Annotated in this window: 37 protein-coding genes, 2 tRNA genes and 3 pseudogenes (1 of these 42 cut by a window edge); 12 read left to right on the forward strand and 30 right to left on the reverse strand. The window is 37.1% G+C overall.

What is annotated here, in order from left to right; all coding sequences use genetic code 11:
• From JCM15092_RS03615 to JCM15092_RS03625, 3 genes are all read left to right on the forward strand, one after another.
• Positions 1 to 639 carry the end of a TonB-dependent receptor gene (locus JCM15092_RS03615; protein ID WP_024993472.1) on the forward strand. It extends 2,526 nt beyond the left edge of the window, so only the last 639 of its 3,165 coding nucleotides appear in the window; its start codon lies beyond the left edge, outside the window; the stop codon is at positions 637 to 639.
• A 404-nt stretch (positions 640 to 1,043) separates the two neighbouring features.
• Positions 1,044 to 3,743, forward strand: coding sequence for a TonB-dependent receptor (locus JCM15092_RS03620; RefSeq protein ID WP_024993473.1), 2,700 nt, complete (start codon positions 1,044 to 1,046; stop codon positions 3,741 to 3,743).
• A gap of 18 nt (positions 3,744 to 3,761) precedes the next feature.
• A complete protein-coding gene (locus JCM15092_RS03625; protein WP_024993474.1) occupies positions 3,762 to 6,317 on the forward strand; it encodes a choice-of-anchor J domain-containing protein in 2,556 nt (851 codons plus the stop codon).
• Positions 6,318 to 6,598: 281 nt separating this feature from the next.
• On the opposite strand, the gene JCM15092_RS03630 is transcribed toward JCM15092_RS03625, so the two are convergent.
• The 8 genes from JCM15092_RS03630 to JCM15092_RS03665 all read right to left on the reverse strand — a co-directional run bounded on the left by JCM15092_RS03630 (position 6,599) and on the right by JCM15092_RS03665 (position 14,895).
• Positions 6,599 to 7,168 carry a 30S ribosomal protein S16 gene (locus JCM15092_RS03630; RefSeq protein WP_024993475.1) on the reverse strand — a complete coding sequence of 190 codons (570 nt, stop codon included), beginning with the start codon at positions 7,166 to 7,168 and terminating at the stop codon, positions 6,599 to 6,601.
• A gap of 93 nt (positions 7,169 to 7,261) precedes the next feature.
• The gene (locus tag JCM15092_RS03635; protein WP_024993476.1) at positions 7,262 to 8,113 is read right to left on the reverse strand and encodes an alpha/beta hydrolase; all 852 of its coding nucleotides are present in this window, start codon (positions 8,111 to 8,113) and stop codon (positions 7,262 to 7,264) included.
• Between the two features lie 4 nt (positions 8,114 to 8,117).
• Positions 8,118 to 10,106 carry an OPT family oligopeptide transporter gene (locus tag JCM15092_RS03640; RefSeq protein WP_024993477.1) on the reverse strand — a complete coding sequence of 663 codons (1,989 nt, stop codon included), beginning with the start codon at positions 10,104 to 10,106 and terminating at the stop codon, positions 8,118 to 8,120.
• A 79-nt stretch (positions 10,107 to 10,185) separates the two neighbouring features.
• On the reverse strand, positions 10,186 to 10,911 hold the full coding sequence (locus tag JCM15092_RS03645; protein WP_024993478.1) for a hypothetical protein: 726 nt from the start codon (positions 10,909 to 10,911) through the stop codon (positions 10,186 to 10,188).
• Positions 10,880 to 11,686, reverse strand: a complete 807-nt coding sequence (locus JCM15092_RS03650) for a metallophosphoesterase family protein (protein WP_024993479.1) — start codon at positions 11,684 to 11,686, stop codon at positions 10,880 to 10,882. The genes JCM15092_RS03645 and JCM15092_RS03650 overlap by 32 nt, the downstream gene beginning before the upstream one ends.
• Positions 11,687 to 11,837: 151 nt before the next feature.
• Positions 11,838 to 12,236 carry a DUF1573 domain-containing protein gene (locus tag JCM15092_RS03655; RefSeq protein WP_024993480.1) on the reverse strand — a complete coding sequence of 133 codons (399 nt, stop codon included), beginning with the start codon at positions 12,234 to 12,236 and terminating at the stop codon, positions 11,838 to 11,840.
• A 90-nt stretch (positions 12,237 to 12,326) separates the two neighbouring features.
• Positions 12,327 to 12,680 (reverse strand): diacylglycerol kinase family protein, encoded by a 354-nt coding sequence (locus tag JCM15092_RS03660; RefSeq protein ID WP_024993481.1) that lies wholly within the window; start codon positions 12,678 to 12,680, stop codon positions 12,327 to 12,329.
• A 4-nt stretch (positions 12,681 to 12,684) separates the two neighbouring features.
• Positions 12,685 to 14,895 (reverse strand): RelA/SpoT family protein, encoded by a 2,211-nt coding sequence (locus JCM15092_RS03665; protein WP_024993482.1) that lies wholly within the window; start codon positions 14,893 to 14,895, stop codon positions 12,685 to 12,687.
• Positions 14,896 to 15,045: 150 nt separating this feature from the next.
• Here JCM15092_RS03665 and JCM15092_RS14790 point away from each other — a divergent pair.
• The 3 genes and pseudogenes from JCM15092_RS14790 to JCM15092_RS03680 all read left to right on the forward strand — a co-directional run bounded on the left by JCM15092_RS14790 (position 15,046) and on the right by JCM15092_RS03680 (position 17,799).
• Positions 15,046 to 16,562, forward strand: a pseudogene (locus tag JCM15092_RS14790) (DUF4301 family protein).
• 14 nt (positions 16,563 to 16,576) lie between these two features.
• Positions 16,577 to 17,029, forward strand: a complete 453-nt coding sequence (locus JCM15092_RS03675) for a methylated-DNA--[protein]-cysteine S-methyltransferase (protein WP_304622515.1) — start codon at positions 16,577 to 16,579, stop codon at positions 17,027 to 17,029.
• A gap of 62 nt (positions 17,030 to 17,091) precedes the next feature.
• Positions 17,092 to 17,799, forward strand: coding sequence for a DNA alkylation repair protein (locus tag JCM15092_RS03680; RefSeq protein WP_024993484.1), 708 nt, complete (start codon positions 17,092 to 17,094; stop codon positions 17,797 to 17,799).
• 1 nt (position 17,800) lies between these two features.
• Here the strand turns inward: JCM15092_RS03680 and JCM15092_RS03685 are convergent, their stop codons facing one another.
• A complete protein-coding gene (locus tag JCM15092_RS03685) occupies positions 17,801 to 18,298 on the reverse strand; it encodes a GNAT family N-acetyltransferase (RefSeq protein ID WP_024993485.1) in 498 nt (165 codons plus the stop codon).
• A gap of 166 nt (positions 18,299 to 18,464) precedes the next feature.
• Here JCM15092_RS03685 and JCM15092_RS03690 point away from each other — a divergent pair, with 166 nt between their 5' ends.
• The 3 genes from JCM15092_RS03690 to purT all read left to right on the forward strand — a co-directional run bounded on the left by JCM15092_RS03690 (position 18,465) and on the right by purT (position 21,259).
• The gene (locus tag JCM15092_RS03690; RefSeq protein ID WP_024993486.1) at positions 18,465 to 18,791 is read left to right on the forward strand and encodes a PadR family transcriptional regulator; all 327 of its coding nucleotides are present in this window, start codon (positions 18,465 to 18,467) and stop codon (positions 18,789 to 18,791) included.
• An 11-nt stretch (positions 18,792 to 18,802) separates the two neighbouring features.
• On the forward strand, positions 18,803 to 19,870 hold the full coding sequence (locus JCM15092_RS03695; protein WP_024993487.1) for a PspC domain-containing protein: 1,068 nt from the start codon (positions 18,803 to 18,805) through the stop codon (positions 19,868 to 19,870).
• Positions 19,871 to 20,089: 219 nt separating this feature from the next.
• Positions 20,090 to 21,259: a formate-dependent phosphoribosylglycinamide formyltransferase gene (gene purT / locus JCM15092_RS03705; protein ID WP_024993489.1), complete on the forward strand. Its 1,170-nt coding sequence runs from the start codon at positions 20,090 to 20,092 to the stop codon at positions 21,257 to 21,259.
• A 97-nt stretch (positions 21,260 to 21,356) separates the two neighbouring features.
• On the opposite strand, the gene JCM15092_RS03710 is transcribed toward purT, so the two are convergent.
• The 12 genes and pseudogenes from JCM15092_RS03710 to purU all read right to left on the reverse strand — a co-directional run bounded on the left by JCM15092_RS03710 (position 21,357) and on the right by purU (position 33,661).
• The gene (locus JCM15092_RS03710) at positions 21,357 to 22,100 is read right to left on the reverse strand and encodes a hypothetical protein (protein WP_024993490.1); all 744 of its coding nucleotides are present in this window, start codon (positions 22,098 to 22,100) and stop codon (positions 21,357 to 21,359) included.
• Between the two features lie 133 nt (positions 22,101 to 22,233).
• On the reverse strand, positions 22,234 to 22,962 hold the full coding sequence (gene pflA, locus JCM15092_RS03715) for a pyruvate formate-lyase-activating protein (RefSeq protein WP_024993491.1): 729 nt from the start codon (positions 22,960 to 22,962) through the stop codon (positions 22,234 to 22,236).
• A gap of 117 nt (positions 22,963 to 23,079) precedes the next feature.
• A complete protein-coding gene (gene pflB / locus JCM15092_RS03720; protein ID WP_439645896.1) occupies positions 23,080 to 25,302 on the reverse strand; it encodes a formate C-acetyltransferase in 2,223 nt (740 codons plus the stop codon).
• 112 nt (positions 25,303 to 25,414) lie between these two features.
• Complete coding sequence (locus JCM15092_RS03725; RefSeq protein ID WP_024993493.1) at positions 25,415 to 26,566, reverse strand: glycosyltransferase; 1,152 nt, start codon at positions 26,564 to 26,566, stop codon at positions 25,415 to 25,417.
• 110 nt (positions 26,567 to 26,676) lie between these two features.
• Positions 26,677 to 27,816, reverse strand: a pseudogene (gene lysA, locus JCM15092_RS03730) (diaminopimelate decarboxylase); the annotation flags it as partial.
• A 72-nt stretch (positions 27,817 to 27,888) separates the two neighbouring features.
• Positions 27,889 to 29,208, reverse strand: coding sequence for an aspartate kinase (locus JCM15092_RS03735; RefSeq protein ID WP_024993495.1), 1,320 nt, complete (start codon positions 29,206 to 29,208; stop codon positions 27,889 to 27,891).
• A 110-nt stretch (positions 29,209 to 29,318) separates the two neighbouring features.
• On the reverse strand, positions 29,319 to 30,014 hold the full coding sequence (locus tag JCM15092_RS03740; protein WP_024993496.1) for a cell division ATP-binding protein FtsE: 696 nt from the start codon (positions 30,012 to 30,014) through the stop codon (positions 29,319 to 29,321).
• A 2-nt stretch (positions 30,015 to 30,016) separates the two neighbouring features.
• Positions 30,017 to 30,628, reverse strand: a complete 612-nt coding sequence (hisIE, locus tag JCM15092_RS03745) for a bifunctional phosphoribosyl-AMP cyclohydrolase/phosphoribosyl-ATP diphosphatase HisIE (RefSeq protein WP_024993497.1) — start codon at positions 30,626 to 30,628, stop codon at positions 30,017 to 30,019.
• Between the two features lie 19 nt (positions 30,629 to 30,647).
• The gene (hisF, locus tag JCM15092_RS03750) at positions 30,648 to 31,403 is read right to left on the reverse strand and encodes an imidazole glycerol phosphate synthase subunit HisF (RefSeq protein WP_024993498.1); all 756 of its coding nucleotides are present in this window, start codon (positions 31,401 to 31,403) and stop codon (positions 30,648 to 30,650) included.
• A gap of 11 nt (positions 31,404 to 31,414) precedes the next feature.
• Positions 31,415 to 32,134: a 1-(5-phosphoribosyl)-5-[(5-phosphoribosylamino)methylideneamino]imidazole-4-carboxamide isomerase gene (gene hisA, locus JCM15092_RS03755; RefSeq protein ID WP_024993499.1), complete on the reverse strand. Its 720-nt coding sequence runs from the start codon at positions 32,132 to 32,134 to the stop codon at positions 31,415 to 31,417.
• Between the two features lie 79 nt (positions 32,135 to 32,213).
• On the reverse strand, positions 32,214 to 32,804 hold the full coding sequence (gene hisH / locus JCM15092_RS03760; protein WP_024993500.1) for an imidazole glycerol phosphate synthase subunit HisH: 591 nt from the start codon (positions 32,802 to 32,804) through the stop codon (positions 32,214 to 32,216).
• Positions 32,804 to 33,661, reverse strand: coding sequence for a formyltetrahydrofolate deformylase (gene purU, locus JCM15092_RS03765; protein WP_024993501.1), 858 nt, complete (start codon positions 33,659 to 33,661; stop codon positions 32,804 to 32,806). The genes hisH and purU overlap by 1 nt, the downstream gene beginning before the upstream one ends.
• Positions 33,662 to 33,927: 266 nt before the next feature.
• On the opposite strand from purU, the gene JCM15092_RS03775 reads away from it, so the two are divergent.
• From JCM15092_RS03775 to JCM15092_RS03785, 3 genes are all read left to right on the forward strand, one after another.
• Positions 33,928 to 34,001: transfer RNA gene (locus tag JCM15092_RS03775), tRNA-Asp, on the forward strand.
• Between the two features lie 27 nt (positions 34,002 to 34,028).
• A tRNA-Asp gene (locus JCM15092_RS03780) sits at positions 34,029 to 34,102 on the forward strand.
• Positions 34,103 to 34,334: 232 nt separating this feature from the next.
• On the forward strand, positions 34,335 to 35,312 hold the full coding sequence (locus JCM15092_RS03785) for an acyltransferase family protein (RefSeq protein WP_084488439.1): 978 nt from the start codon (positions 34,335 to 34,337) through the stop codon (positions 35,310 to 35,312).
• 66 nt (positions 35,313 to 35,378) lie between these two features.
• Here the strand turns inward: JCM15092_RS03785 and JCM15092_RS14795 are convergent.
• The 9 genes and pseudogenes from JCM15092_RS14795 to JCM15092_RS16495 form a co-directional block, all read right to left on the reverse strand.
• Positions 35,379 to 35,932: pseudogene (locus tag JCM15092_RS14795) on the reverse strand (flavodoxin).
• Between the two features lie 16 nt (positions 35,933 to 35,948).
• Positions 35,949 to 37,403: a potassium/proton antiporter gene (locus tag JCM15092_RS03795; RefSeq protein ID WP_024993504.1), complete on the reverse strand. Its 1,455-nt coding sequence runs from the start codon at positions 37,401 to 37,403 to the stop codon at positions 35,949 to 35,951.
• Positions 37,404 to 37,618: 215 nt separating this feature from the next.
• Entirely contained in the window at positions 37,619 to 38,497 is an 879-nt protein-coding gene (gene rfbA, locus JCM15092_RS03800; protein WP_024993505.1) for a glucose-1-phosphate thymidylyltransferase RfbA, read from the reverse strand.
• A gap of 15 nt (positions 38,498 to 38,512) precedes the next feature.
• Positions 38,513 to 39,073, reverse strand: a complete 561-nt coding sequence (rfbC, locus tag JCM15092_RS03805) for a dTDP-4-dehydrorhamnose 3,5-epimerase (protein ID WP_024993506.1) — start codon at positions 39,071 to 39,073, stop codon at positions 38,513 to 38,515.
• Positions 39,074 to 39,125: 52 nt separating this feature from the next.
• The gene (locus JCM15092_RS03810) at positions 39,126 to 40,265 is read right to left on the reverse strand and encodes a GDP-L-fucose synthase family protein (RefSeq protein WP_024993507.1); all 1,140 of its coding nucleotides are present in this window, start codon (positions 40,263 to 40,265) and stop codon (positions 39,126 to 39,128) included.
• Positions 40,266 to 40,267: 2 nt separating this feature from the next.
• Entirely contained in the window at positions 40,268 to 41,359 is a 1,092-nt protein-coding gene (gene gmd, locus JCM15092_RS03815; RefSeq protein ID WP_024993508.1) for a GDP-mannose 4,6-dehydratase, read from the reverse strand.
• A gap of 19 nt (positions 41,360 to 41,378) precedes the next feature.
• A complete protein-coding gene (locus JCM15092_RS03820; RefSeq protein ID WP_024993509.1) occupies positions 41,379 to 41,786 on the reverse strand; it encodes a lipocalin-like domain-containing protein in 408 nt (135 codons plus the stop codon).
• Positions 41,783 to 42,958 (reverse strand): capsule assembly Wzi family protein, encoded by a 1,176-nt coding sequence (locus tag JCM15092_RS16490; protein WP_369384643.1) that lies wholly within the window; start codon positions 42,956 to 42,958, stop codon positions 41,783 to 41,785. Before JCM15092_RS16490 ends, JCM15092_RS03820 begins: the two co-directional genes overlap by 4 nt.
• Entirely contained in the window at positions 42,928 to 43,269 is a 342-nt protein-coding gene (locus JCM15092_RS16495) for a hypothetical protein (RefSeq protein ID WP_051532476.1), read from the reverse strand. The genes JCM15092_RS16490 and JCM15092_RS16495 overlap by 31 nt, the downstream gene beginning before the upstream one ends.
• Positions 43,270 to 43,637 lie beyond the last annotated feature (368 nt).

A 43,637-nucleotide genomic window follows, 5' to 3' on the forward strand; every position in this document is an offset into this window, starting at 1 on the left:
CCAGAGTTAGGTAATTCTGCATTTAATATACCTCATCAGATTAAAGCTTCTGCTTTCTATCATAAAGAGTTCTTTAAGAATCAGAAGACTACATTCGGTTTGATCTATACAGGTTCATCTGGCTCTCCATACTCAATTTATTATTATGGTGACCTTAACGGTGATGGTGCTGATGGTAATGACTTGATGTTTATCCCTACAGATGATCAGATCGATGCTATGAAATTTACTGCAACAACTAAGTATACTGCAGATGCTCAGAAAGCTAACATGAAGCAGTGGATTGCTAATGATCCTTATCTAAGCAAGCATCGTGGTGAATACTACGAACGTTATCAGGATAATGAAGAATTTGAACATCATTTTGATTTCCATTTCTCTCATGAAGTTAAGTTTAAAGTTGGTGAAAGATTCAATGCTTTAGAGTTGACATTCGATATCTTGAATGTTGGTAACTTGCTTAATAAAGATTGGGGTCATTATGGCGCTAATGGTGGTGGTAGTGCTTATTACTCACCTGTTACTTACAAAGGAAGCGGTAACTTCCAATTCTTGAATCCAGGTGATTACCAAATGCGCTCTTACAGTGATTACTATTCACGTTGGAGAGGACAGATTGGTTTAACATATACATTCTAATAAATATTTTAAATATATTTTAAAGAGGTTGCTCGAAAGAGCAACCTCTTTTTTATGTTAGCTAATCATTGGTACTTATTAATCCTATTGTACTATTATATGTAGTAAACGAAAGTAAGTGTAAAATAAATGTCATCTCTCGTCGAGTAATGTTTCATTTTGTAACATGTTATCAATAAAAGTGCCTTAATTAATAACCTTAAAAAAATAAATTGTGAAAATTATGGAAATTACAAAGAAAATGTTTTATATTTATTAATAAATATGCGTTTTTCTTAAACAAATTGTGTTTCGTTTTTGTTTGGAATATTACAGGTTATATATTTTTCTTTAGGTAATATGTTGAATTAGAATATTTTAGAAAAGAAATAGACATAACAAATAACTATTTTAATAAAATTTTTATGAAAAACAGTTTAAAGCTTTTTTATCTAATGGTAGTAATGCTAATAAGTTGCAGTGCTACACTGTCAGCTCAAGGTATTATTAAAGGCAAAGTTGTAGATGCAGAGACAAAGGAGGAACTTGTAGGTGCAACTGTAGTTGTTACTGGGACCACTATAGGAACAGTGACAGACTACGAAGGTAATTTTAGTCTGAAGGTTAATTCACAAAAACCTTCTCTTACCTTAAAATATCTAGGTTATAAAGACCTTACTAAAAAGGTAGATCAAAATGGTAATGTTGATCTTGGTACAATCATGATGGATGTTGACTCAAAGACTTTGGGAGATGTTGTTATAACTTCTTCAGTTGCTGTGGCAAGAAAGACTCCTGTAGCCGCATCAAATGTTATGATGGATTATATCGAAGAGAAACTGGGTACACAGGAATTTCCTGAAGTACTGAAAGCTACTCCGGGTGTACATGCACAGAAAGACGGTGGTGGCTATGGTGACTCAGAGATTTATATGCGCGGATTCGACAATACCAACGTTGCAACTATGATCAATGGAGTTCCAATGAACGATATGGAGAATGGTAACGTATATTGGTCAAACTGGGCTGGTCTTAGTGATGTTACTCGTACCATGCAGACACAAAGAGGACTTGGTGCTAGTAAGGTGTCAGCTCCATCTGTTGGTGGAACAATTAATATCATAACAAAAGGTCTTGATGCTAAAAAAGGAGGTTCAATCTCTTATGGCATGGGTAATGATAACATGAACAAGTTACTTTTCACCTTCTCTACAGGTCTGTCAAAAGACGGATGGGCACTTACTGTACTTGGTGCAAAGACTTGGGGTAATGGTTATGTTCAGGGAACAAATTTTGAAGGATACAACTACTTCCTTAGTATATCTAAGAAGTTGTCAGATTCTCATCAGCTGTCTTTCACAGCTTTCGGCGCTCCACAGACTCACTATCAGAGAAAAGGTGCCCTTACTCTAGAAGCTTGGGATATGACAAAATCTGTATGGGGTGTTCAAAACTATAAGTATAATACTACTTTTGGATACGATAACAATGGACAGAGACGCAGTTCTGAATATAATGTTTATCACAAACCTCAGATGAGTTTAAATCATCAGTGGGATATAAATGATAAATCATCTTTGTCTACATCTTTGTATATGTCTATAGGTCGTGGTTATGGCTATTCTGGTCAAGGAAACGAGACCTACGGATATAGCTATAAGGATTGGTATGGTGCTAACTATGGAGTACTCCAAACAAAATTCCGTAAAGATGACGGTACTTTTGATTATGGTGCTATTCAGGACATCAACCAGAACAGTGAATATGGTTCTATGCTTGTTATGACAAAGTCAAAGAATTATCATGATTGGTACGGACTTCTTTCTACATATACTACAAAGTTAACTGAAGATATCGACTTCTATGGTGGTGTTGACTTCCGTTATTATAAAGGTACTCATACTAATGATATTCAGGATTTATATAATGGAGATTACTTTATGGACTCTAGCCGTGGTAATGTAAGTGTTGCTAACAACAAAAATGCTGCAAACCCTGCATGGTTGAATCAGAAACTTGGAGTAGGAGATGTAGTTTATCGTGACTATGACAGTTTTGTACTACAAGAGGGAGGATTCTTCCAGACTGAATATAATAAGAATAAGTTGAATGCATTTGTTTCTGGTTCTCTTTCGAACACTACTTATTGGCGTTATGATAGATTGTATTATGATGAGGATAATGCAAAATCTAAGACTGTAAGTTTTATCGGTTACACTGCTAAGGCCGGTGCTAACTATAACCTTACAAACAACCATAACGTATTTGCAAATGTAGGTTTTATAAGCCGTGCTCCTAAATTCTCTTATGGTGCTTTCATGGCTTCCACAGTCAGCAACACTATAAATAAGAATGCCAAAAATGAGAAGATTCTTTCATTAGAGGTTGGATATGGCTATCGTAATGGTTGGTTAAGAGCAAATTTTAATGCATACTTTACCAAATGGATGGACAAGACTATGACTAAGTCGGGTACTCTTGATAACCAGATGGACTATTTCATGAATATGACTGGTGTAACTGCTCTTCATAAGGGCGTTGAACTTGACGTTAAGGCAGAGCCATTGAAATGGTTAGAGCTAACCGGTATGTTATCTATAGGTGATTGGAAATGGGATAGTAACGCTACAGGATATGCATTCGATGAGTATGGAAATCCACTTGACTCAAAAGGCGGAATTGTTGAAGCCGGTTCACCTGAGCAAGCATGGGCAAAAATCAACCTGAAAGGAATCAGGGTAGGAGGTTCTGCTCAGACAACTGCAGCTTTAGGAGCAAGTGTAAAACTTGAAGGTGGCTTGAGATTAGGCGTTGACTGGACTCTTTATGGTCGTAACTATGCATATTATGCACTTAGCGGAAGTAACTTGAGCATTGGTCAGGAGAAGACTATTCTTTCACCATGGAAAGTTCCTACTGCTAGTCAGATAGATCTTAACGCTTCTTATCGTTTCAAAATTGCTGGTTTGAATACAACAATTTCTGGTAATGTAAACAACCTGCTTAATTACTTCTATATATCAAAGGCTTATAATCCTCAATCTGGTGAAGTCTCTCCAAACAGCATATATTCATATTATGCTTTCGGACGTACAGCAAGTGTTAGATTAAAAGTAAACTTCTAAGTAATATACTATACAATTATGAAGAATAAAATATTAGTATCCCTTATAACTATTGCTGGTCTTACAGCTTGCAACGATGATTTTAATGATCAGTTCAATATAGTATATAATGTAAATGATGTAAAGAGTATGGTATATACTCTTGATCCATCAGACTATGGTTCTATTGCCGATAATGAAAACAATGTATTTATCGCAACAGGAAAAGATCCTGCCGGCCTTACTTATGTGAAAGCTTTGGCTGATGTTAAAAAGAATAAGTATTTTACTAGTGAGGCACCTGCCGAAGAGTATATACCTGCTTTCCTTGATGCTAAATATCCTAATGCAGATGTGGGCTCAAAATTTGTAGTCACATTCAACCAATATGAGGCACCTTCTGCATATATGACTGATTTTGCAAAGATTTCTGAGTATACCCTTGCTGCAGATGATTATAAAACTGTATGGGGAACTAGCGTCAATGCTTCATTCCTCTCTCCGCTTTCATTGCAGAAACTTCCTACTATACTGAAAAGTAAAGTGACTGGAGCACAGGATGGAGATATGGTTGTTGTAAATTATGCTTACTCAGAAGTTGAACCAAGTACAGGTGGCACTCAGGGTGTTGTTTACGATAAAATTAGCGATGTAATAGCAAATACAAGTGGAGCAAGCTATACAGTAAAAGGTAATGTTATCGCTACTTATGGACGTGGATTCCTTATCAATGATGGAACAGCTTCCATATTAGTGTACCTCAATGCCGCATCAAACTACTATGTGGGTGATGTAGTATCTGTATCAGGAACTACATCTTCATATTCTAAATTGATGCAGTTCCCTGCAACTTCAGAAGTGAAACTCCTAGAGAGAAAGACTACATTTGCGTACCCAACATCTTCTCAGCTACTAGCAGGTGCTGAGCTTGATAATTATATGACTTCTCCTTCTGTGAAGTATATTCGTATACAAGGTACTCTTACAATCAGTGGTTCATATTATAATATTGTTGTTGATGGCGCTACACGAAAAGGAAGTATATCATATCCTGTAGCCGGAGTAGTTGACCCTGCACTTAATGGAAAAGTTGTAGATGTAACCGGCTATGCTATAGGTGGATCTTCTACTTATGTTAATATTATGGCTACTTCTGTTGTAGAGTCAGGACAGACCTCTGATATCACACCGGTAGGTGTAGTTGCTCTTTCTGCTGCCGGAGCTTATACTGTATCGGGAGTTGTTGCTGCAACGTATGCTAAAGGTTTTCTTGTAACAGACGGAACAGGAAATATATTGGTATATCTTAATAAAGCTCACGATTATGTTGTTGGCGATATTGTAAAAGTATCCGGTACAACAAGTAAATATGCTAATCTGATGCAGTTCCCTGCAACATCTGTTGTTACTAAGGGTGCACATGTCACATTCACCAATCCTGCACCAAGAACGCTTGCTGCAACTGATATGGAAGCATATCTTACTGCTACATATTGTGGTAATGTAAGCTATACAGGCACATTGAGTATCAGCGGATCTTATTATAATGTTACAATAGATGGTACTACAGCTGTTCAGGGAAGTTTATCTTACCCTATCACCGGAGTAGTTGACCCTGCATTAAATGGAAAGAAAGTTCTTGTTACCGGTTATGCAATCGGTGTAAGCAGTGGAAAATACCTAAATACTATGGTTACTTCTATAGTAGAGGCTCCTGCAGCAAGAAGTTTTGCATCAGCTTCACGTGTTGCCGTTACTGTAGCTCCAAACAAATCAGAGCTATACGTTTATTCAAGTTCACAATGGAAGAAGTATACTAATAGTGATGTACTACTTGGAGTTATCACTCCTGAAGTTTACTCATCATTAGGCAGTAATACTATTGCAACTCCTGAAAATGTTGTTCCTACATTCTTGCAAAATACTTATCCATATGTAGTTGATGGTGAAAAAGCAGTTGCAATATATAAGGATAAGTCTAAGAATTATATTGCTAAAGAGTATACATTCAATAAGTATTGGTCATTGACTCCTGATTACCTTCCAGTTACATTGACATTTGCAAAAGATGAATCAGGTATAAGTGCTAATATGAGTACATATGTTGATGAAACATTCCTTGGTGATGAAGGTGATTTTAAGGCATACAATGTTACTTTAGGCTCACTGTCATATGTATGGATTAATACTGCTGCATATGGTTGGAAAGCTTCTGCCTTCTTGAATAATACAAATAATGTTTCTGATAGTTACCTTGTTTCTCCATCAATTAATTTATTGAAAGCTACATCACCTATAATGACATTTGATGAAGCTCATAAATATCTTAATGGAGCACAACCGACTCAATATCTTTCAGTTCTAGTTTCTAAAAACTTTACTGGCGATCCTGCTGCATGTACTTGGGATGTACTTCCTGTAGCTGTCTGGTCGGATGGTTCAACATGGGACTTTGTTAATGTAGGAGAAATTGATTTGAGTGCTTATAAAGGCAGCCGTATAAATATTGCATTCCGCTATACCAGCGATGCTAGTGCAGCTGCAACTTGGGAGGTTAAGAACCTCAAAGTTATTGAGAAGGAATCTGCAAACTAATCCTTCTTGATGAAAATCCTCCATGTATAATTCATACATGGAGGATTTATTTTTTATCAGAATTATAGATTTGATCTATATTATACTGTTTACTTATTTACCCTATAATTCCATATATTAAGGCCTTAGCTTTATTAATCTATATCTTAGGATTAATAAAGCTAAGGCTTAAATATATATCATGGGGCTATATTTTGTGAGGTAATAAGTACAAAAAATAATCCCTGCAGTAACCAGCTGCAGGGATTTCTGTTTGTTTGAGATAACGATAATAAGTTAGATTATGCTTCAGCAGGAGCTTCTGTTGCAGCAGCTTCTTCAGCAGGAGCTTCTGTAGCAGGTTCTTCAGCAGCAGTAGCAGATGCCTCTGCCTCAGCCTTTGCAGCAGCTTCAACAGCTTTTTTCTCAGCTACTTTCTTTGCAATTTCTTCGTTTACTTTCTTCTCAGCTTCAAAGCGAGCTTTTTCGTCAGCTTTCTTAGCAGCATCTTCTTTTGCTTTCAAAGCAGCTAAGCCTGATTGCTTGTTAGATTTCCAAGCTTCAAATTTAGCTTCAGCGTCAGTTTCAGAGAATGCGCCTTTAGCTACACCACCTAGAAGATGTTTTTTCATGTAAACGCCTTCACGAGAAAGAATATTACGAACTGTATCTGAAGGCTGTGCACCGCACAATACCCAATGAAGAGCACGTTCGAAATTCAAATCTACTGTTGCAGGATTGGTATTTGGATTATAAGTACCAATTTTCTCAGTAAATCGACCATCACGTGGAGCTCTTACGTCTGCAATTACAATTGAATAGAACGCATAGCTTTTGCGTCCATTTCTTTGCAATCTAATTCTAGTTGCCATCTTTTAAATTTTAATTAATAATGATTTGAATTTATGCTTGTAACTCGTACAAGCGACCGCAAAATTATAGCTTTTCTTTTGAATTTCAAAATATTACTTGCTTTTTATCTGTCGAAGCCACATTTCTAGTTCTCCGGTCCATTGACGTTTATATTTAAAACTGTCACCAAAGCCCCAACCGTGCCCGCCAATAGGGTAAATATGAAGTGAAGCACTCACTCCATTCTTTACTAAAGCTGTATAATAATTAATACTATTTTCTACAGGAACAGCTGAATCATCGCTACTATGCATTATAAATGCAGGTGGAGTCTGTTTGCTTACCTGTTTTTCATTAGAGAAAAACTCTTCAGTCTCCTGCGATGGATTTTTCCCTAGTAAATTATTATGCGAACCCATATGAGTAATCGAAGGACTCATACTAATAACAGGATAAAATAGTATTTGAAAGTCTGGACGTGTTTCAGTAGTAAAGTGTGTTGCAGCACTGCTTGCAAGATGTCCACCTGCCGAAGAGCCCATTATGCCCAACTGATTAAACTTCCATTTATCTTGATTAGCACGCATAATCTTTATTGCTTGTTGTGCATCACTTAATGGAACATCTTTATTTCCATTTGGCATGCGATATTTCAACACTGCATAGGTTATTCCCATAGAGTTAAACCAATCAGCCATATTTAGGCCTTCATGGTCTATGGCAACATATTGATATCCTCCACCGGGACATGCTATTATTGCCATTCCATTTGGATCTTTTGCAGGGAATACAATCAGTTCAGGGTCTGTTATCTTTCCTATTCTGTTTTTTCTAACCTCTTGTTCAGGTTCTGTAATTCCATTACTATTGGGGGCACCATTAGGCCATAACTTTATTGTAACCGGCCCCTGTGCAAAAGCCCCAAATGATAAGCTCATGAAAATTAAAAGTATTAAGTTCTTCATAATTCTATTTCTTTATATTCATGCTTGCTTTAATGAGATATACTACTAGCAGAATGTAAGCAGCTAAAGAAACGACCTCACTCATAGGATTTGATAACCATTCTTCATTGACTAGGTTTATTCCACCAAATCTCATTGCTGCACTGACTACACCCATCAAAGCTCCACCTGCAATGAATCCGGAAGCAAGGAGTGTACCTTTCTCACCTCTCTCTTTGTTTACTTCTGCATCTTTACTTCTAGTTGTAACATACCAGTTTATTGCTCCACCAACCAATAACGGGAGGTTAAGTTCCAATGGTATGAACATACCCAATGCAAAAGCAAGAGCAGGAACCTTAAAGTAAGTAAGTACAAGTGCAAGTAGAGCACCAATGCCATAAAGAAGCCAAGGAGCACTTACACCGTTCATCAAAGGATCTATTACAGCAGCCATGGCATTTGCCTGAGGGGCAGCTAGAGCTCCTGATGAGAAACCATATGTTTCATTAAGAATCATTATTACAATACCTACCGTTGCAGCAGAAACAAGAGTGCCGAGGAACTTCCATTTCTCCTGTTTTGCAGGTGTACTTCCAATCCAATAACCAATCTTAAGATCGGTAATGAAACCTCCTGCCATAGAGAGTGCGGTACATACCACACCACCCATAATAAGAGCTGCAACCATTCCGGTAGGTCCGTTCAGTCCTACAGCTACCATTATAACAGATGCAAGAATAAGTGTCATAAGAGTCATTCCTGAAACAGGATTTGTTCCTACAATAGCTATAGCATTGGCAGCTACAGTTGTGAAGAGGAAAGCAATACCTGCAACAAGTATTATTGCTACTATACTATGAAGCAGGTTACCCTGCATAACATCGAAGAAGAAGAAAAGAGCAATTATAAGGATTGTAAATATAGAACCGAAAGCGATAATCTTCATCGGTATATCTTTTTGAGTTCTAACTACACCCTCTTCAACACGTTTTCCTTTCATCTCATTTGATGCAAGTGAAACGGCGCTCTTGATAATACTCCATGATTTGAATATTCCTATGATGCCAGCCATTGCGATACCACCGATACCAATGCTTTTTGCATACTCTTTGAAAATCATCTCAGGTGACATATCACTTATGGTCTGCGTCAATGCAGGGTTCCATGTATTAAGGACTACATCTCCCCAGAATAGTGAAATGGCAGGTATGATAATAAACCATACAGTTATTGAGCCAACACAAATTATAGCTGCATATTTTAAGCCTACAATATATCCCAATCCTAATACTGCTGCTCCTGTATTTATCTTGAAGACGAGCTTTGCCTTTTCAGCTATAGTCTCTCCAAAACCAATACAACGGCTTGTGAAATTCTCGTTCCACCAACCGAAAGTTGCAACTATGAAATCATATAAACCACCTATAATACCTGCAAATAGGAGAGGTTTAGCCTGACTTCCACCTTTTTCACCGGATATAAGAACCTGTGTACTTGCTGTAGCTTCAGGGAAAGGGAACTCTCCATGTTTCTCCTTTACGAAATATTTCCTGAAAGGGATAAGGAACAGGATACCAAGTATACCACCGAGAAGTGAACTCATGAACATCTCAAAGAAGTTTACACTCATCTCAGGATATTTCTCCTTAAGGATATATAGTGCCGGAAGGGTGAATATAGCACCTGCGACGATAACACCGGAACATCCTCCAATAGATTGAATAATAACATTCTCACCAAGCGCACCTTTTCTCTTAGCAGCACCCGATACACCAACAGCTATTATGGCAATTGGTATTGCTGCTTCAAAGACTTGTCCAACTTTAAGACCCAGATAAGCTGCAGCTGCCGAAAAGAGAACAGCCATTGCTATTCCCCATAAAACAGACCAACTGTTTACTTCAGGGTAGGTTTTGTCGGGAGAAAGGATATGGGAGTACTCTTCACCATTTTTGAGAGGACGGAAAGCATTATCTGGCAATCCGACCGGATGTTCATGTTTTTGTTCCATGTTAACTTTTTTCGTTAAAATTTAGCTATTTAATAATAGCCCAAAAATAGTGAAAAAATGGAAAAGAACGCTTATAATATCAGAATATCTGGAACTTCATGCCTAATGAAAGGGATAGATAGTCCTCCGGTTTCAGATAACTATTTCTGAAAGCACTTACCACATACAAGTCGCATGTGCTTATCTCATAAAAAAGTGTAAGACTCTTTGACGAGAACCTTGCCTTTTCGGGTATGTCTATTTTAAGACGTTGCCCAATGAAAACATGTGTCCTTACTCTGTTTGAGAACCCATAATATCCCTGAGGATAACGTTCAGGCTCTTTTGTCCAGAATTTGTCACTGAACACTGTATTGAAATATAGTCCGCACTCTAATGGCTCCAAGTTAAAGTTATTACAAAGATATATGCTCCATGGGATGTAGCTCTGCTTTAGCGTAAGGGTAAATTTGAAATGTTTGGAGGAGTACCGTGGTATGACTCCCAAAAGAATATCTGTCTCCCATTGTCCTCTCTTTCCATAATCCCATCCTATGCCTCCTGAGAATAGTCCCATACCACCTGCATATTGTAACTTGGTATGTGTAGGTATAAGTGCATTCCAAGCTTTACGATAACTGTGTATACGTCTGTCATATTCATTTGAATGTGATGATCTTTGAATAACAGTGTCGCTGAATATCTCATCATTCATTGCATATAGTCTGGGAATCTCATTTTCCTGAGCCTGCACAACAAAGGATGAAAATATGAATATCATTATTGTATATACTCTAAAACTTAATAACTTCATAGTCATATCCATCCTCTTTAATTGTAAATACAAGATATATTCTATCTTTTATGCTTGGACATTGATAATATAGTATGCCATCTTTAAACAGGTCGTCAACAGTCAACTGATGTTCGTGTCCGTATAAACAGAACTGTACCCCCGGAAACTTATTTATATACCATTGAAATAGGTCGTTCACGTTATTGTTGAATATGAACTCTTTTGGCTTTACGTGCATCAGGAAGATAGTTTTCTCAATCTCTGATGGTAGATTCTCTAACTCACTCTTCAAAAATCCGAAGTTTGGAATAGGGTTAGAATAGTCGTACTCCATTGCATTTGTATTAAGGCATATCACTCGAACGTTGCCTGCAGTAAAGGCAAAATCGCTATTCCCATATATTTTCTCATATACCTCTTTACCAGTGCCAAGACAATCATGGTTGCCTAAAACACAGAACCATGACATGACAAAACCATTCATGATATCACGCATCCATATAAACTCCTTTGTTGCTCCAAAATCACTTTGGTCTCCTCCGTGAAGTACGAAGTCTATGTCACCTCTCTTGTTTATTGCATCTACTGCATCCTTAGTTTCATCATAACACCGCTGGGTATCACTTATCATTGCAAACTTAAATTCCTTTTTTCCATTCAGAGCCTTTTCAATCTTTTGGCTGTTTTTCTCTGTCACTCCTCTCTCTCCAGTGATGTTGACATCATATGGATGAGCTTCGAACATATCGCAACTTGTACATGTGAGAGCAGTGAGCAGTGATAATAAAATAATTCTTCTTACCATTACTAAAATTTTGCTCTGCAAAAATAGCTTTATATTTCATATCTGTTTGGCTTCATTTGGGGCTTTATTTGTTCTATAATACCTCAATGATAGGTAAAAAAAGCGGTTCCTGAATTTATCAGAAACCGCTCTCTATATTATGTATTAACAATTAATTCTTTGAAACCATATCGCCTTCAACATAGATTCTTGTCATCTCAGTTTTTGCGTTGGTACGTAATGTTATAGATTTTTTGAAATGTCCAGGGAACTTACCTGCACCATTGTAGGTAACTGTTATCTCTCCACTGTTTCCTGGTTGTATTGGTTCTTTTGGATATTGTGGTACTGTACATCCGCAAGATGCAACAGCCTGATGTATAACTAGTGGTTTATCGCCTGTATTTTTAAATTTGAATACACATGTAACTTTAGGACTAGATTCGGGAAATTCACCGAAGTTGTGTGTTGTATTCTCGAAAGTAATTTCAGCTTGTGGCTCGTCGTTGTTACTTGCAAATGCTACTATACCAATAAGTAACAAAAATGTAGAGAATATAAATTTTTTCATTTTATTTAAATTTTAAACAGACTTCAAAATTAGTCTATTTTTTATATAGTTGCTCATTTTCTAAGATAAATAAATTATTTATAAATTGCTTTAACAGTATGGAATGAAAATAATTAGCCCGATAATGGCAGCTCCGATAGCTGTTATCAATACTGCTCCGGCGGCAATATCCTTAGCCATACCCGCTATAGGATGATATTCAGGGGAGACAAGATCGACAACTTTTTCTATGCTGGTATTAAAACCTTCGGCGGCCATCACCACCATGAAACAAAGTATTATTATACACCATTCACTTGTGGTTATGCCAAAAAGAACCCCCAAAAATGTAACTAATATGGCTGCAAGAGCATGTATATGTGTATTCTTCTCTTTTGAGAACAATATAAATATACCTTTTATTGCATATTTAAAACTTTTACACACCCTCTTAAACTCGTTCATACTGTCATCCTCTGTTTACCTGTTTTACTCCTTTTATAGTCTTAAGTTTTTTGATCAGTGACTCCAACTTTGTAGTGTCGTCAATCATTACTGTAAGCATACCCGAGAATAGGCCGTCATTAGAATCTATGTTTATAGATCTCAGTGTGACATTATTCTCTTTACTAATTATAGAGGTGATGTTTGTTACTATTCCTATATCATCATGTCCTATAATCTTTATTGAGATAGGGTATTGTTTACCACTACTCTTGCCTGCCCATCTTGCTTTTACTATCCTATAACCGAATCTTGATTTCAACTCATGTGCATTTGGGCAATCTGTCCTGTGAATCTTTATACCACCACTTATTGTGACAAAACCAAATACATCATCTCCATATATTGGATTACAGCATTTTGCAAGTTTGAAGTCTATGCCCTTAAGGTTCTGGTCAATGACCAAGACATCATCCTTGAAGTTGGAATAGTCTTCTTCCGGTTTTACATAGCTTTCAGCACTTCTGTAGTTAATCTCCTCTTTACTCTCAGTCTCTCGCTTCTTAAGCTCTAGAAAGCGATCTATAATATTGTTGGCATCAAGTTTCTCGTCGGCAACATCCTGATAGAAGTCTGTAACAGTCTTATAGCTGAATTTCTTGATGAGTTTCATCATTATAGAATCATCATAGTCTATCTTCCTGTTCTTGAACTTCCTCTCTATAGTCTCCTTAGCAAACTCAACCTGTTTTGCTTCTATCTCTTTAAGAGCCTGACGTATCTTGTTTCTGGCTTTTGAAGTTGATACTACATTCAGCCAATCTCTTTTAGGAGTCTGGCTGGTTGATGTCATTATCTCAACCTGATCACCACTGTTGAGTGCCTGTTTTATCTGAGCATTCTTACCATTTATTTTTGCACCTATACACTTGCAACCTAACTTTGTATGTATGGTAAAGGCAAAGTCGAGTACTGTAGCACCCTTAGGCAATTTATATAGATCACCTTTAGGAGTAAAGACAAAGACCTCATCTTCGTACAACTCCAATTTGAGTCTATCCATTAACTCAAGGTCATTACCTGCATTTTCAAGTGTTTCACGAATAGATGTAAGCCATTCGTCAACTCCCGCTTCACCCTTAACACCTTTGTATCTCCAGTGTGCAGCAAGTCCTCTCTCTGCTATATCATCCATTCTTTCGGTACGAATCTGAATCTCTACCCATTTTCCTTGTGGACCCATAACTGTTGTATGAAGAGATTCATATCCATTGCTCTTAGGAACAGATAACCAGTCACGTAAGCGTTTTGGATTTGGCATATACATATCAGTAACGATTGAATATGCTTGCCAACACTCCTGTTTCTCCTTATCAATCTCTGAGTCAAGTATGATACGGATAGCGAATAGGTCGTAAACGCCCTCAAAAGCACATTTCTGCTTCTTCATCTTTTGGTATATGGAGTGAATGGACTTAGTTCTTCCTTTGGTATGGAACTTTAGTCCGGCTTCGCTTAACCTTTTATCAATAGGAGCGATAAATTCCTCTATATACTTGTCACGAGAAGCTTTTGTCTCATTAAGTTTATCTTTTATATGATAATAGACCTCTCTCTCAGTGTATTTCAAAGAGAGATCTTCAAGCTCGGATTTTATAACGTATAGTCCTAACTTATGTGCCAAGGGAGCGTAAAGATAAGCTGCCTCATTTGACACTTTCAATCTGGCTTCATTGTTGCTGTGATTCTTAATTTGTCTCATAATATTCACCCTGTCGGCAATCATTATGAGTATCACTCGCATATCTTCTGCAAACGAGATTATAAGGTTCCTGAAGTTCTCGGATTCGATGGTAGGACTTTTGGCATATAGTTCATTTATCTTTACAAGCCCTTTAATTATTGTTGCTACATCCTTACCATATTCATTCTCAACCTCTTCAATAGAATAAAAACCATCAATTACACTGTCGTTAAGCATAGCTGCAATAATAGAAGCTCTTTTCATACCTATCTCTTCAGAGACTATGACAGCAGTCTGCATCTCCTTAATGATAGGGTTCATGCCAAAAGCATTGCGCTTGAGTATATTGTTTTCAGCAGCCTTTCTAAGATGGTTCTTTATCTTATGGCAATCCTCTTTCTGAAGAGTATCTCCAGAAATTCTCAATAATTTTTTATATAGTGTTATAAGCTGTTCCTTTTCCTCTTTGGTGAAAAAATAGATCTCTTCCATAATTCATCTGATTTTTTTACTTTATGATTCGTAAAGATAGTTTTTTTCCCAATTTTTCTATTGCTGTCTATCGGTTTTTTGTAATTTTGAAAATAATTAGATCAATAAAATGAGCTAAGAACTGAGTAACTCACATAAACAAATTATTATATGTTAACACTTGATGATAAGAAGCAAATTGAGAAAAAAGGTATTTGCGAGGAACAGATTTTTGACCAGCTGAAGAGTTTTGAGAGAGGTTTCCCATTTTTGGAACTTGAAAATGCAGCATCGGTTGGTAATGGAATATTAGTTCATACAGAGGAGGATGTGAAGAAATTTCTTGACAATTGGTATAACTATAAAAAAGATAATAGGAGCATATTAAAATTTGTACCTGCTTCAGGAGCAGCAAGTCGTATGTTCAAGAATATGTTTGAGTACCTCTCTTCTAACTATAATCAACCTGAAACAGATTTTGAGAAGAAGTTTTTCACTCAAATTCATGATTTCGCATTTTACAATGATCTTAATGTTGCTTGTAAAAAAATACAGGTAAAAGTATTGATGAATTGATGGATGAGAAGAGATTCAAAGATATAGTGGCTAATCTTCTTACTACTCCAGGATTGAACTATGGTTCACTTCCAAAAGGTCTGCTTAAATTCCATAAATATGCTGAAGGTGCACGTACACCACTTGAGGAACATCTTGTAGAAGGTGCTCTATATGCTTGCAGCAGTACTGGAAAGGTGAATGTTCATTTCACCGTCTCTTCGGAACATCATGAACTATTTGAGAAACTAGTGAATGAAAAGATGCCTGAGTATGCTAAGAAATTTGGTGTAGAATATAACATCTCTTTCTCTGAGCAGAAACCAAGTACAGATACTATTGCTGCCGATTCAGATAACAAACCTTTCCGTGAGGATGGAAAATTGGTGTTCCGTCCAGGTGGACATGGTGCTCTTATTGAGAACCTTAATGATCTTGATGTCGATATCATCTTTATAAAAAATATCGATAATGTTGTTCCTGATAGATTGAAGAGTGATACTGTAACTTACAAGAATCTAATCGCAGGTGTACTTGTTACTTTACAGCAGAAGACATTCGAGTATCTGAAAATTCTTGATAGCGGTAAATATTCACAGGAACAGATAGAGGAGATAATACGCTTCGTTCAACAAAAACTGTTCTGCCGCAAGAGTGATATAAAAAATATGGAAGATGCCGAATTGGTTATCTACCTTCGTAATAAACTTAACAGACCAATCAGAGTGTGCGGTATGGTTAAAAACGTTGGTGAACCTGGTGGCGGACCTTTCCTTGCATACAATCAGGATGGAACAGTATCATTACAGATACTTGAGAGCTCACAGATTGATATGAAAGATCCAAAAAAGAAGGAGATGTTCGATAATGGAACACACTTTAATCCGGTTGATTTGGTATGTGCTGTTCGTGATTATAAAGGTAATAAGTTTAACCTGACTGAATATGTAGATAAATCTACAGGATTCATATCAAGCAAGTCAAAGAATGGACGCGATCTTAAAGCCCTTGAACTTCCAGGACTATGGAATGGTGCGATGAGTGACTGGAATACTATATTCGTAGAGGTTCCTCTTACAACCTTCAACCCGGTTAAGACAGTAAATGACCTTTTAAGAGATCAGCATCAATAATGAACTTTTGTAAGATGAATTCACCTTTAGGTGAACTTTATATCTTTGAAGAAGATAATAAGATTGTTCAGATATCTACTTCTTATACTCCTGCTAAGGAGTGTAAGGAGGAGATGTCTGAACTCCTTTCTAATACCGTCGGACAACTTAATGAATATTTTGCTGGTACAAGAAAAACTTTTTCCATACCGCTTGATATGAGAGGTACCGAATTTCAGAAAAGAGTTTGGAATGCGCTCTTGGAGATCCCTTATGGTGAAACTTGGAGCTATAAACAGTTAGCAGAATTCATTAATAATCCAAAAGCAGTAAGAGCTGTTGGAGGAGCTAATCATAATAATCCTATAATGATTATTGTGCCTTGTCATAGGGTTATAGGCAGCAATGGTAGCCTTACTGGATATGCCGGAGGACTTGATATGAAAGAGCATCTTCTCAATCTTGAAAGATCTGTAATCCGATCATGACATAATTGAAAACGGATCATGATTGGTTTGATGACGAATCATGATTGAATACAAATCCGATCATGACAGAATTTATAATAGAGGGACACACAATTAGAGAGCATATTTTATTGCTCAGCAATAATGGCAACAGGAAATTTACTGAAGATTTACATCCTGGTGTGGAGAATGTATTAGGTATAAGAATTCCTGAATTAAGAGCTCTTGCAAAAAAGATAGCTAAAGATGATTGGCCTGCTTACCTCAAGAGTGCATCAACTCATTACATGGAAGAGCGTATGCTTATTGGTATGGTAATAGCAAATGTCAAAGTTGATCATGTGGATGAATACCTTTCTCTTGTTGATGGATTTGTAAGAATAATAAATTCCTGGTCTGTATGTGATACCTTCGATTTTTATGGTAAGTCCTCTTTTGTAAATAAGAATCGAGATAGGATATGGAATTACCTTAATGATTATATGGATTCCCGTAACGAGTATGAGATAAGATTTGGAGTCGTTATGGCTCAGAAATATTTTATTGATGACAATTATATAGTTGCATATATCAATAAACTGCTTTCAATCAAACATGAAGGGTACTATGTTCGCATGGCTATAGCCTGGGCACTCTCTACATGCTATATAAAATTCCCTAAAGTCACCTATCCATACCTTATCAGGATGAAATCGGATAGAGAGACCTTAAGGAAGACAATACAGAAAATATGTGATTCATTCCGTGTAAGCCAGGAAGATAAAGATTTGGTAAAATTATTGAGGGACTAGATCAGATAGTGATTCCCATTATATAATCTGTCTTGTAAAATCCGTTGCCAATTGGGAAATCTCCCTCTGCTATCTTCTTCATTCCCATATGTTCATAGAACTCAACTGCAACATTATCACGGTTTACATTCAGATGCATCTCACACTTATCAGGGTGCATCTCTTTAATTGCTTTTATAGCTTGTTGAAAAAGCTTCTTACCAATTTTAAACTTTTGAAATTGGGGTAGGACATATATCTTTTCAAGATGAAAGATATCATCTGACTCGGGACGTATTGATACATAACCTGCTGCAGCACCATCTACATAGGCAATGTAATATGTATTATTCTCCTCCAACATCTGTTTCTTAAGATTATCATACGAATACATCCACTCCATCATGAAATCTAATTGTTCTTTAGAAAGAAGAGATCTGTAAGTATGTGGAAATACTATTGAAGCCATGTCGTGTATCAGTGGAATATCTCTCGTTGTAGCTTGTATTATTGAAATCATATTATTAGAATTTATATCACAAAGATAGATAATTGATTAAAATGAACATCATTTATCTTTTCATTAAATCATATTTAATTATTAAAAAATGCTAAATTATAGTACTATGTAAAACAAGGTACTAAATTTTGCCATACATTTGTTGCATAACAAAGTACTATAATATATGAATGTTGATAATGTAAAATCTCAGATGCGAAAAGGAATGCTTGAATATTGTATTCTTTTACTTTTGCACAAAGAGCCTTTATATACATCAGATATAATACAGAGACTTAAGGAGGCTCATCTGATAGTTGTTGAGGGTACTCTATATCCATTACTTACCAGATTGAAGAATGATGATCTTCTCTCTTATGAATGGATTGAATCTACTCAAGGTCCGCCAAGGAAATATTACTCTCTGACAGAGCAAGGTGAAATATTCTTAGCCGGTTTAGAAGAGGCATGGGATGACCTGAACAAAACAGTAGAACATTTAAAAAATAATTAAAACAATATACAATGAAAAAGACATTAACGATAAATTTGGCTGGATATGTATTTCATATTGATGAAGATGCATACTATCTTCTTGACAACTATATCCAGAACCTAAGAAACTATTTTAAGGATGAAAATGACTCTGATGAGATTGTTCATGATATGGAACAGCGCATATCTGAGCTTTTCACCGAAAAATTAAAAAGTAGCTCACGTGAAGTTATTACAATAGAAGATGTAGAGGCTGTAATTGCAATATTAGGAAAGCCTGAACAGATGAATGGAGATGCTGACACTGAAACAAAGAGTGATAGTTATTCAAGCAGCTCATCAGATGAAAAGAAACGTCTGTTCAGAAATTATGATGATAAAGTTCTTGGTGGTGTATGTTCCGGATTGGCTGCCTATTTTGGATGGGACGTCACAGCCGTCAGACTATTAATGCTTGTGTTGGGATTCTTTGTTCATGGCACTATATTGGCGTACATCATTGCATGGATTATAATTCCACCGGCAAGAACAGCTTCCGAAAAACTCTCTATGCAAGGAAAGAAGATAAATGTCGAGAATATAGGAAAGACAGTAACTGATGGTTTTGATAGAGTTAAGACAAAGATGGATTCCGTTGATACTAGAACAACTCTTCAGAGAATAGGAGATGGCTTTGTTGCATGTATGGGAATCTTGATTAAGATTATTCTTATCTTCCTGGCGGTATGTCTTGCACCAGTTATATTTGCTATGTTAATTGTATTTTTTGTTCTGATATTTGTATCAACAGGACTTATCACAGCAACACCTGCTATATTGACTGATTTGAATCTATACGTTCCAATGTTCAACTGGACAACAATAGGTGCTTCTCCATATGAAGCTATTGCCCTTGCAATTTCCGGTATATTTGTAATTGGTATACCTATCGTAGGATTGATTCATATGATAATGCGTCATTTTGGTGGATGGCAACCTATGTCTACGGTTACACGAATTGTCTTTATCCTTTTGTGGTTCATCGCAGTAGGTTTTGCGGTGTTTTTCTCACTGCATATTCCATTGATTGGTTCAAATATATTTTCAATAATATTCTAATTCAGGATATGAAATTATTATAGAAGCCCCTTATTAATATATGACCCCCAAAAGTTGGACGGTTATTATTGATAAAGATGCAGACATTTGGAATAAAGCTCGGTATTTTACCGGGCTTCTTCTTTTAAAATGGAATATCTTTATTCATTATTTTCTTATTTTGATGTATCTTTGCAAATGTTCTGAAAAGAAAAGTTTTAGACAAAATATAGACCGAAAATGACTAAAAAAATTTTATTGTTAGGATCTGGCGAACTTGGCAAAGAGTTCGTTATTGCGGCAAAACGTAAAGGACAGTATGTTATAGCATGTGATTCTTATATCGGTGCTCCTGCCATGCAGGTTGCCGATGAGTTCGAGGTTTTCAGTATGCTTGATGGCGATGCACTTGATAAGGTAGTGGAGAAGCATCATCCGGATATCATTGTTCCTGAAATAGAGGCAATACGTACAGAAAGACTTTATCATCTTGAGAAAGAGGGCATACAGGTTGTCCCTAGTGCACGTGCCGTAAACTATACAATGAATCGTAAGGCAATACGTGACCTGGCTGCAAAAGAACTTGGTTTGAAGACTGCTAAATATTTTTATGCTACAAGTTTTGATGAACTTAAAGAGGCAGCTAAAGAGATTGGTTTTCCATGTGTTGTCAAACCGCTTATGTCATCTTCGGGTAAAGGTCAGTCATTTGTTAAGAGTGCAGATGAGCTTGAGCATGCATGGGAATATGGATGTAATGGTAGTCGTGGAGATATAAAGGAACTTATTATAGAAGAGTTCATAAAGTTTGACAGCGAGATTACACTTCTTACAGTTACTCAAAAGGACGGACCAACACTTTTCTGTCCTCCTATAGGACATGTACAGAAGGGTGGAGATTATCGTGAAAGTTTCCAACCTGCTAATATCTCAGCAGAACACCTGAAGAAGGCTGAAGAGATGGCCGAGAAGGTTACAGCAGCGCTTACAGGTGCCGGAATTTGGGGTGTAGAGTTCTTCTTAAGTCATGAAAATGGGGTATATTTCTCTGAACTATCTCCACGTCCACATGATACAGGTATGGTGACTTTGGCCGGAACCCAGAATCTAAATGAATTTGAACTTCATCTTCGTGCTGTACTTGGCTTACCTATTCCTGAAATAACATTGGAACGTATTGGTGCTAGTGCCGTTATACTTTCACCTATCGCTAGTCAGGAAAAACCTAACTTCCGTGGTGAAGAGGAAGTTTGCATGGAGAAAAGTACCTATCTGCGTCTATTCGGTAAACCATTTACCAGAGTAAACCGTAGAATGGGAGTTGTTCTCTGTTATGCTCCTATAGGAAGTGATCTTGATGCTTTGCGTTATAAATGTAAGAACGCTGCAGCTAAGGTTGAGGTCTATTGATTACAATATAATACTAAATATAGGGGACTATCTGAAAATTTCAGATAGTCCCCTTTTTATAATAAAATATTCTATTAGTATTAAGCTATACAGCTTATTATATTATGCGTCCGCAAAGACGGAACTTTAAGACCGGGTAAACCTTAACATTGTTGATTATATCACTGTACTTATTGTCTGCCTCTTCAGTAAGGATCTCTAGTTTACCTGTATTAGTATATATTTCAGGTGTGCCATGCAGTTGTGCTCCAAGTTCAAACATGAAACCAACTCTCTTTTTAGGTACTGCTCTTCCGAAACCTATACCGAAGTAGGGACGTGACTCTTTCACCATTATTCCTCCAGATACATTACCCTTAGTATCAAATGGGATATTGTAATCACCGATATTGATACCTAGTTCTGCTCCTTGCTCTATAAGTCTTGCAGCATCATCACTGTGTCCATTAACCTTAACAATCTCTTTACCACCTATTGAAAGACCTCCGGCAATAAAGAAAGACGAAGTTCTGAATGGATAGAAATTTAGAACAATATCTGTTGTAGATCTCTTAATAGATCCCTCTACATCACAAAAATAAACTGTATTAGTTGAGGTTGTTCTGGCCTCAATTTGAAGTTCGTCGTTATATGAGATGTCAGGAATCATATTCATACCCACGCGTAGCTGTAGATAGTTTCCTATCGGAGTAGCAACATCAAAGCCAACTCCGGTAGTTCCTGCACTTACACCTACTGTCAAGGAGTTGAAGAAGCCGTAATCTTCTTTTTGACCATATGCATTTTGTATATTACTACAGCATAAAAGTGCAGATGCACATATAAAAATAAGTTTTTTCATGTTTTTGAACTTTGTAAATAATAATAAACAAATATATTTATTTGCAGAAAAAAATACAATATATAGTGTTAAATATGTAGTTTAAAACAATAGGTTCAAAAATCAGGATAATTTATATCGGTTTGAAACAGTTCTAGTTGACTGTTACCACACTGAAATATCTGCTAAAGATCTTACGGGCATCTTCAAGCTGCTCGGGACTATTTTCCTTCACATCTTTAAGTTTGTACTCCTTGTTCATAGACTCATATTTGTGCACGCCCAAAGTGTGATATGGTAGTATCTCTACTCTCTGAATCATCTTATAATCCTTTAAGTGCTCACACATAGCTGTAATATCCTCTTCAAAAGCGCTATATCCCTGTACAAGTACGTACCTTAGCCAGAACGGTCTGTTGTTCTCTTCCAACCATTTTGCTGTTTTTAGAGTCTGCTCATTGCTTCTCTCAGTAAGTATTTTATGTCTTTCCGGATTGAACTGTTTTATATCCAGAAGAACCAGGTCGACCATACCAAGAAGTTCTTCAACATATTTATTCCATACTGCGCCGTTTGAGTCCAGACAAACATGAATGCCTTGCTCTTTTAGTCTCTTTACCAGTGGTATCAAATCTTTAGCCTGAACAGTAGGTTCACCTCCACTGAATGTTACACCACCTTTTTTTCCGAAAAATGGTTTCTCGTTTACTGCAAGTCTCACAATCTCCTCAATATCGGTCTTCTGACTCTCACCTTTAAGGTCTATAGTATCAGGATTAGCGCAATATAGGCATCTGTAGTTGCATCCTTGCAGGAAGACTACCAATCTTAATCCCGGCCCATCAAATGTGCCCAATGATTCGTATGAATGAACTCTTAGCATATCTGTATTAATTAAAATAGTCATTCCGACAAATGTTATGTGTTATCATAATGCCGGAATGACTAGGTTTATCTATCTTCAGGAATAGGTCCTGAATATACTGTTTTTTTTATATTATTACATTCTCTCGTGGAAAGAACGGCTAATAACTTCCAACTGATGTTCACGGCTTAACTTTGTGAAGTTCACAGCATAACCCGAAACACGGATAGTAAGCTGTGGGTAATTCTCAGGATGTTCCATTGCATCTTCCAACATCTCTCTGTTTAGTACATTTACGTTCAGGTGGTGTGCACCTTTAGTAAAGTAACCATCCATCATAGTAACAAGATTTTCCACACGGGTATCTGCGTCAACACCAAGTGATTTAGGTACTATAGAGAATGTGTTACTTATACCATCCTGTGAGTCACGGTAGCGAAGTTTAGCAACAGAACTCAATGATGCAACAGCACCCTTCTTGTCACGTCCGTGCATTGGGTTAGCACCCGGAGCGAAAGCAACACCTTTAGCACGTCCGTCAGGAGTAGCTCCTGTCTTCTTTCCGTACATTACGTTTGATGTAATTGTAAGTAGAGATAGAGTAGGTTGTGCATTCTTGTAAACAGGATGTTTCTTAAGTTCTTCGCTGAAGAAGTATACTAAGTCAACTCCAAGGTGGTCTACACGGTCATCATCATTACCGAAACATGGGAATTCACCATTTATATCGAAACCTTCAGTAAGACCAAGATCATTTCTCTTAGCAGTAACCTTTGCATATTTTATTGCAGAGAGTGAGTCGATAGCAATAGATAGGCCTGCTACACCGTAAGCAAGGTTGATGCTTGGATTAGTATCGATAAGAGACATCTGAGCTTTCTCATAGTAGTACTTATCGTGCATATAGTGGATGATATTCATTGCATCGTTGTATATACGTGCAATCTCTTTGAGTACCTTCTTATAGTTTGAAAGAACCTCTTCAAAGTTAAGCAAGTTGCCTGTCAAAACAGGGATATCCTTAACCATTAGTGTACCTGTGTTTTCGCAGCGTCCACCATTGATAGCAAGAAGAAGAGCCTTAGCAAGATTACATCTTGCACCGAAGAACTGAATCTGCTTACCAATAGCTTGGTAAGATACGCAACAAGCGATACCATAGTCATCATTGTTACGGACTTCACGCATAAGTGTATCGTTCTCGTACTGTATAGATGATGTGTCTATAGATACTTTAGCACAGAACTCCTTGAATCCGTCAGGAAGTTCAGGGCTCCAAAGTACTGTCATATTTGGTTCTGGCGATGCACCTAAGTTGTAAAGTGTCTGCAAGAAACGGAATGACGTCTTTGTAACCTTAGTACGGCCGTCATTGAAACGACCACCGATAGATTCTGTTACCCATGTTGGGTCACCGGCAAAGATATCGTTGTATGATTGCATACGTAGGTGACGAACCATACGTAGTTTTATTATGAAGTCATCGATAAGTTCCTGAGCAAAAGTCTCATTTATAAGTCCATTTGCCAAATCGTATTCGATATATATATCAAGGAATGATGATACGTTACCAAGTGACATAGCAGCACCATCCTGTTCCTTAACAGCAGCAAGATAGCCCATGTATACCCACTGAATAGCTTCTTGAGCAGAAGTAGCAGGACGACCTAATTCAAGACCGTAATACTGACCAAGAACTTTCATATCGTTAAGAGCTCTAATTTGTTCGGTAACCTCTTCTCTAAGACGGATGTTTGCATCAGTCATAGGACTTATGATGCTCTTTAGGTCAGCTTTTTTAGCCTCGATAAGACGGTCGATACCATATAGGGCAATACGACGATAGTCACCGATTATACGACCACGAGCGTAGTTATCAGGAAGACCGGTCAAGAAACCAAGTGAGCGGAAAGAGCGAATCTCATCTGTATAAGCATCGAAAACGCCGTCATTGTGAGTCTTGCGATAGTGATAGAAGATATCTTTAACCTTCTCGTCTACTTCAACACCATTTTCGTGGCATGCTTTCTCAACAACCTTGATACCACCATAAGGTTTGATGGCACGACGAAGAAGCTCGTCAGTCTGAAGACCTACAATAAGCTCATTATCTTTGTCGATATATCCGGCTTTGTGAGATGTTATTGTTGAAACGGTCTTGTTATCGAGAGAACGCACTCCATTGTTCTGTCTCTCTTCTTCGAGGGCTTTAAGGCACAGATCCCAAATTCTTTTTGTCCTTTCGGTTGGGCCTGTCAGGAAAGAAGCATCTCCTTCGTATGGGGTTATGTTTTCATGAACAAAATTAGAAACATTGATTTGCTCATTCCACAAACCCTCTGTGAATTTTTTTTCCATAATCAATACCTATTATATGTGTTAACTTGATTTGAGAGCGCAAAGGTAGTAATTTTTAAAACCTTTACAATCACTATTACATAGCTATTTTAACTCTATAACAGGTATGAGCCTATCTCCTTAAAAAATCTTTTTTATTAGTCAACTTTTTCTTGATAATAAAATCAATATTTAGCAGTGGTTGGTACAAGTTGAATAGGGGAAGTGTCAGTATATAACGCCTTTCACTAAGTTTTGAACAAACATTAAGAAAAACGGTCACCTGGATAATGAAATGTAAGAGAAGTGTACCTAAGGCAATGGAAAATAATATCCAATTGAACGATAAAAATGAAAAAACAGCTGTTCCTACTGCTGAAATAAAAAATAGAAATTTTGAAGTCGTATCAAAACCTGAAATATATTTTCCTGCTCCTTTGTAATATTTTTTTGTGATATAAGTTGATAATTTCTCCTGTTCCCAGTCAATTTTATTTGATGGATGATTGATGCGTATCACACTCTCTGCACAGAGTTCAACTTTGCAGTTTCCTGCATTTGCATGTTGGTTTACAAATAGGTCATCTTCTCCTCTTTTAAATTTAAGAAACTTATTAAAACCATTATTCTTATAGAAGACCTCTTTTCTATATGCCAGATTATATCCGCTGGCTGTATATGGCATCTTATCAATAGCTAATCCTAAAAATCTCATCGATTCCTGCAGTCTGTCGAATATAATTTTTCTGTTTTGCCACCCTTTTCTTTTCTCGTAATTGCTATATCCAATTACAAAGTCTGTCTCTGGAGAGAAGTTGGATGCAATCTTCCTCAGCCACTGATTAGAAGTAGGATAGGCATTCGACTCTGTCAAAACAATTATATCATTTTTTGAAGCCTTAATACCAATTGTCTGTCCTAATTTCTTATGGCTTATATATTTGGCACTCTCGGGTATGAATGTATGGTAGAGATTATTGTAGTCATGCTGAAGTTTGGTAAGTTCAACTTCCAGCATTTTCTCTCCCTGCTCGTATACTACTATCACCTCAAAATCAGGATAGTCCTGTTCCAATATGGCTTTAAGATTGCTCCTTATATCTTCTATGGAATTTCTGGCTACAATTATAACAGATAGTGGGGGAGTAATAGTCTCATCACTCACCTTATTTCTATTAAGGAAATGGATATTGTATACAAATAACAGATATACCAACTGAATAATGAAAAGTGTTACAGTGATAATTAGTAGTATATTAGTTAAATCATCAAAAGAGATAAACATATTGAGAGTTTATAAATTTCAGGCAAAAATATTAAAATATTAGCATCTAATAAAATTATAGGAGTTGTTATTGCGACAACTCCTATAAATATTAAATTAAATCTTCTTCTATATACGATAGGTAGTTCCCGGCAGTTATATCTGGATGCCATAATCTCGCCATAAGCACCTGCCGACCGTAATGCAATTAAGTCACCTCGGTGAGTCTTGTTCAGATCTATAGCTTTCCCGAATACGTCGGATGATTCACAGATTGGTCCTACAACATCGTATGTCTCCATAGGTTCATCAGAACTTATGTTCTCAATCTTGTGATATGCTTGATAGAGTGCCGGACGTATCAGATCTGTCATACCGGCATCTAGAATAGCAAACTTCTTATTTGTACCTTCCTTAACATAGATTACTCTGCTTATCAAACTTCCACATTGTCCCACAACCGCACGTCCCAGTTCGAAATGCAATTTCTGTCCCGGATATAGCTTGATATGTTTGTGATATGTATTGAAGAATTCAGCAAAAGATGGAATTGGCTTACGGTTAGGGTGGGAGTAGTCTATACCCAATCCGCCACCTACATTGATACTCTTTACAATTATTCTCATTGATGTGAGTTTCTCTTGCAGCTGGTTTACTCTGTTGCAAAGAGCTACGAAGTCATCCATCTCGAGAATCTGTGAGCCGATATGGAAGTGCAATCCTACGAACTCTACATTGTTCATCTCTTTTGCCATATCGATAACCTTGTCCATATCCTCCATGCTGATGCCGAACTTGTTTTCAGCAAGTCCTGTAGTAATGTTTGCATGAGTATGTGCACCAACATTAGGATTTATTCTGAAAGCTACATTTGCTACTTTTCCTTTAGCTTTAGCCAGTTCGTTTATAACTTCAAGTTCAGGTACAGACTCAACGTTAAAGCATGATATGTTGTAGTCGAGTGCGAGATTAATCTCTTTATCACTTTTACCGACTCCAGCAAATACCACTTTATCAGCAGGGAATCCAGCTTTTATTGCTGCCTTAACTTCACCTCCGCTGACACAGTCTGCTCCTAAACCACTGTTGCTGATTATTTCCAATATTTTGTTGTTAGCATTGGCTTTTATAGCATAATGAACATGGTAGTTTTCATACTTGCTCGCTTCTCTCTTTATTGTATCAAGAGTCTCTCTGAGGACCTTTGTATCATAGTAATAAAAAGGTGTCTCAATATTATTGAATTTATCTATAGGGAAAATTCCTTTCATAATCTTGTATGTATCTTTCAAACAGAAAAAGGCGAAAATATGTTTCGCCTTTTTCATAGTATGTTTAGTTATTTATTTACAGTTAAATAGGTGATCACTTAGGTTCTGAAGAGCTTTTTTCTTATCGCTCTCCTTTATAAGGAAAGAGATATTGTAGTTACTTCCTCCGTAAGAGATCATTCTAACAGGTACATCTTTCATAGCCTCAAGAGTCTTAGCCTCGAAACCTACATTTTCCCATTCCAAATCACCTACAACGCAGATGATACACATATTTTTGTCGACAGTAACTGTACCATATTTCTTGAGGTCATCAAGAATTTCATTCAGATGTTTGGTGTTATCGATAGATACAGATACACCAACCTCAGAAGTACAGATCATATCGATAGATGTCTGGTAGCTTTCGAATATTTCGAATACCTTTCTCAAGAAACCATGAGCAAGAAGCATTCTGCTTGACTTTATCTTGATAGCTGTAATATTATCCTTAGCAGCAACAGCCTTAATCTTACCTTTCTCTGTCTCGTTAGAGATCAATGTTCCAGGAGCTTTTGGCTCCATAGTATTGAGCAGTCTTACAGGTATGTTTGCATATTTTGCAGGCTGAATACAAGTAGGGTGAAGAATCTTAGCACCGAAGTATGCCAACTCTGCTGCCTCTTCAAAGTGAAGATGACGGACAGGAGATGTCTTTTCTACTATTCTAGGGTCATTATCATGCATTCCGTCTATGTCTGTCCATATCTGAATTTCAGATGCGTTGACAGCAGCACCGATAAGTGATGCAGTGTAGTCACTGCCACCTCTTTGAAGGTTGTCTATTTCACCGTATGCATTTCTACAGATAAATCCTTGTGTGATATAGATATCTGCACCCTTGTGAAGTTCCAATTGTGCATCAAGTTTCTCTTTGATGTAGATTGGATCCGGTTCAGCGTTTTTGTCTGTACGCATGAACTCAAGAGCTGGAAGAAGGATAGTATTTACTCCCTGTTCAAGAAGGTAGTTTGTAACCATATTTGTAGATATGATCTCACCTTGAGCAAGGATAACCTTCTCTTCGAAAAGAGTAAAGATATCTTTAGTGTACGAACGAATATAATCAAATTGAGCTTTAAGAAACTCACGAGTTTTCTGTTTATACTCTTCAGTTGAATATAGCTCATCAACATGCTGTTTATATTTACTTTCCAGTCTGTTGATAATCTCATTCGCACCGTCCGGATTCTTTTTGTAAAGATAGTCCGAAATTTCTACAAGAGTATTTGTTGTACCCGACATAGCTGATAGAACTACTATCTTCTGCTCGCCGTCAGTAATCAATTTGGCTACCTCTATCATTCTTAAGGCAGAACCTACTGAAGTACCTCCAAACTTTAAAACTTTCATCTTTCGTTACGTATATTAATGTTTCTATTATAATTTCGTCACAAAGTTATAAAATATAGGCAAAAGACAATCATATTGCTCGTATATTTTATGATATTGGAATAAAATTGTTAATTATTTGAGGAAAAATCATTAGTTACATCTACAACTCTATGATCTTCGAATTTATATACAATTCCAGGATATTCCTTTAATAGTGACAGATTGTGTGTTGTCATAATAATTGCAGAGCCTCTCAGACATACTGATTTTAGCAGTTCCACAATCTTACGTCCTGTCTCTATATCAAGATTTCCTGTAGGTTCATCTGCAAGTATCATCTCAGGCCTGTTAAGTATAGCTCTTGCAATGACAATTCTCTGCTGTTCTCCTCCTGATAGTTCGTTAGGCATTTTATAACCTTTGCCTTCCATACCTACCTCTTTCAGCACCTCCTGTATTCTATCCTCAATCTCAATTTTATTATTCCACCCTGTGGCTTTAAGCACAAATTTCAGGTTATCATGTACCGTTCTGTCGGTAAGAAGTTGGAAGTCTTGAAATACAATACCGATTCTTCTTCTTAACTCCTGAATGGAACGATGCTTGATTGTCATCATATTATAGCCAAGAACAGTAGCCTCTCCGCTCAATATAGGCAGTTCACCATATATCGTCTTAAGCATTGAACTCTTTCCTGTTCCAACCTTGCCTATAAGGTAAACAAACTCTCCTTTGTTTATCTCGAAGTTTACATCTTCCAGTACAGTTAACTCCTGCTGATTGATTGCAACATCTTTATATTTTATAAGACAATCATTTTCCATCATTAATGTTTTTTCCAGTTTTTGCTATGACGTTCTTTAAGTTCCCTAGCTAAATCTTCTATTCTATATCCTTTTGAAGTGAGCAATACTATCATATGATATATCAGGTCTGCTCCTTCGTAAATCAGTCTTTCGTCTGTTCCGTTTGTAGCTTCGATTACAGTCTCTACAGCCTCTTCGCCAACCTTCTGTGCCATTTTGTTCACTCCTGACTCGAAAAGACTTGTTGTGTATGAGCCTTCAGGCATCTCTTTATGACGTTGGTCTATAAAGTCTTGAAGCTCTTTTAAGAACATAATGTCCTGGCTGTTTTTGTCACCCCAGCAGGTGTCAGTACCCGTATGGCAAACAGGTCCTACAGGATCTACCATAATAAGAAGAGTGTCATTGTCGCAGTCAGCTTTCATTGACACAACATTCAAAAAGTTTCCACTCTCTTCTCCCTTAGTCCAAAGTCTGTTCTTAGTACGGCTGAAGAATGTTACTTTTCCTGTTTCCAAAGTCTTTTTGTAAGCCTCTTCGTTCATAAAGCCAAGCATCAATACCTTCTGAGTATAATTGTCTTGGATTATTGCAGGAACAAGTCCCTCCATTTTGCCAAAATCAAGTTCCATATTCTATATATTTTTTATTTTATATTCTAACATTTATATTTCTGCTGCAAAGATACTCTTTTAATTCAGGAATTTTTATTTCTCCGAAGTGAAAAACACTAGCAGCTAGAGCAGCGTCAGCTTTTCCTTCATTGAAAGTGTCATAGAAATCTTCCATGCATCCTGCTCCTCCTGATGCTATCAGGGGAATTGAGAGTATATCTGATAATCTTGCAAGAGCCTCATTTGCATATCCCTCTTTTACACCGTCGTGGTTCATGCTTGTGAAAAGAATCTCGCCTGCACCTCTTTCATTAGCTTCGTGTGCCCAATCAAAGAGAGTTTTATCTGTCTCTACTCTTCCGCCATTGAGATAACATTTCCATATTCCATTACTTTCTTTGGCATCTATTGCTACCACGCATACTTGCTGACCGAAGTTTTTTGCTATATCTTCAATAAGTTGAGGATTTTTTATGGCTGAAGAGTTTATCGAAACTTTATCGGCACCTGCACTTAAAAGTCTCTCAACATCTTTAAGTTCATTGATGCCACCGCCCACTGTAAAAGGTATGCTGATATTAGCAGCCACCTTCTTTACCATGTCGGTAAAAGTCTTTCTTCCCTCGAAACTTGCTGTGATGTCGAGGAATGTCAGTTCGTCAGCACCCTGATCGCTATATAGTTTACCTAGCTCTACAGGGTCACCTGCATTTCTAAGATTTTCAAAATTTGTTCCCTTTACTGTCTTCCCATCTTTTATGTCTAGACATGGTATAATTCTTTTTGCTAACATAGACTATGCAATCAATAAAAACGTGATAATTCTTTTAATGAGATTTTTCCCTCGTATATAGCTTTGCCAAATACTACAGCAGGTATGTTTGCCTCCTCTAATCTCTCTATATCTTCTATACAGCTAACTCCACCGCTTGCAATAAGGTGCATATCAGGGAATTTCTCTATAATTTTTTTGTATAAATCAACAGCAGGACCATTAAGCATGCCATCTTTGCTAATGTCTGTGCAGAGTACTTTTCGGATACCTTTCTGTGAGTAATCATCGAGGAAAGGTATCAGTTCAATCTCACTGTTCTCTTTCCATCCATTAATAGAGATCTTTTCATCCTTGACATCGGCTCCGAGAATCAGCTTCTCACTTCCGAACATCTCTATCCACCTCTTCATAAGTGCCGGCTCTTTAACGGCAACACTGCCGATGGTAACCATCTGAGCACCGTTATCGAAAGCGATTACTATATCCTGGTCACTCTTTATGCCACCGCCGAAATCTATTATCATTGATGTACGCGATGCTATCTTGTCAAGCACATTATAGTTTACGACATGATGTGATGCAGCACCGTCAAGGTCGACCACATGTAGTCTGTGAAGACCATGTGCTTCAAACTCTTTTGCAACTTCCAGAGGATCCTCGTTGTATACCTTCTTTGTCGCGTAATCTCCCTGAGATAGACGGACACACTTACCATCTATAATGTCTATTGCTGGGATAATTTCTATCATTGTGCTTTAAATCTCTATTTAATTAAATCGAAAAATATTGGCCTTCGTGATGGCCTCATATAACTAAGGTATGTATGCCTTAAAGATTCAGAAAATTCTGTAAGATCTTTTCGCCTGTCTTTCCACTCTTTTCAGGATGGAACTGCGTAGCGTAGAAGTTGTCACGGTGAAGTGAGGCGCTGAAAGGAATTATATATTCTGTCTTAGCAGCAGTAAATTCATTTACTGGAACATAATAGCTATGAACGAAGTATACGAATTCCTCTTTTGTAAATCCTTTGAATAGTTCATCCTTTAGGTCGAATATAGTATTCCATCCCATATGTGGAACCTTCTCTATGTGTATATTAGGGATAAATCTTTTAACACTCACATCGAAAATGCCAAGTCCGGTAGTATCGCCCTCTTCCATATAGTTACACATAAGCTGCATGCCTAAGCATACACCGAGAAGAGGTTGCTTAAGATCCTTTATCACTCTGTCAAGACCACACTGCTTGAGGTGATCCATGGTGGTCTTTGCTTCACCAACACCGGGAAATATGACCTTATCGGCACTCATCAGTTTCTCTTTGTCGGCTGTTATTTCAGCATCAACCCCCAATCTCTTCAGTGCATAGTCCACTGAATAGATATTTCCTGCGTTATATTTTACTATTGCAACTTTCATCAGCTGAAAATTACTGTTTTATTTTTGTAAGCCAATACTTTTCTCTCTATATGTTTGTTTACCGCTCTCGAAAGGACAATCTTTTCAAGGTCTTTACCTTTGCTTACCAGATCTTCGATAGCATCCTTGTGAGTAATTCTCACAACATCCTGCTCGATGATTGGTCCAGCATCAAGTTCTGTGGTTACATAGTGACTTGTTGCACCGATAATCTTCACACCACGTTCGAATGCAGCATGATATGGTTTTGCACCAACGAATGCCGGTAAGAAAGAGTGGTGGATGTTGATTATCTTATTAGGATAGCTCTCAATCATCTTTTCCGATATAACCTGCATATATCTTGCTAGAACGATAAAGTCAATGTTGTGCTTTTTCAATAAGTCCATCTCAGCCTGTTCCTGTTCCATCTTATTCTCCTTAGTGATAGGGAAGAGGTAGAATGGTATACCGAATCTTTCTGCCACATGCTGTAAATCCGGATGGTTGCTTATAATCAAAGGAATTTCTACATCCCATTCACCTGCTGTATATCTTGCAAGCATATCAAATAGGCAGTGAGAGAGTTTAGAAACGAAAATAGCCATCTTTGGTTTTATGTCGCTGAAGTATAATCTGAACATCATCTCATACTTCTGAGCATATAACGTTTCAAAATAATCCTCAATCTTGTCTTTTGGAATAAAGAAATCATTTAGTTCCCACTCTATCCTCATAAAGAAAATATTCTCTATATGATCTACATATTGATCAAGATACACAATATTACCTTTGTTTATGGTGATGAAATTAGTTACGTCTGCCAAAATACCCGGTTTGTCCGGACAGTGCAACAACAATTTTGCCGTAGTATTCATATTTTATACCTTTCTTGATTTATTTATTTCAGCAGGCAAAAATAACGATTTATTGCTAATTTTAGGTAATAACCTACCGAAAGATTGATGAAAATGAATAAAATCTTTCATTATATAATCTTTATTGGCATTTTTGATATCGATTATGCTCTTTATATCAAAAAAATAAACAAACAAAGCTGTAGAAAAATTAAATCAGCTATTGCAAGTTTCAAAAAAACGACTACCTTTGCAACCGCAATAGCGAAAGAGGCATTTGAAATTCTGGTGCGTTAGTTCAGTTGGTTAGAATACATGCCTGTCACGCATGGGGTCACGGGTTCGAGTCCCGTACGCACCGCTTCTCTTTTATATTTGCATCAATTTTGGTGTGTTAGTTCAGTTGGTTAGAATACATGCCTGTCACGCATGGGGTCACGGGTTCGAGTCCCGTACACACCGCAAGAAGTTCTGAAGAAATTCAGGACTTTTTTGTTTACAAGAGGGTATCTCGGATCATACCGAAATTCTGAGGGATTGAAGATTTAATTTTTTATGCTTCTATCTTGAAAATTAAATTAATTAAATGATTTATAGTTTATAGAGAATAAGATATTCATTCCTTTTGTATCTTTGCGCCGCAAATAGAGAAACTCAACTTTTTAGTTTAATTTTCAGAGTAAAAGATAAAGAGATGTCACTTACAAAAAGAGATTATAGAATTGACGGAATAAAATTCTTACTTATCTGCTTAGTAATTATCGGCCATTATATTGAACCTTCCAGGTATAAAAGTGATGTTAGCGGTACGCTATATAGCCTGATTTACATGTTGCATATGCCACTGTTCGTAATGATAAGCGGTTATTTTTGTGGAGAACAGTCTCTCAAAAAGTTGAATAAGTTCACTATGCGTATGTTTGAGGTTATTGCAATTGTGATAGGAGTGAGCTATTTCTTTATTAACTCTAATATAGAGTCTGTATTTATCTTTACCACTCCACTTTGGTTTATTCTGTCGCTTGTATACTGGAAATGGTACTCATATCTGTTGGATATTTCCGGAGTCAGTCGTGGCTTTCAGGTTGTTATTTCATATGTAATAGCTATATCAGGCTTCATCTTCCTGAACGATAACCAGGAGTTCCTCTCTGCATCAAGGGCTTTTCAGTTCCTTCCTTACTTCTCTATAGGCAGGTGGATAAGCAATAAGAGTTTCTCTTTCAACAAGAGTGCAGCTTGGACATTGATTATTATTCTCTCCTTGGCTGCAATATTCCTATCTAGCAGAACACTACATCTGTTTGAATTCCAAAGAGAGGGTCTATTCATTCTTGCATCTAAAGTAAAGATGCCAATTTATATATGCTTTACTCTTAAAATGTCTCTTTGGGCATTAACAGCTTTTGTTTCAATAATGTTGATTAATATAGTGAGGATGCCACGTATATTCGAGAAGTATGGAAAATATACCTTGTCTATCTTTTGCTTTCACTGTTACTCATATCCGTTGGTTATAAGATACTTCCATACACTCCATTATGAGCTCTTGCTCTCCATGATAAGTATTGTGCTGTTTGTCATTATTGCACGTAAAGAGATAATATCTAAGTTCATTACTAATCCGGTGTCGCTGCTTATTAACGTTTCGAAAAATTACAGTCGCTCCTGATTTTCATATAATAAAAGAGGCTATACATTAAGTTATTACTTGTTGTATAGCCTCTTTTCTATATTGTTACTTTATTTCGTTAGTCCACTGTATGATTGCATTGTTATCAGTGTTTTTCTTGATAAGCAGTCCAGGTTGCCAGTTGATATCTTTATAGCTTTTCTTAAGTTCTTTCTCACTATTATCAATAGTGCTGCTTCCTGATGTTGCAAAGAGTGCTACTTCTTTCCTTTGAAATTATTCTTCTCAATGAAACTGTTTATAATTCTAGGAGCCAAATTCCACCATATAGGATAACCCACATATATGATATCATATTTCTTTATATTACCTATCTTACCTGAAACTGCCGGACGTGAAGATGGATCCTGCATCTCAAAAGTTGAGCGGCTTTTTTTGTTTCTATAGTCCAGATCAGCTGCAACGTATGCCTTTGCAGGCTTAATCTCATATAATTCGGCGCCTATAGCATCAGCTATTTTCTGAGCGGCCTGTTTTGTGTTACCTGTGCATGAAAAATATGCAACTAGTTTCTTGCTAGAATTAACCGTTTTCTTAGTCTGGGCAGATGTACCCAATGCGAAGAAGAGTGTAAATAGAATTAATAAAATGTTTTTCATAATTGTTATATTAAAATTAATTGTCTTCCCTGTTCTCACTCACAATTACAAGAATGTCACCGATATGCAATTTAATATTGCCGTTAGGTACCATATATTTCTCGCCTCTTTTTACTATCATTACCAGCATGCCTTCGGGTAGAGATATATCTTTGAGAGTATTGCCTTTTTGGGCTATATGTTCGTCGAATACTATCTCATGTAGACGACTGTTTGTCTCTTCGGGTAACTCAATTCCAAGGTGGTTGCCACTCTCCACAAGAGGTTCTGATAACTTTAACTTTCTAGCAAAATATGGAATCGACATACCTTGAATAAGTAGTGATAGTATTGTAATGAAGAATACTATATTGAATATCTGATTAGCACACTCCACCTCGGCAACAACGGGATATGTGGCAAAGATGATTGGTACGGCTCCACGCAGGCCAACTATGGATGTGAAGATAATAGATCTCTTATTTATTTTCCTTGCGAACGGAATCATACAGAGTAATACACTAAGCGGACGACCGATGATAACAAGGAACAGACCTATAAGTATTGCCATTAGTGCAACATCAGCCATCTCATGAGGGTTGACCAGAAGTCCCAGAGTGACGAACATAATTATCTGGAAGAGCCATGTCATACCATCAAGGAAGGTATTAGTCTCTCTCTTCTTTGTCAACTTACTGTTGCCTGCAACCATTCCGGCAACATACACAGCAAGGAATCCGTTACCGTGAGAAAGATATATAATGGTGTATATCAGAAATATTCCACTCAGCGCCAAGAGAGGATACAACTCATGGTTGTTCAACTTTATCTTGTTGGTGAAATATACAAGTCCGTAACCAAGTAGAAAACCGCACAATCCACCTACAATAAACTGTATAAGGAAATCTATAATAACTTTTATTGTATTAAACTCTCCAGTCTGCAGGCTACCTATAAGAATGATAGTGAGCAAATATGCCATAGGGTCATTACTGCCACTTTCGAACTCAAGAAGCGGACGAAGATTGTATTTCAGATGCATCTTCTGTGAACGCAATATATTGAATACCGAGGCAGAATCGGTAGACGACATGGTTGCTGCGAGCAGCATTGCTCCAAGAAGAGTAAAGTTTAAAGATGAATTTGGCAAACCGGCTAACCAATAGATAAATAACCCTGTGAAGATGGTTGTTAGTAATACACCCACTGTGGAAAGGGTTATGCCTTGCCAAAGAATAGGTTTAATCTCTTTAATGCTGGTGTTCATACCACCCGAGAATAGGATAATACATAGAGCTATGGTGCCAATATGCTGTGCACTAGACACGTGGTTGTAATGTATACCTAGTCCGTCTATCCCCGACAACATTCCTACAAAAAGGAAGAGTAGGAGCACAGGAACGCCGAAACGTACACTTACTTTACTTATTATAATGCTGCAGAAAATCAGCAATGAACATACTAGGAGGAATAATTCCGGACTTAGATCCATATTGACTGATAGTTACATAAATAAAATCAAATAAAAATAAGATACTAATATCTGATTTCAATAAAAATAAACATTTATTAAGAATAAAGATAAATAATTGATAACTTTACTATAAAATATATCCCTTTCGGAACTAAATCCGAAAGGGGTATATTTTATTGGCTTATTTAGGGTTGTTCACCCAAATATCATAATAATATATTTAATACTTCAAACTATTTATGTTTGAGCAGATTCATAAGATTCTTGCCGTACTCATTTTTAAGCATAGGTTTTGCAACCTCTATAAGTTTTTCGTCATCTATCCATCCCTGGTGGTATGCAATAGCCTCAAGGCAAGCGACCTTTAATCCTTGTCTCTTCTCGATAACCTCGATAAATGTTGAAGCCTCACTCAGTGAGTCGTGTGTACCTGTATCCAACCATGCAAATCCTCTTCCCAACAGCTGTACCTTAAGCTCATTGTCAGCAAGGAAATCCTGATTTACAGTAGTAATCTCGAGTTCACCACGTGGAGATGGCTTTATTGATTTGGCTACATCAACAACCTTATTTGGGTAAAAATAGAGTCCTACAACTGCATAATTTGACTTAGGGTGTTCAGGTTTCTCCTCTATACTCAAGACATTCCCTTTCTCATCAAACTCAGCAACACCATATCTTTCAGGATCACTTACGTGGTATCCGAAAATGACAGCCTTCTTCTCCTCTTCCACAGTACGCACTGCTTCAGTCAACATTCTGGTAAAGCTCTGTCCATAGAATATATTATCACCAAGAACCAGACATGCAGAGTCATCACCAATAAACTCCTCACCGATGATAAAAGCCTGTGCCAGTCCGTCGGGAGATGGTTGTTCTGCATATTCAAACTTAACACCGAAATCTGACCCGTCGCCAAGAAGACGCTTGAATCCGGGCAAATCATATGGAGTAGAAATAATAAGAATCTCACGGATACCGGCAAGCATAAGAACTGATATAGGATAATATATCATAGGCTTGTCGAAAATAGGCAGTAACTGTTTACTTACCCCCTTTGTGATAGGGTATAGGCGTGTGCCTGATCCCCCGGCCAATACAATTCCTTTCATGGTTTATATTTTCTGTTATTTGTTATATATGAATGGGCTCTCTATATCACTCAACTTATTATGATGCCTGTCTTTTTCAGAGAGAATGACTTTGTCACCAGGTATTCTCCAATCAATTCCCAACTTCTCATCATCCCATGCTATTGCTCCTTCACTCTTTGGGGCGTAGAAGTTATCACACTTGTACTGAAAAATAACCTCCTCGCTAAGTACGCTGAATCCATGAGCAAATCCTTGAGGAATAAAAAACTGAAGATGGTTCTCTTCTGTGAGCTCAACAGCTACATGTTCTCCATATGTAGGAGAGCCTTTGCGTATATCAACTGCCACATCAAGTACCGAACCTTTAATAACTCTTACAAGTTTGCTTTGAGTATATGGAGGAAGTTGGAAGTGTAATCCTCGTAGCACTCCATATGAAGATTTACTCTCATTGTCCTGTACAAAAGTTATAGGTGCCACCTTCTCGTTGAACTCTCTCTGCGAAAATGATTCAAAAAAGTAGCCCCTTTCATCGGTGAAAAGGCGTGGTTTGATTATAACTACACCATCTATTTTAGTATTTATTATTTCCATTAATCTCTCTGTTTTTTTTACAAAAATATAAATAAATGATAAATCATATTATTTACTGCCTGTGATTGATGCAAATACCTTTAAGATACCATTCGTACAGACGGTGAATACCTTCGTCAATCTCTATCTTGTGACTCCATCCAAGTCTGTGCAGCTTAGAGACATCTGTAAGCTTTCTCAATGTGCCGTCTGGTTTTGATGAATCCCATAGAAGTTCGCCTTTGAAGTCAATCTCTTTCATAATCTTCTCGGCAACCTCTTTAATGGATAGCTCTTTACCTGTTCCTACGTTGATATGGCAGTTGCGTATTTCTGTAATTCCATCTGCATTCTTTATGTTGGAATCGTATGTATCTTTGAAATTTACATTCAGCAGTACATGTACGCTGGCGTCAGCCATCTCTTCACTCCATAGGAACTCACGCATAGGTTTGCCTGATCCCCATAATGTTACTGCCTGAGGAGTTATACCATAATGAGCAAGGACATAAAGTATGTCACTCTCACTGGAAGTCTCATCTACAACACTCTTAACTCCACTCTCAGTCACACTTACAGGACGTAATCCTATATCCTTGCGCACTGCATCCCATCTGTTCTCGTTGAGACATTTTGCAAGATATATTTTTCTTATCATAGCTGGTAGAACGTGGCTGTTCTCCAGATGGAAGTTATCATTTGGACCATAAAGATTTGTAGGCATGACAGCGATATAGTTCGTTCCATACTGAATGTTGAAACTCTCGCACATCTTCAAACCTGCAATCTTTGCTATAGCATAAGGTTCGTTGGTATATTCCAGCTGACTTGTAAGCAGTGACTCCTCTTTCATTGGCTGTTCGGCATCACGAGGATAGATGCAGGTGCTTCCTAAGAAGAGAAGCTTTTTTACATCATGTCTGAAGCTCTCGCCTATAACATTTTGCTGAATCTGTAGGTTCTGATAAATGAAGTCGGCACGGTATTGCAAGTTGGCCATTATGCCGCCTACATGTGCAGCAGCAAGGACCACTGCATCAGGTTTCTCAATGTCGAAAAATGTTTTTACTGCAGCTGCATCAAGTAGGTCAAGTTCCTTATGACCTTTACCTACAAGATTAGTATAACCTCTTGCAATGAGGTTATTCCAAATAGCAGAACCCACTAGCCCGTGGTGTCCTGCTACAAATATTTTTGAATTCTTATCTAACATTGTTAATCCTCATCCAACTGTGCCTTGATATGCAGTTTCTTAACGAATCTCATATCATTCTGTACCATTATCTTAACAAGTTCCTCAAAAGAAGTCTTTCTTGGGTTCCATCCCAATAATGTTCTGGCTTTTGTTGGATCACCAAGTAGTTGCTCTACCTCAGAAGGACGGAAATATTTAGGATCAACTTCGACAAGTACTCTACCTGTTGCTTTGTCTGTACCTTTCTCGTCAACACCTTCACCGCTCCATTCAAGTTCTATGCCAACTTCACGGAATGCCAATGTTGCAAATTCTCTTACGGTGTGGTATTCACCGGTTGCTATTACAAAGTCTTCAGGAATATCGTGTTGTAGGATAAGCCACATACACTCAACATAATCCTTAGCATATCCCCAGTCTCTGAGTGAGTTCAAGTTGCCTAGGTATAACTTGTCCTGGAATCCCTGAGCAATTCTGGCTGCAGCAAGAGTAATCTTTCTTGTAACGAAGGTTTCACCTCTTCTCTCACTTTCGTGGTTGAACAGGATACCGTTCACTGCAAACATGCCGTAGCTCTCGCGGTAGTTCTTTGTTATCCAGAATCCATACTGTTTTGCAACGCCGTATGGAGAGCGTGGATAGAATGGGGTAGTCTCCTTCTGTGGAACCTCCTGTACTAAACCGAATAGTTCGGATGTTGAAGCCTGGTATATCTTAGTCTTCTTTTCCATACCGAGAATTCTTACAGCTTCAAGCATTCTTAGTGTACCTATAGCATCTGCCTCGGCAGTATATTCAGGAACATCAAAAGATACTTTTACGTGACTTTGTGCAGCAAGGTTATATATTTCATCAGGTTTTGTCTCCTGGATAATTCTTATCAAAGAACTTGAGTCTGTCATATCTCCATAGTGTAGATTGACCAGTCTCTCTTTTTTCATGTCTCTAACCCACTCGTCAAGATATAGATGCTCAATTCTTCCAGTGTTGAATGATGATGAACGACGAAGTATTCCATGCACCTCATATCCTTTGTTTATTAGGAATTCAGCTAGGAATGAACCATCTTGTCCGGTAATTCCAGAGATTAGTGCAACTTTTTTCTTTTCCATATTATTGTTTTGCATTAGTTTAGAATTTTGTAAAAGACAACGTACAGTCTTTACTCTTAATAATAAGTTTACTGTGATTCATTTTTTCTATATTGAATTCTGTAGGAGTCTCTAAAATGCCGAACTGCTTAAGGCACTCTGCATTCTTTTCCTCACCAGATGAGTCCTTGAATTTGTCGACTTTTATTGTATTGTCATTTTTGTTCATAAGGCCAATATAACTACAAGAGTTATTCCCTTTATTGGTGACCTGTATGCAATCCAGTTCAAAAGAAAAAAAGATTCTCTCGGGAGATGTCGTAGTACCATCGCTCCACTCCATGGATGTCATCTTCCACATACCATCTAAGTCACCATTAATAGGAACTTTACTGCAAGAAATAACTAAAAACATAGTTATTATGAAGAGAAAGAGTATTCTTTTCATTTTCTTTTGTTACAATTGAAATTTAAATTACCAACTTTTGTAATTGTCAGCATACCACCGAAATTATCTCCGGTGACTTCACCCTTATCATAAGCTGCAGAAGCCGTGAAAGTCCAACCTTTCATTGATGATGGAGAGTATGATACCTCCAGCATGCTGTTAAGCTGTTTTTCACACTTGTCGTAAGGATTTTCGTATGTCCCGTAGTTGTTAGTCAACGTTATCATAGCCCTATATTTGATGCATGATAGTGGTGTTCCGCTAACTGCGATATGATATCCGGTTATTCTGTTATTAAGGAATGATATCGTATTATTGTTGTATATTGGAGATGTAAGCAGAGGATTACCTAACCCCATGCCATGATGTTGCCAAGCAAGATAAATTCCATTATTATAATAATCATCTTTTCCTGTTATTTTTGTAGGAACACCGCTCCAACCCTCATTTTGCATACTTGCTGTTTGGCGTTTTGTAGCTAGGTATTCAACCAGAAATTCATCTATCCAACCTTTTTTTTCTCTCTTTACGCTTATACCAACAAGTCCGTCTTTCCAAGCACCATATTCAAATATCATACCGCTTCCATCTTCGAACATATGCTGAAAATATGTCTTGATGAGATAATCATTGAACTTGAACTTCAGTGCAAAGTTCCAGCTGCCGATATGATTTCCTAATGCATTCAACTGTTCTCCCTTAAGAGATTTATCTCCTCCACTACCACAGAAAAGTACACGAACGTGATCAGAGAATGAGTGTGGCATTTTATCTACCGGACTAGCATCGCCCTTTCTCCATCTCTCACCACCAAACTGTACTCCATGATTTACTCCCATCTCTAATTCAACTGGGAACTTATCCATCCTACCAATTTTCAGGAAAGCTTCCTTCCTATGTATGAGCACATTATTTGTATAGTATGATCCCTTATTAACGAAACTCCTCTGCCAGTCATTGTCAGCAAACCAGCCGAACGAGACGTATCCCTTTATCTTTACCCAATTGTTTGTTTTAGGTATAGAGGTATAATTCTTTAAACCAATTTTTATTCTGGGAATAGGTCGTGTATTTATTCCTTCTATGAGGTCACCCGAAGAGAGACTTGGGTTTATAAGGTATGGTTCCTCTTCTTTACTACCTATTGATAGGAAAAGTCTCTTGTATGAAATGTCGGCATAAGCTGCTGGATTACGAAGTCAGAATTTGTATTATGCATTGCTGCAACCTCCAATCCTGTTTCAAGCTTCCAATTATTATTAAAAGATTTTGTATATGTGGCTCCTGCTTTTAATACTCCCCAATTATTCTTGATTGATGAAAGACCATATCTGTTTGATGTTAACCAAAAGGGACTATAATCCCCGTCAGATAGAACAACACTTGATTCCACCTTATATGATATGCCTTGAAACTCATTAGAATAAGCAGGTATAGATATTAAGGATATTAAAAATATCAGTAACCTTCTATGTCTGAACATAAACAAAGTTTTTTTATTATGTTATATCAGTTATAACGACTCATATTTACATGAGAGACTACAATATTACATAATGTTAATTAAATTTACTACAATCATTAAAATGAAATAAGTTATTTTATATCTCATTTTACATTCATGGTAGATTAATTACTTTATCTTGCAAAGTTAATGTTTTTATTAACATATCTTCAGAATTTCATAAAATGTATTCCATTAAATACTCTTTTTTTATTTTTTAATACCTCTTTACATAAAAATAGTCCAATTGAACGGTAATATTATCAATACATTCCTAACTGAGAGATGTACAACAGAAGGAATTAAAACAGATTTTTAATTTATAATTATGCAATTCTTAACCAAAT

Origin of the sequence: Phocaeicola paurosaccharolyticus JCM 15092 (genome assembly GCF_000613805.1) — a bacterium.
Classification (GTDB): Bacteria; Bacteroidota; Bacteroidia; order Bacteroidales; family Bacteroidaceae; genus Phocaeicola; species Phocaeicola paurosaccharolyticus.

Coding starts and splice junctions, on each gene's coding strand:
- JCM15092_RS03620 (WP_024993473.1), top strand. CDS start 1,044: ATGAAAAACAGTTTAAAGCTTTTTTATCTAATGGTAGTAATGCTAATA.
- JCM15092_RS03625 (WP_024993474.1), top strand. CDS start 3,762: ATGAAGAATAAAATATTAGTATCCCTTATAACTATTGCTGGTCTTACA.
- JCM15092_RS03630 (WP_024993475.1), bottom strand. CDS start 7,168: ATGGCAACTAGAATTAGATTGCAAAGAAATGGACGCAAAAGCTATGCG.
- JCM15092_RS03635 (WP_024993476.1), bottom strand. CDS start 8,113: ATGAAGAACTTAATACTTTTAATTTTCATGAGCTTATCATTTGGGGCT.
- JCM15092_RS03640 (WP_024993477.1), bottom strand. CDS start 10,106: ATGGAACAAAAACATGAACATCCGGTCGGATTGCCAGATAATGCTTTC.
- JCM15092_RS03645 (WP_024993478.1), bottom strand. CDS start 10,911: ATGGATATGACTATGAAGTTATTAAGTTTTAGAGTATATACAATAATG.
- JCM15092_RS03650 (WP_024993479.1), bottom strand. CDS start 11,686: ATGGTAAGAAGAATTATTTTATTATCACTGCTCACTGCTCTCACATGT.
- JCM15092_RS03655 (WP_024993480.1), bottom strand. CDS start 12,236: ATGAAAAAATTTATATTCTCTACATTTTTGTTACTTATTGGTATAGTA.
- JCM15092_RS03660 (WP_024993481.1), bottom strand. CDS start 12,680: ATGAACGAGTTTAAGAGGGTGTGTAAAAGTTTTAAATATGCAATAAAA.
- JCM15092_RS03665 (WP_024993482.1), bottom strand. CDS start 14,895: ATGGAAGAGATCTATTTTTTCACCAAAGAGGAAAAGGAACAGCTTATA.
- JCM15092_RS03675 (WP_304622515.1), top strand. CDS start 16,577: ATGAATTCACCTTTAGGTGAACTTTATATCTTTGAAGAAGATAATAAG.
- JCM15092_RS03680 (WP_024993484.1), top strand. CDS start 17,092: ATGACAGAATTTATAATAGAGGGACACACAATTAGAGAGCATATTTTA.
- JCM15092_RS03685 (WP_024993485.1), bottom strand. CDS start 18,298: ATGATTTCAATAATACAAGCTACAACGAGAGATATTCCACTGATACAC.
- JCM15092_RS03690 (WP_024993486.1), top strand. CDS start 18,465: ATGAATGTTGATAATGTAAAATCTCAGATGCGAAAAGGAATGCTTGAA.
- JCM15092_RS03695 (WP_024993487.1), top strand. CDS start 18,803: ATGAAAAAGACATTAACGATAAATTTGGCTGGATATGTATTTCATATT.
- purT (WP_024993489.1), top strand. CDS start 20,090: ATGACTAAAAAAATTTTATTGTTAGGATCTGGCGAACTTGGCAAAGAG.
- JCM15092_RS03710 (WP_024993490.1), bottom strand. CDS start 22,100: ATGAAAAAACTTATTTTTATATGTGCATCTGCACTTTTATGCTGTAGT.
- pflA (WP_024993491.1), bottom strand. CDS start 22,962: ATGCTAAGAGTTCATTCATACGAATCATTGGGCACATTTGATGGGCCG.
- pflB (WP_439645896.1), bottom strand. CDS start 25,302: ATGGAAAAAAAATTCACAGAGGGTTTGTGGAATGAGCAAATCAATGTT.
- JCM15092_RS03725 (WP_024993493.1), bottom strand. CDS start 26,566: ATGTTTATCTCTTTTGATGATTTAACTAATATACTACTAATTATCACT.
- JCM15092_RS03735 (WP_024993495.1), bottom strand. CDS start 29,208: ATGAAAGTTTTAAAGTTTGGAGGTACTTCAGTAGGTTCTGCCTTAAGA.
- JCM15092_RS03740 (WP_024993496.1), bottom strand. CDS start 30,014: ATGGAAAATGATTGTCTTATAAAATATAAAGATGTTGCAATCAATCAG.
- hisIE (WP_024993497.1), bottom strand. CDS start 30,628: ATGGAACTTGATTTTGGCAAAATGGAGGGACTTGTTCCTGCAATAATC.
- hisF (WP_024993498.1), bottom strand. CDS start 31,403: ATGTTAGCAAAAAGAATTATACCATGTCTAGACATAAAAGATGGGAAG.
- hisA (WP_024993499.1), bottom strand. CDS start 32,134: ATGATAGAAATTATCCCAGCAATAGACATTATAGATGGTAAGTGTGTC.
- hisH (WP_024993500.1), bottom strand. CDS start 32,804: ATGAAAGTTGCAATAGTAAAATATAACGCAGGAAATATCTATTCAGTG.
- purU (WP_024993501.1), bottom strand. CDS start 33,661: ATGAATACTACGGCAAAATTGTTGTTGCACTGTCCGGACAAACCGGGT.
- JCM15092_RS03785 (WP_084488439.1), top strand. CDS start 34,335: ATGTCACTTACAAAAAGAGATTATAGAATTGACGGAATAAAATTCTTA.
- JCM15092_RS03795 (WP_024993504.1), bottom strand. CDS start 37,403: ATGGATCTAAGTCCGGAATTATTCCTCCTAGTATGTTCATTGCTGATT.
- rfbA (WP_024993505.1), bottom strand. CDS start 38,497: ATGAAAGGAATTGTATTGGCCGGGGGATCAGGCACACGCCTATACCCT.
- rfbC (WP_024993506.1), bottom strand. CDS start 39,073: ATGGAAATAATAAATACTAAAATAGATGGTGTAGTTATAATCAAACCA.
- JCM15092_RS03810 (WP_024993507.1), bottom strand. CDS start 40,265: ATGTTAGATAAGAATTCAAAAATATTTGTAGCAGGACACCACGGGCTA.
- gmd (WP_024993508.1), bottom strand. CDS start 41,359: ATGGAAAAGAAAAAAGTTGCACTAATCTCTGGAATTACCGGACAAGAT.
- JCM15092_RS03820 (WP_024993509.1), bottom strand. CDS start 41,786: ATGAAAAGAATACTCTTTCTCTTCATAATAACTATGTTTTTAGTTATT.
- JCM15092_RS16495 (WP_051532476.1), bottom strand. CDS start 43,269: ATGTTCAGACATAGAAGGTTACTGATATTTTTAATATCCTTAATATCT.